Genomic DNA, 57,671 nt, shown 5'->3' with positions numbered 1-57,671 from the left:
ATGCCAACCGATTCTATAAATACCGGCTCATCGCCGGTAAGAGGCACTGACGCCATTGTGTCTGCAAACGCCAAACTTTCGGTCAGTGAGAAAATTGGCTATGGATTAGGTGATGCCGGAGGCACGATAATTACCTGTCTCATTGGCAGTTTTCTCACCTTTTTCTATACCGACGTATTCGGGCTGACGCCTGCTATTGTCGGCACACTGTTTATTTCACTGCGCGTCATTGATGCAATTTCCGATCCGTTAATGGGGGTGCTGGCCGACCGGACGCAAAGCCGCTGGGGCCGTTTTCGCCCGTGGCAGTTGTGGATTGCACTGCCGATCGGCGTGGTCGGTTTCCTGACGTTTACGGTGCCGGGTTTCAGTGGTGATGCCAAAATTGCCTACGCATTTTTCACCTATTTCCTGCTGTCCATTTCTTACACCGCGATCAACGTGCCGTATTGCGCGCTGATCAACACCATGACGACAGATCACCGCGAGGTGATGTCATGTCAGTCCTGGCGCTTTGTCTTGTGCGGCGTCGCCGGTTTTCTGGTGTCGGTCGGATTGCCGTGGCTGGTGCAGGTGCTGGGAAAAGGCAATGCGGCGGTGGGTTATCAGCAGGGCGTCGGTTTGCTGTGTGCGATTGCCGTAGTGATGTTCCTGTGGTGCTTCTTTGCCGTGCGGGAACGCCTGCCGCTGGCGCTGCTCGGGCAGTTCAGCGTCCGTGAGCACATTCGCGGAATGCTGAAAAATGACCAGCTTTTGCTGGTATTGCTGATGTCTTTCCTGCTGATCAACGTGTTTAACCTGCGCGGCGGCGGTTATATGTACTTCATCACGTACGTGCTGAAAGGCGGCGCAGGTTACGCCTCGATGTTCTTCGGTATGGTGACGCTGGCGTCGATTCTCGGGGCGGTGATCGTCAATCAGCTGACAAAGTTCATCGACAGCGTGCGTCTCTACATGCTCACCAATCTGGTGCTGGCGGTGTTTTCCCTGCTGTTGTGGTTCGTGCCGGTGGGCGAACAGTGGCAGACGCTCTGGCTGGGCATTATTTTTGTCCATTGCGTCATTCTTGGCTTTACGCTGCCGCTGCACTTTTCCCTGATGGCGTTCGCCGACGACTACGGCCACTGGAAAAACGGCATCCGTTCTTCCGGCATGAACTTCGCCTTCAACCTTTTCTTCATCAAACTCGCGTGGGCATCCAGCGCCGGGATCATCAGCCTGGTCTTCGTGCTGGTTTCTTATCAGGCCGGTGCGGATCACCAGACTGCAGCTTCGCTCGGCGGGATCACACTTCTCGAAACCCTGCTGCCTGCGGCGATGCATCTGCTGCTGGCGGGCACCCTGATTTTCTGCAAGCTCAACAACACATTGCTGACGCGCATGTCGCGTGAGCTGGCGGCCAAAATTTAACTGACGATAACGATTCAGGAGGTTGTATGTCTTTTTCTCCGGTTGATTCTTTAGAAGTGCCTTTGCACAAGGTGAATATTTCCGATGTATTCTGGCTGGAATACCAGCGTCTGGTGAAAGATGTGGTCGTGCCGTATCAGTGGAAAGCGCTGAACGATGAAGTGGCGGATGCGGAGCCGAGCCACGCCATTGAGAACTTCCGTATCGCGGCCGGGCAGAGCGACGGTGAATTTTACGGGATGGTTTTTCAGGACAGCGATGTCGCCAAATGGCTGGAAGCGGTGGGGTATTTACTGGCGAAAACGCCGGATCCGGAGCTTGAAGAAACCGCTGACCGCGTCATTGAGCTGGTCGGTGCGGTGCAGCAACCGGACGGTTATCTAAATACCTATTTCACGGTCAAAGAGCCGCAGCAGCGCTGGAAAAATTTGGCGGAATGTCACGAGCTTTACTGCGCCGGGCATCTGATTGAAGCAGGCGTCGCCTACGCGCAGGCCACCGGAAAAACACGTTTGCTGGAGATCGTGTGTAAACTCGCCGACCATATTGGCGACGTTTTCGGGCCGGGTGAAAGGCAACTGCACGGCTATCCCGGCCATCCGGAAATTGAACTGGCATTAATGCGTTTATACGAAGAAACCGGCGAAACGCGCTATCTCGAACTCACGCGTTATTTCGTCGAACAGCGCGGTGCGCAGCCGCATTTCTACGATATCGAGTATGAAAAACGCGGAAAAACGTCGCACTGGAATACCTACGGTCCGGCGTGGATGGTGAAGGATAAAGCTTACAGCCAGGCACATTTACCGGTGGCGTTGCAGACCACGGCGATCGGGCATGCCGTGCGGTTTGTCTATTTATACGCTGGCGTCGCGCATCTGGCGCGGCTGAGTCAGGATCAGGAAAAACGTGAAGTCTGTCGGCGCTTATGGGAAAACATGACGCAGCGGCAGATGTACATCACCGGTTCTGTCGGTTCGCAAAGCAGCGGCGAGGCGTTTTCGTCGGATTATGATTTGCCCAACGATACGGCCTATACCGAAACCTGTGCGTCGATTGGCCTGATGATGTTTGCCAACCGTATGTTGCAGCTCGAGGCCGACAGCCGTTACGGCGATGTCATGGAGCGCGCGCTTTACAACACGGTGCTTGCCGGCATGGCGCTCGACGGCAAACATTTTTTCTACGTCAATCCGCTGGAAGTCCATCCGAAAAGCATTCCCTTCAACCATATTTATGACCATGTAAAACCGGTCCGTCAGCGCTGGTTTGGCTGCGCCTGTTGTCCGCCCAATATCGCGCGGCTGCTGGCGTCTCTCGGTCATTATATTTACACCCAGCGGCCGGACGGTGTGGACATTAATCTCTACATCGGCAGTGATGTCGAAGCCACGATTGGCGGTAAGCTGCTGCGCCTCAGGCAATCCGGCGGCTATCCCTGGGCTGAAAATGTGCTGATTGAAGTAGACACCGGCGAGCCTCTCGAAGCCACGCTGGCGCTGCGTTTGCCCGACTGGTGCGCCAGCCCGCAGGTGACGCTTAACGGCAAACCGCTGGACGTCGCCGCCCGGACCTCGCGCGGATATCTGCGTCTGACGCAGGAATGGCAAAAAGGGGACCGCATTGAGATGACGTTACCGATGCCGGTCACGCGCGTGAAAGGCAATGCGCTGCTGCGGCATGTCGCCGGGAAAGTCGCGGTACAGCGCGGGCCGCTGGTTTACTGCCTTGAGCAGGCTGACAACGGCAGCGAATTGCATAACCTCCGTTTGCCGCAAAATGCGCAGTTCCGCCTGATAGCGGGGAACGGATTGTTTGCCGGTAAAACGCTTTTGCAAACGCAGGGCGAGCGAAGGACGTCAAACCACGCCGATCAGCAACCGCTTTACCGTTTCAACCCGGCCGCTGAAGAGACCGTGCCGCAAACCATGACGTTTGTGCCGTACTTTACCTGGGCTAACCGCGGAGAAGGGGAGATGCGCGTTTGGGTTGACGAGGCATAACCCGTCATCCTCGGGCTGCCGTGACGGGCAGCCCGAGGGGGCGTGCGGGATTACTGTTTCCAGCTGTGGTATTCGCTTTTTCTTCTGCCCGGCGCAGTTTCCGGCAGCAGGGCAAGGCCGATCACTGAGACGACGCCGAGAACAATCATGTAAATCGCCAGCCCGTGATAATCGCCGCCGGTCATTTGCAGGATTTTCACCGCCACCAGCCCGAGAATTCCGCTGCCGATGAGTGATCCGATTTGCCAGATTAACGCAATGCCACTGCAACGGATCCGCGTCGGGAACAGCTCGGGGAAATACGAAGCCTGTGGCGCATAACACATGCTGTGGCCGAAGGTCAGCGCGAGGATCATGGCAATTTGCGTGATCCAGAACGTGTCCATTTTCAGGGCCAGAAAGAAGGGAATAATCCCAACCGCCAGCAACACCGCACCGGCCATATACACCGGCTTGCGGCCAATATGGTCAGAAAGTTTGCCCATCATCGGGATGGCAAATATCTCCAGAATGACGGCCACAATCATAGTTTGCAGCAGAATGCTTTCGCTCAGGTGATTGGCCTTACCGAATGCCAGCACAATCACCGTGAACATGGCGAATGCGCAGGCTTCGATCAGTTTGGCGCACACCCCTTTGACGATGATCCCCGGATACAATCTGATGACTTCCACGACCGGACGCGATTCCACCGCTTTGGTTTTACGGATTTCAGCAAACACCGGCGATTCATCAATCCGCAGACGGATGAACAGCCCGACGATCACCAGCAGCAGACTGAGCAGGAAGGGAATACGCCAGCCCCAGTCGAGCATTTGTGCGGCGGATAACTGCGACGTCAGCAGCGCAAACAAGGCCGACGGCAGAAGAAAGCCCAGCGGCGCGCCGATTTGTACCCAGCTGGCAAAAAAGCCCCGGCGTTCCGGCGGCGAATATTCGGCGGTCATCAGCACGGCGCCTGCCTGTTCTCCGCCCACGCCAAACCCCTGCAATACGCGGATTAAAATCAGCAGAACCGGTGCCCAGAAGCCGATTTTTTCGTAAGTCGGCAGCAGGCCGATGCAGAAAGTCCCTAAACCGACGATCAGAATGGTGATCACCAGCGCTTTTTTGCGTCCGACTTTGTCACCGATATGGCCGAAAACAATGCCGCCCAACGGACGGGCAAGAAACCCGACGGCGTATGTGGCGAAAGCGGCCAGCGTGCTGATCAGCGGGTCGTGGCTCGGGAAAAACAGCTGACCGAAAAACAGAACGGCCGCCGTACCATAGGCAAAAAAGTCGTAATATTCGGCAGCGGTGCCGATAGCGGAAGCGCCTGCGACGCGTCTTAATAATCCACGCTGTTCTTTTTCGGCGGCTTCAGAGAGAGGCTGCGATGAAATCTGTGACATGGTGAAATGCTCCGGATATACAGCAACAGTGTCGGCAAAATGCCGCGCCTTTTAACCGGGCGCGGCATTTTTATTCAGAACTTCAGCCGTGAGATAACTTAGTGGCCGGTGAATGCTTTGGGGCTTTAATCACAAAGAACACCAGAATCGCGCCGAGTGCGGCGACGCCGCCTGCGAGAATAAAGGCGCTGTCGAAATGACCGGTGTTTTGCACAATAAAGCCTGTTACGACCGGCCCGACGATGCCTGATACGCTGCCGACCAGATGGATAAAACCGCTGGTGCCGCCAACGCGGGATTTATGCACGACGTCCTGAATAATCGCCCAGTAAATTGCGCCGGTGGTATACAGGAAGAAAATAGAAACAGACATCAGTACCACGGCCGGAACCACGCTGGTGACGATACCAGCCAGTGCGACACAAATAGCGGCGGCAGACAGGCTGAAGACCAGAATAATCTTGCGCGACAGCAGTAAGCGGCCGGTAATATTGAAAATCTTATCGGAGATATAACCGCCCAGCGCCAGACCGACGAATCCGACAATCCAAGGAATCACGGTCGTCAGGCTCATTTCTTTTATATTCAGGCCGTGTGCCTGAACCAGATAAGACGGGAACCAGCTGAGGAAGAAGAACAAAATATAGTTGTAGCAGAAGAAGGCGAACGCCGTGACCAGAATAATTGGCTGGCGTAAATAATATCCCAGACCATGCGCGGCGTGCGCCAGATCGTCTTCTTCGCTGATATTTTCATTCTTCAATTCATCGACTAAACGTAATTCTTCCGGCGAGACGCGTTTACTTTTCAGCGGATTATCCGCCACGGTAAAGAACCAGATTGCCATCCACACAATCCCGATGGCGGCAATCACCATAAAGGCCGGACGCCAGCCAAAAGACAGCGCCAGATAACCGACGATCGGCCCGGCAACGGCGCCGCCGAGAGGCGAACCGGCGCTGAGAAGCCCCATTGCGGTGGCGGCTTTTTTCTTCGGGAACCAGCCGTTAATCATCTTATTGGCGGAAGCGCATATCGGGCCTTCAGCCATGCCGAATAATACCCGCAATATCAGCATGGAATAAAAGCCGGTGGCGATGGCAGTCATTCCGCAAAATAGAGACCACAGCCCGACGGCTAATCCCATCACGACCGTGGGCCCGAATTTATCGACGGCCAGACCGCCAATGAAATTGAATATGGCATAACCAAAGAAGAAACTGCCGAATATTATCCCGAACTGCTCAGGATTAATGGTCAGCTCTTTTTCTATCATCGGTACCGTAATAGACAGCGCTACACGGTCGAGATAGTTGATCATGTAAACCATGAACAGCAGGAATACGATGATCCAGCGTAGGTTCTTAAACATAGGTAAGGTGCTCCACTTGGTGTCGTTTTAATAGTGTTGCGTTCTTTGTAGGTAGAATATGAGGTACGGTTTGCGGGAAGATTTAAAAATCCTCCCGCGGTTTCAAACAATTAAAATAAAAACGGTCTTCAGAACGTCAGCAGAACTTTGCAGCAGGAACGCTGATCTTTTTCAAACAGCGTCAGTGCAGCTTCCACATCTCCGGCGGGCATCCAGTGCGTCACCAGTTTTTCAGGCGTGATTTTTCCCTGCTCCATCCATTCAATCACCTGCGGGAACCGGTGACTGTTCAGGCGCGAAGAGAACAGCGAAATTTCTTTGCTGGTAATACTTTGCTGCGTGATGGTGCTCGGCTCGCCAGAGAAACCCATCATGCCGATACGCGCAGCCGGTGAAGCCAGCAAAATGGCTTCCTGCAAAATCGCCGGATGGCAGGCAGCATCAACGATTATCGTCGGGCGCACGCCCTCAGCGGACAGCACATCAGCCACGCTGCGTTCGCTGTTATTGATGGTCCAGTCGGCGCCGCTGTCGAGTGCCATATGCAGACGTTCTTCAATGCGATCGGTGACGATCACGTTCTGAACGCCGTACACACCTTTCAGCACCTGAATCACCGTCAGCCCCATCGGGCCTGCGCCGTACACCAGCGCGGTATCCTGCGGTGCCGGTTTCAAAAAGGCCGTGATATTGGCGGCAATGGTGAAAGGTTCGACCATGCTGGCGAGTTTGTCAGGAATGGACGCCGGGACGTTATAGGCGTTTTTCGCCGGGGCGCAGGCGTAATCGCTGAAACCGCCGTCGCGGTGAACGCCGATCACCTGCAACTCGTTACAGACGTTAGGCCGCCCGACGGAGCACGGATAGCAATGCCCGCAGCTTACCACCGGGTCAATGACCACACGTTCGCCGATGCGTGCCGTATCAACGCCTTCACCGACGCTGTCGATATGGCCGAAGAACTCATGGCCGATAACGCGCGGGTATTTCGCGAACGGATTGTGGCCGTGATAGATGTGAACATCGGAGCCGCAGATACCTGCGTAACTCACCCGAACTCGTACCTCGCCGGCGGCAGGTACCGGCAAAGCACGTTGCTCGATGACTAATTTTCCCGGTTCTTGTATAACGACGCTGTTCATATTTCGTTCCCTCACCAGTTCCACAAAGTGCCGTCTTCAAGACGGGCCACCGGCAGATAGGCCGGTTCGTACGGATATTTCGCGGCGAGTTTTTCGTCAAACTCAATGCCCAGACCCGGTTTTTCGCCAGGATGCATGTAGCCGTTATCGAAGGTCCAGTTATGCGGAAACACTTCCAGCATCTGTTCGGAATAGCCCATGTATTCCTGCACGCCAAAGTTCGGCACCCACAGATCGAAGTGCAGGGCAGCCGCCATGCAGACTGGCGAGAGATCTGACGGGCCGTGCGAACCGGTTCGCACCTGATAAAGCGACGCGAAATCGGCGATGCGGCGCATCCCCGTGATGCCGCCCGCGTGGGTCAGCGTGGTACGGATATAATCGATCAGCTGTTCTTCAATCAGCTGTTTGCAATCCCAGATACTGTTGAAGACTTCGCCGACGGCAATGGGGGTGACCGTGTGCTGGCGGATCAGGCGGAAACATTCCTGATTCTCGGCAGGCGTCGGATCTTCCATCCAGAACAGGCGATATTCTTCGATGCTTTTGCCAAAACGCGCGGCTTCGATGGGCGTCAGGCGGTGATGCATGTCGTGCAGCAGATGCTCGTCAAAACCGAATTTGTTGCGCACGGCTTCAAAGAGTTTTGGCGTGAAATCGAGGTATTTTTCCGTGGACCACAGTTGTTCTTCCGGCCAGTTGCCTTTGGTGGCGGGCTCGTACGCCAGACCTTTGCCTTTCGCCATGCCGTAAGTGGTTTTCATGCCCGGTACGCCGCACTGGGCGCGGATCGCCTTAAAGCCCAGCTCTTTGTGTTTGGCATAATCATCGAGCACTTCATCGATGGAATGACCGGTGGTGTGGCAGTAAACCATCACGCCGGTGCGGGACGCGCCGCCGAGCAACTGATACAACGGCATATTGGCGGCTTTTGCTTTGATATCCCACAGCGCCATATCGACCGCCGAAATGGCCGACATCGTGACCGGACCGCGACGCCAGTACGCGCCTTTGTAGAAGAACTGCCAGATGTCTTCAATCTGATGCGCGTCGCGCCCGATAAGCTGCGGGCAGACGTGATCTTTCAGATAAGACGCGACCGGCAGTTCGCGGCCGTTCAGGGTGGCATCGCCGATACCGGTCAGACCGCTGTCGGTAGTGATTTTTAACGTCACAAAGTTGCGACCCGGGCAAGTGACAAAGACTTCAGCATTCACGATTTTCATCGGTTACGACCTTTTGCAGTAAAAGTTAGATGCATTTTCTTTGGTTATAAATACGCCTTAAGTTAACTACCATACAAGTATGTAAATTTGTTTTTGCCGGAGGCGATCACATTTTGAGCGGAGATTTATGCGGAAAAACTCCGCCAGGCAGAAATGAAAACGCCTGCACAGGCAGGCGTTTCAGAGGGGGAGCAGGGAAGGATTATTCGGCCAGCCGCATCACTTCATCCCAGACAGCATCGTCGACGGGGATGCCGAGACGGCGGTTTTGTTCGCGGTTTAACGCCGCCGTCTGGCCGGGATAGCGCACATCGCGGCTGTTTTCGGCGGGCTCTGACTGATTCACGTAATCCGCCACGCTGTCGGCCATGTGTTCGGTGAATTGCGTGCCGCCCAGTTGCGCCGGGTCGAAGACCATGAAAATCTGGCTGGCGCCGGTGCAACTGCCTTCGCCAATTTTATCGATTTCATTGGTTGGCGAACCGGCGGAGAGCAGTGCGGCCATGGCATCGAGCACGATCGCCAGACCGGAACCTTTCCAGTAACCGGCGGGCAAAATGCGCATGGAAGCCTCAATCGGGCCGGGATCGTCAGTGAGATTTCCCTGGCTGTCATAGCCACCCGGGTACGGCAATTTTTCGTTTTTGAGCCGCGTGACCTGCAACTTACCGTAGGAGTATTGCGACATCGCCATATCCAGTACGATCGGGCCTTTGGTTCTCGGCACCGCCATCACAAACGGGTTATTGCCGATGCGGGTATTTTTGCCGCCCCAGGCAGGCATGCACGATTCCGTATTCGTCCAGCAAATAGCGGCCAACCCGCGTGTGGCGGCGTGCCAGCCATAACTTCCGCCCCGCATCCAGTGGCTGCTGTTTTTCATCGCCACAATCCCGACGCCGTACTCTCTTGCCATTTCGGCGGCTTTTTCGACGGCAAACAGCGCATTGGTGATGCCGATCCCCCGGTTGCCGTTATAGATGGCGATGGCGCCGAGCGATTTTTCCTGCACGGGTTTGGCGCGAACATTGATCCAGCCTTTCTGAACGTAATCGACAAAGCGTGCCACCCGGTTCAGGCCGTGCGAAGCAATGCCGTCGCAGCTAGATTCGGTGTGGATCCGCGCACACGTCCGCGCGCTTTCTTCATCCAGCCCCGCTTTGATCAAAGCGCGCTGGATGGTTTGTTGCATCAGGCTGAATTCAATTCTTTGCATTGTCGGCTCCGGTGGAAAGTTCAGGTGAGGTCAGCGGGGAATAGTCTTCTGTCTGGCTAAGAATATTATTATCACCCCAACATTTTTCGTAAGGCCAGCCGGTCAGTTGTTCGGCGATTAAACGGGTTTCCGGCGTCACATCATATTTACTGCCACCGGCTTTCAGGCGTTCAATTTCATTGACCAGCAGGGAATGGTTATGGCGGGTAAGGCGAAACTTCATGGAGCTGTAAAGGCCAATCAGCAGGAAGACCACCGAGCCTGTGCCAAATACCAGCGTAATTCCGTAGACCGCTTCCGCGGGCTGCGTCGTGCTTTTCGGCGTAAATCCATAATGTTGCAATAAGAGGCCTACGGTAAATAACGCCACGGCCTGAACGGCTTTACGCACAAAAGTCATTACGCCGGCGAAAATACCTTCGCGGCGTTTCCCGGTCAGCATTTCATCGACATCCGGAATAAAACTGTAGATATTCCAGCAGACATAACTGGTCCCGGAACGTCCGACGCCCATTAAAATAACGGAGAGATAAATCAGCGCCATATTAAAAGGCAGTTGCAGCAGATGAATAGATAAAAATAACCCGACGCTCGCCAGCATAAAGAGTTGTGCAATCCGGTACGCTGAGCCGTTACCTAATTTCATACACAGGAAAATAAATAAGGCGACGCAGACAAACTGAATGAGCGTCATGAGTGTCATCGCATTCGACGCCGTTACGGCATTTTGCCCGAGGACAAAAATAATGTAGTAAGCGAGAACGGCACCGAGGACATCCAGCGCGACATAACCGCCCAGATACATCCCGACGTGCTGGCGAAAAGTCCGCACTTTCATGGTTGAAACCAGGGATTTAAACAGGTGCTTCATGTCACGGCGGAAAGACAATTTCGGCGTCGCCACGTCAACGGGGATCGGGCGTTCCCAGGTGTAGAAATAGAGCAGCAGGATCACCACGGCGAACAGCACGCCAAATATCACGCCCATAATCAGGAATGACGAAGACGAATCTTCTCCGAGATAGGCAATAATTCGTCCCGGAAGCCAGGCGGCTAATATTGCAGCGCCGGTTGAAAAGAACATTCTGACACCGGTAAGTTTGGTGCGCATTTTAAAACTGGAGGTCATTTCTGCCGCCAGCGTTTCATAAGGCACAATCGCCAGCGTGTAAGCTGCGTAAAATAAAATATACGTCAGCAGGTAATACCAGAATCCCATGCCGCTGACCCACATAATAATGTAGGTCACCATAATCAGCGGGGCGCCAAATAAGAAGAAGAACCCGCGGCGGCCATACTTTTTACCCAGAGGGTTACGGTAAAAATTATCGGTCACATATCCCATCAGCGGATCGAAAAAAGCATCCAGCAACCGGGCAGAAGCAATAACGGCACCGGCCTCCGCCGGACTTAATCCGGCGTAGGTCGTATAGAAAAACATAATCCATAAACCTAATACCGCAAAACAACCGCCGCCGAAGAAATCTCCTCCGCCATAGGCCAGCATATTTTTGAGTGATATCGGTCTTTCTTTATGATGATTAATCATAATACCCCTGTGTTCCGTATTATTTTTGGCGATATCGGATAAGTCAGAGTCGTGAAAAACAAACTTATTGGGATGCCGCAGACATTCGGGAATTAAAACTCCGTCGGCGTCAGCAGAATAAAACTAGGCAACCGGCATCTACCATACAAGTATGTGAATCAGGATTTATCGGAAGGGATCACAAAAATAAACGCTAATTTCCTCTGTACTGTAAGGCAGATCACAGTACAGAGAATGAGCAGACAGGGCAGGGGAATTTCGGGGAATTAACCGAGTAACTCGCAGTTTGGCGGCAGACGGCACTGAATTGCGTTGGGGAGAACTTCGATGCGGAACTGTTTTCCGGTCAGCGGCTCGCCGTCGAGATTGAACGTCATGTCGTGCGGCGCGTTGATTTCCAGCCACGGCAGACTGGCGGAAACGATGTTCTTATTCTCTTCGTTGTTGATCAGGCTGCGCAGGAAAGAGGGCAACAGCTCCTCGGAGGTCAGCAAACGCAGCTGCAACAGCCCGTCGTTAATCAGCGCGTCCGGGCAAATTTGCTGCCCGCCACCGGCCTGACGGCCATTGCCGATACCGATAACCAGCGCGTCGCCCTGCCAGCTGAAGTCCGGCCCTTTGATTTCGCAGCTGTCTGCTTTCAGCGTATCAAGGCGTAAAAGGCCGTGGATAAAATAGGAAACGCCGCCGAGTGCGGCTTTCAGTTTTTCCGGCGTTTCGGTGGTGATCCGCGTGCCAAACCCGCCGGTCGCCATGTTAATGAAGAAGTGCTGATCGTTTACTTTTGCCAGATCGATATCCACGACGCGGCCTTTCACCGCCAGCTGAAGCGCCTGTTCCGGTGAGAGCGGAATATTACAGCCGGTCGCAAAATCATTGGCCGTGCCCAGCGGGATAATACCGAGTGCCGGAGCCTCTGCGCCAAGCTGGGCCAGCGAGCCCGCCACTTCGTTGATCGTGCCATCGCCGCCACCGGCAATCACCGTCTCGCAGCCCAGCTCTACGGCTTCTGCCACATAGCGCGCGGCGTCTCCGTGTTCCCAGGTGACGCGCACGCTGAGTTTCACGCCTTCTTCACGCAGCGCACCAACGGCTTCCCGCAGTTCTTCATTCCCTGCACCTTTTCCGTTTAAGATCAGCAGTGCAGCGCCCGTGTCCTTCATATCATCTCCTTATCATTCATAGACTTTAACAATAGATGATAACGACCGTATTTGGCTATCGGATTAATCACTTAATAATTTAATCGTCTGTTAAATAATTGCGGTTAAATTAATTCAAAAAATGGCGTATTTATCGGGCGGGCGTTAATTAAATTGAAGGGAAAGTAAAACGTTATTCTTCTCAATAACAGGAAAAACGAAAGAGACTGAATACAAAAAGAAAAGCCAGCTCAAGGGAGATTGAGCTGGCCAAGGAGGTGGTTCCTAGTGTAGTCCGGCGCATTATTTTGCATTCGAAGTAAATTGCGAATGCATATTAGCCAACTTAAATTAAAAGAGTTGTGACCGGATTCTTATTTTCACTAAAAGCTTTATTTCAGGTGCGGATTGCGTGTATCCGTTTCTTCCAGATTTCGCAGCAAAATGGCGAATTCCAGGCTGATGTCTTCCGGCAGGGCGACATACACAATATGCCCGTTACCCGGCGCGACTTCCGTCGGCTGGCCTTTCTTGTTGCGCAGCGCTTCTAGGTTGAACTGAATATTGCCTTGTGGCGTCATCATTTCCACGCTGTCACCCACGCTGAATTTATTTTTCACGTCGATTTCAGCCCAGCCGTCCACGCGGTTGCCGGTGAATTCGCCGACAAATTGCTGACGGTCGCTGACGGAAAAACCGTATTCGTAGTTTTGCTGCGCGTCATGGGTATGGCGGCGCAGGAAGCCTTCGGTATAGCCGCGATGCGCCAGTCCTTCGAGGGTGGAAAGCAGCGTCGGGTCGAAAGGTTTTCCGGCAACGGCGTCGTCGATGGCGCGGCGGTACACCTGTGCAGTACGCGCGCAGTAATAGAATGACTTGGTGCGGCCTTCAATTTTCAGGGAATGCACACCCATTTTGGTCAGTGCTTCAACATGCTGAATAGCGCGCAAGTCTTTGGAATTCATGATGTAGGTGCCGTGTTCGTCTTCGAACGCACTCATGTATTCACCGGGGCGCAGGGCTTCTTCAAGCATAAACACTTTATCCGTCGGCTGACCGATGCCGAGCGTCGGTTCCGGCGCGTCGACCTGCTGGACCGGGATCGGTTCGTACTGATGCACGATATTGCCGATGGCGTCCTCTTTGCCTTCCTGAACTTTATATTCCCAGCGGCAGGCGTTGGTGCAGGTTCCCTGATTCGGGTCGCGTTTGTTGATGTAACCGGAGAGTAGACAGCGGCCGGAATACGCCATACACAGCGCGCCGTGGACGAAAATCTCGATTTCCATATCCGGCACCTGCGTGCGGATTTCGGCAATCTCTTCCAGCGACAACTCGCGGGACAAAATCACGCGCGTCAGCCCCATTTGTTTCCAGAATTTCACCGTCGCCCAGTTCACCGCGTTTGCCTGCACCGACAGATGAATATCCATCTGCGGGAAAGCTTCACGAACCATCATGATCAGGCCCGGATCGGACATGATCAGCGCGTCCGGCCCCATGTCGATGACCGGCTGTAAATCGCGGATGAAGGTTTTCAGTTTGGCGTTGTGCGGCGCGATATTCACCACGACATAGAATTTTTTACCGAGAGCATGGGCTTCGTTAATGCCGATTTCCAGATTCTGGTGATTAAATTCGTTATTGCGCACACGCAGGCTATAGCGCGGCTGTCCGGCGTAAACGGCATCCGCGCCATAGGCGAATGCGTAACGCATATTTTTCAGGGAGCCGGCAGGGGAAAGCAGTTCCGGAACAAAAGAATCGGGGGTAAACATAGTCAATCTCAGTCTGATCACAGGTCAGGGCCGTCCCGGATGCGGGACGACGAAAGGTCAGAATTGTAACGTCTGAGTTGATCAAAAGCAGCCGGTTAGTGTGGGTATTTCAGCTTTTATGGGGTCAGATCAATTTTTGAATCGGGAGGTTGCAGCGCAGAATGCCGCAACCTCCGCAAAGGAGGAATCAGGCCGTTTGCTGGGTAAGATCGCGGATATCGGCCGTTGGCCCGTTTTTCACGACCGAAAGGATGCCTTTTTTCGCGGCGCTTTCCGTGGTGTACATTTCACTTACGCCGATGACCTGGTGGTTTTTCGCCTTCAGCACAAAATAAAATTGCCCGTCTTTTGACGGTTTCACTTCGTATTGCGCCTCATGCGGCGCGTTAGTCTGCACCGACGAAATGCCATTTTCTGCCGACGCTTTGCTGGCATACATCTCACTGGTGAGAATAATCTCTCCGTTCCCGGCCTTCAGGTTAAAGTGAAACTGTCCATTCTTCGCTTTTTTCAGATCATAGTGACCGTTAGCCATAAAGGTAATCTCCAGTAGAAGGGGTTTTTCCAGAGATAAGTGTAGTTAAGGGAAACTTTTTCGCGGGGAAAGGGAGTATTTAAGACATTAAATGTGAACTGGCCGACAGACTTTCAGTAACTTTACAAATCTGCGCTGCCGGCCTTTCAGGTATTCAACCCTGCGCGTTACACCAGATGGCAGGGCTCTGCTTCCCAGCGATAACCCACGCCGTAGACGGCGCGGATAAACGCCTTCTCGCCGTCCAGTGATTCGAGTTTCCGCCGCAGGTTTTTGATGTGGCTGTCGATGGTGCGATCCGTTACCACGCGGTAATCGTCATACAGATTATTGAGCAGGATTTCGCGGGTGAAGACATAGCCGGGCTTGACCGACAACGTTTTCAGCAGACGAAATTCTGCCGGTGTCAGCTCAAGTTCATGCCCCTGGAACGTCGCCTGAAAACGGGCTTCATCGATATGCAGGCCGGTCTCTTTTGCCACATGTTCGTCAGGGCGCACGCAGCGGCGCAGGATCACTTTCACGCGCGCAACCACTTCACGCGGGCTGTAAGGTTTGCAGATGTAATCATCGGCACCAATTTCCAGCCCGAGAAGGCGGTCGATTTCTTCTGTTTTTGCCGTGACCATCATGATCGGCACATCGGAAAACTGACGGATATCGCGGCAGATGGATAAGCCGCTGCTTCCCGGCAGCATCAGATCCAGCAGGATCAGCGCCGGAGGATGGCTCTTCACCTGCGCGATCACGTCGTGGCCGTCAGGCAGCCATTGTGTCGCGTAACCCGCCGCTTCGAGATAGTCGATCAGCAGCTGGGCAAGTTTCGGTTCATCTTCCACGATCAGAATTTTTAACGGCGCAGGGCCGGACAATACAGAGTCGTTCATTCAGTTTCTCGGGCCATGTGGAATAGAAAGCGGCAGGACAATCGTTATGCGAACGCCACCCGCCGGAGAGTGGCTGGCGCTTATCTGCCCACCGTGCGCTTCGACAATATTCTGGCAAATTGCCAGACCTAAACCAGAACCACCGCTGGCGCGATTACGCGAGCCCTCGGTGCGATAAAATCGTTCGAAGATTCGTACCAGTTGTTCATCACTGATGCCCGGCGCGCTGTCCTGAAAATTCAGGTGCAGCGATTTATCACGGATTTCGCCGAGGATTTCCAGGCCGCCGTTGGGGTCAGTATAGCGCAGGCTGTTTTCCAGCAAATTATTGAAAAGCTGCGACAGACGCTGCGGGTCGCCAAAGACTTCGGCGCTTTCCGGCAGATGGCTGGTCAGGGTCAGCTGTTTACTGTGGAAGCGGTCGCGTGAACCGGCTTCCGCCAGCTGAATCAGATGCACCACGTCCGTTTCGACTTTGCGGTACGCCAGCGCACCGGCATCCGACAGCGAAAGCTGGTGCAAATCATCCACCAGTTTTGTGAGGATCGAGACTTCAGATTGCAGGGATTCCAGCGACCCCATCGTCATTTTGCGCACGCCGTCCTGCATCGCTTCCAGCTCGCCGCGCAACACCGCCAGCGGTGTGCGCAGTTCGTGGGAAATATCAGCCATAAAGGCGCGGCGCATCTGCTCGTTTTTTTCCAGCGTCATCGCCAGCTGGTTAAAATCTTGCGCCAGTTTGCCCAGTTCGTCTTCGCTGTCGACTTCAACGCGCGTGCTGAAATCCCCGGCAGCCAGCTGATGCGTGCCGTTGACCAGACGCTTAACCGGCGCGAGCATTCCCCGTGAAAGCACCCAGGTGACGGCGGCGGCCAGCAGGGCGGTGAACGCCGTAATAATCCAGCTGGTGCGGCTTTGCTGGTGCTCGAAATTGATGTCTGCGTCGCGGGTCAGGCGCTCGGCAGGCGTGGAAATCACCGAGCCTATCATCACACCGTCAACGGTCATCACGCGGCGCGGCCCCTGAAGATCAGCAGGAACCGGCTGATCGTAACCGCCGATCCGGCGGTCATGGCTGTCGAGGATCCAGAACTTTGTCCGCCATCCCTGCGGCGGCATTTTCTGGCTGCTGTTCTGGTCAAACGAGCGCATCAGCTGATAAATCAGGCGGTCATTTTTTTCCAGAAAATCCCAGTTACCGTGCAGTTTGTACTGATCCTGCAAAGTGTCGGCCAGCAGCTCAACGCGCGATTCATTACTCTGGCGTATGTAATCGATAAAGCCCCGTTCGAAGCTCATCCGCACGCCCCAGTTCATGGTGATTAACACCAGTGCGCAGGTGCAGAAAATGGCCATAAACAGTTTGGCGGTTATACCTGGTTTCATGATTTTCTCATCGGGTCGGGAGATCCGGCCGCGGCACGGCGGCGATCGATAACGGCATTTTTCTGCATGTCCGGCGGCACTTTCGAAAAGACCCAGGCGGGCAGGGCGATCACCAGCGCCATCGACATATAGCAATACAGGAAAGCCGTGTGCATGGTGCTGCTGTCAGGCGTTATGGCCTGCTGATGCGCGAAGAGGCCAATCAGCAAACCGGCGACGCTGACCCCGAGACTCATCGACAACTGCATAATCATCGACAACAGGCTGTTACCGCTGCTGGCCAGACGCGGCGGTAAATCTTTCAGCGTCAGCGTATTCATGGAGGAGAAGCGCAGGGAGTTCACCATGCCCTGGAAGAACAGCACCACCGGAATCATCCACACGGCACCGTAAATCGCCACCAGCGGGAAGATAAGCGTAATCAGCGCAAGCAGTAAAGTAGCGGTCACCAGCGCGGCGCGATACCCGAGCTGATTCACCAGCCGCACAACCACGCGCTTCATTCCCATGCTGCCAAGCACCATCGGGATCATCATCAGCCCGGCGTGGAACGGCGTAAAGCCCATCCCCAGCTGTAAAAATACCGGCGTCATAAATGGCAACATTCCGCTGCCGATGCGGCCTAACAGGCTGCCGATCAGGCCAATTTTAAACGTTGGCGTGTGGAACAGGCGCAGGGAAAACAGCGCGGAAAGATTGCCACGGGCGTGCATCCAGTAAACGCCTAACGCGCCTAAACCGACGACCACCAGCAGCACTAATTCCAGGGCGCTGAGGCCCATGCTGCGGCTGCCTTCCAGCGCCAGCGTGAGCGTCGCCATGCAAACCGCCAGCATGACAAAGCCGCTGATATCAAAGCGCCGCGTCTGCATTTTGTAATTCGGCATAATCATCAGCGTGGCAATACAACCGGCCAGACCGACCGGCAGATTGATCAGGAAAATCCAGTGCCAGCTGGCGTACTGCACCAGAAAACCGCCCAGCGCCGGGCCGAGCAGCGGGCCGACCTGGCCGGGCAGCGTGACCATGGTCATTGCGGCCATGTATTCGCTGCGAGGAACGATTTTCAACACCGTCAGCCGCCCGACGGGCACCATCATCGCGCCGCCAATCCCCTGAACGATACGTGACAGCACCAGTTCGCGCAGGCTTTCGGACTGCGCGCACAGCAGGGAACCGACGGTGAACAAAACGATGGCGGAAAAGAAGACCCATTTCACCCCGACTTTATCCGCCAGCCAGCCGCTGGCGGGCAGCATCACGGCGACAGTCAGCACATAGGCGACCACCACCGAATGCATATGCAGCGGGTTTTCACCCAGGCTGCGGGCCATCGACGGCAACGCGGTATTCACAATCGTGGTGTCGAGCGCCTGCATAAAAAAGCCAAAGGCGACAATCCACAATTGCCAGCGTACCGAGGGCGGCAGCGGGGCGGAAGGCGGTAAGGTGTCAGTGTTTTCAGATTTCATGGGTTCGCATCAGCACAATCATTGTCGCGGCATTTCAGGGGGGAGTACCACCTTCAGACCAGGCTTACAGTGTAGCCAGAATGCTTCAGCAGAAAATGGAGGAAATAAGGAGAGTCTTTCCCATTTTTTGACAATTCTTCTGACAATAAAGAATAGAGTTTCAGCCTGACATTTTATATCAAAATGCTAAGGTTGACCTTTGATCACGAATCGTTCGCACGCAAAGCATGTTTAATCTGACCTTCTCAAAGGGAGAGAATGATGAGTAAAAGAGAACTGGGCCGTTCAGGCATTCAGGTGCCGTTGCTGACTTTCGGCGGCAATGTGTTTGGCTGGACTGTCGATCAGGCGGCATCCTTTAATCTGCTCGATGCCCTTTTGGATCATAAGCTTAACTTTATCGACACCGCTGATGTGTACTCGAGCTGGGTCGAGGGCAATCACGGTGGCGAGTCGGAAACCATTATCGGCAACTGGCTGAAAAAAACCGGCAAGCGCGACCAGATCATTCTGGCAACCAAAGTCGGTAAACCGATGGGAGAAGGAAAAGTCGGCCTGTCGCCGCGCTATATCAAAGAAGCGGTGGAAGCCTCTTTGAAACGCCTGCAAACCGACTATATCGATTTGTATCAGTCACATGACGATGATGCGGATACGCCGCTGGCAGAAAGTCTGGCCGCGTTTGATGCGCTGATCAAAGAAGGCAAAGTGCGCGCTATCGGCGCATCCAACTACAGCGCGCCACGTCTGGCTGAAGCGCTGAAAGTCAGCCAGGAAAACGGGCTGGCGCGTTATGAGACGCTGCAACCGCAGTACAATCTTTACGACCGCAAAGTGTATGAAGAAGCGCTGGAAAAAGTCGTGACGGACAACGGTCTGGGCGTGATCAACTTTTACGGGCTGGCTGCCGGATTCCTGACCGGGAAATACCGTACCAAAGCCGATGCCAGCAAAAGTAAACGTGGCGAAAGCGTGGTTGCTCGTTGCCTGAACGAACGCGGTCTGAAAGTGTTGCAGGGGTTGGATCAGGTGGCGGAAAAACACGGCGCACAGCCGGGGCAGGTTGCACTGGCGTGGCAAATCACGCGCCCGAGCATCACGTCCCCGATTGTCAGTGCGACCTCGCTGCAACAGCTCGATGAACTGGCGCAGGCCGCCACGCTGAAACTCGATGATGCCGATATCCGTACACTTAACGACGCCAGCGCGTGGTAATGAAGTCTTTGTAAAACGGAATTTGCCGTATCGCCATAAACAAAAAAACCGCCTTAACGTCAGGCGGTTTTAGTTTTTGTGAAGCCGTAAATTAACGAAACAGCGTTTGTGCCCAGCGCGCCAGACCGGCGGTGACCGAGCCAAAATCATTGCCCCCGACCAGCGGGATCCCCGGCAACTGTGCCTGCAATGCGGCACGTAAAAGCGGGGAACGGGCGCTGCCACCGGTCAGGTAAATCACATCCGGCTTAATTTCGCTGCTGGCCAGCGCCAGAGCAACCTGTTCCTGAATGCGTTCCAGTGGCTGAGAAATCGCGTCACTCAGCTGCTGCTGGCTGATGGTTTCTGCCAGACCGGATTCGATGAAGTCCATGGCCGCCGTTACGCTCTCGCGCTCGGAGAGGGCAATTTTACTTTCTTCGGCAGCACGTACCAGGCGGTAGCTCAGGCGCTGTTGCTGTACTTTCAGCAGGCGCTTAATGAGGTCCGGCTGTGCGGCGTCGCGGATCAAATCACGCAACATGCGGCCATTCGCCACGCTGTAGAAATCCAGCTGTGCGGGAACATCATTGGTTGCAACCGCATTCCAGTAAGGTAATGCCGGGATCGCGATACCTTTTTGCGTTTCGCTGCCCATGCCGAACTGAGGCGTGAGCTGTTTGAACGCGGTCATGATGTCCAGATCGTTACCGCCGACGCGGCAACCACTGTGGCCGAGCAGGCTGTTCTGGCGCTCCGCTTTATCGCGCCACTGGGGGCCCATCAGCAGAACGGAACAGTCGGTCGTTCCGCCGCCGATATCGACGACCAGCACTGTTTTCTCATCTGTCAGGGTGGCTTCGAAATCCAGACCTGCCGCTACTGGCTCAAACTGGAAAGCAATATCACGGAAACCTGCACGTTCAGCGGCGCGCTGTAAAATCCCCTGCGCCTGGCTGTTCGCTTCCTCACCGCCCATGCCCTGGAAGTTGATCGGACGGCCAATGACCGTCTGCTCAATGCTTTCCTGCAAAACAGATTCTGCCTGACGTTTGATGTGATACATCATCGCGCAAACCAGATCTTCGAACAGGGCAATCTGCTGTGGCTTCAGGCCGTTTGCGCCAAGAAACGATTTCGGAGAACGAACGAAATACACTTCTTCCGGATCTTCCATGTACGTCGCCAGCGCCTGCAAACCGAAGTTCACGCTGTTGGCGTTAACCGGAATATCTTCCTCGCGGTTAAAGCTGATACTGCGGCGCAGCAGCGCCAGATTTTCATCACTGCCTGTCGGCACCTGTCCGTGGCGGTTCAGCCATTCGCTGACGGCTTCACGGGTTGGTGCACAGAGCATGGAGGGTAAATAAGGATCATTATTTTCTAACGCCAGAAGCTGGGCGTTATTATCGCGCATCACTGCCACTGAGCAATTCGCTGTACCGTAGTCAAATCCAATAAACATTATTGATCCCCATGCCAAAGAAGGGACGGGACTTTACCGGAGAGGGGGGCATTCATCAAGCAGGAAGGGGGCAGATGTGAGATTTTTAGCCAGCATTTCCCCCTCTTTTTACAGAGAGGGAAATGTACCGGAGATTACTTCAGCAATGCCTGTGCTTTTGCAACCACGTTATCCACGGTAAAACCGAACTCTTTGAACAGCAGTTCTGCCGGAGCGGATTCGCCGAAGGTGGTCATACCGACTACGTCGCCGTTCAGGCCGACATACTTGTACCAGTAATCTGCGATACCCGCTTCCACCGCCAGACGCGCGGTCACGGCTTTTGGCAGTACGGATTCGCGATACGCCGCGTCCTGTTTGTCAAAGGTATCGGTCGACGGGATGGAAACCACGCGCACTCTGGTGCCCGCTGCCGCCAGTTTGTCCGCTGCTTCAACCGTAATGCCCACTTCCGAACCGGTCGCAATCAGGATGATTTCCGGCGTGCCATCGGAATCTTTCAGCACATAACCGCCGCGCGCCACGTTGGCCAGCTGTCCGGCAGTACGCGGTTGTTGCGTCAGGTTCTGGCGGGAGAAGATCAGCGCCGTCGGGCCGTCTTTACGTTCAATTGCAGTTTTCCAGGCGATGGCGGATTCGACCTGATCCGCAGGACGCCACAGGCTCATGTTCGGTGTGACGCGCAGGCTGGCCATTTGTTCAACCGGCTGGTGCGTCGGGCCGTCTTCGCCCAGACCGATGGAGTCATGGGTATACACGAATACGTTGCGGATTTTCATCAGTGCCGCCATACGTACCGCGTTACGGGCGTATTCGACGAACATCAGGAAGGTCGCGGAATAAGGCAGGAAACCGCCGTGCAGGGTGATGCCGTTGGAAATCGCGGTCATCCCAAATTCGCGAACGCCGTAATGAATGTAGTTACCGGCCAGATCGTCACCGAGCGATTTTGAACCGGACCACATGGTCAGGTTGCTCGGAGCCAGGTCAGCGGAGCCGCCAAGGAACTCAGGCAGAATTTTGCCAAAGCGTTCCAGCGTATTTTGCGAAGCTTTACGGCTGGCGATATTTGCCGGATTAGCCTGTAATTCTTCGATAAATTTCTGCGCTTCGGTTTCCCAGTTTGCGGGCAGTTCACCGCTGACACGACGTTCAAATTCAGCCGCCAGTTCAGGATGATCTTTGGCATAAGCCGCGAATTTATCATTCCACGCTTTCTCTTTGGCCTTACCGGCTTCTTTGGCATCCCATGCGGCATAAATATCCTGCGGGATTTCAAACGCCGGATAATTCCAGCCCAGCGCCTTGCGGGTTGCCGCCACTTCGTCTGCGCCCAGGGCTGCGCCGTGCGCATCGTGGGTACCGGCTTTATGCGGGGAACCAAAGCCGATCACGGTTTTGCACATCAGCAGGGAAGGCCGGTCGGTGACTTTGTGGGATTCTTCAATCGCCGCTTTAATGGCATCTGAATTGTGGCCGTCAACGCCACGGATCACGTGCCAGCCATAGGCTTCAAAACGTTTGGCCGTGTCATCGGTAAACCAGCCTTCAACATGGCCGTCGATGGAGATGCCGTTGTCGTCATAAAACGCGGTCAGTTTGCCGAGTTTCATGGTGCCAGCCAGTGAGCAGGCTTCGTGGGAAATGCCTTCCATCATGCAACCATCGCCCATAAAGGCGTAGGTATGGTGGTTCACAATGTCGTGATTACCACGGTTGAACTGCGCGGCCAGCGTGCGTTCTGCAATCGCAAAACCGACGGCGTTGGCAATGCCCTGACCCAGCGGGCCGGTGGTGGTTTCAACGCCCGGCGTGTAGCCGTATTCCGGGTGGCCCGGCGTTTTGGAATGCAGCTGGCGGAAGTTTTCCAGCTCTGTCATCGGCAGGTCATAGCCGGTGAGATGCAGCAGGCTGTAAATCAGCATCGAACCGTGGCCGTTGGACAAAATGAAACGGTCGCGGTCTGCCCATTTCGGGTTGGCGGGGTTGTGATTCATGTAATCACGCCACAGCACTTCAGCGATGTCCGCCATGCCCATCGGGGCGCCCGGGTGACCGCTGTTTGCTTTCTGGACGGCGTCCATGCTCAGTGCACGGATAGCATTGGCTAGCTCTCTGCGAGAAGGCATATTTTTCTCCGGTTTAATGATCGCTGACTCAGTGCAGCGATCATTGAAAAAAGGGGGGTGAAATTACAGTTGGGCAGACAACATGTCTTCGAGTTTCTTCTGATCGACGGCGAACAGGCGGATGCCTTCGGCCAGTTTCTCGACGGCCATGGCGTCCTGATGATGTTCCCAGAGGAATTCAGCCTGAGTCAGCGGTGCAGGCTTTTTACTGCCCTGCGACGAAGGTTGCAACTTGCGTTCAACCGGCGCGCTGCTGGCTTTAAGCTCTTCAAGCAGGTTTGGCGAAATGGTCAGGCGGTCACAACCGGCCAGCGCCAGAATTTGTTCCACTTTACGGAAGCTGGCGCCCATGATCACGGTCTTGTAGTCATGCGCTTTGTAGTATTCGTAAATCTCGCGGACCGATTTCACGCCCGGATCTTTCTCAACGTCATACGCGGCGTTCGGCTCTTTGGCTTTGTACCAGTCATAGATGCGGCCCACGAACGGCGAAATCAGGTAAACCCCCGCTTCGGCACAGGCACGCGCCTGAGCAAAGGAGAACAGCAGCGTTAGGTTACAGTTGATGCCTTCTTTTTCCAGCGCTTCAGCGGCTTTGATGCCTTCCCACGTGGAGGCCAGTTTGATCAGGATGCGTGATTTATCAATGCCCTGTTCCTGATAAAGACCAATGAGCTTACGGGCTTTGGCGATGCATTTTTCGGTGTCAAATGACAGGCGGGCATCGACTTCGGTCGAGATGCGCCCCGGTACGCTTTTCAGTATTTCTGCGCCGATGTTCACGGCCAGCTTATCGGTGGCATTAATGACCTGATCGTCTTTGCTGCCCCCTTGTTTACGGGCATAAGCGACGGCGTCTTTGATCAGGTTTTGGTATTGCGGCAGGTCTGCGGCTTTGAGGATCAGCGAAGGATTGGTGGTCGCATCCTGAGGCTCGAAATGACGGATAGATTCAATATCACCACTGTCGGCAACGACGGTCGTTACCTTTTTAAGTGCGTCTAACTGGTTCATCTCTTAGCTCCTTGGCGAAAAAAACGATACAGCAATAAGGTCGTACGACTCTATTTCGTTGGGCTCCTACCCTGCATCATTCTGTTAACAAACTGAATGCGCTTTTTCTGATTGTTGCGATGGGTCATAACAATGGCAACCCTCGTCGCAGCTCAGACTGCGGGGTGAGAGAGGAAAGCGCAAGGTCAAACTTTAAGCTTAGTCGAAATTTGCGAGACGTCTTCCGTGAACGAAAAGCAAACAATGTAACGGCTAAGTTTTGGTCGTTATCCGGCGTTTATCGTGGCAGGTTATCTATACTGTCATCGGGTAAAACTGATGGTGATGTTGCATCCGTTTCCTGCTGTCTCTGTAAAAAATAAGAAACAAAAAAAGGACCCTACGATGGACGAACAACTCAAGCAAAGCGCTCTCGATTTTCATGAGTTCCCGGTGCCCGGAAAAATTCAGGTTTCGCCAACCAAGCCTCTGGCCACGCAGCGCGATCTGGCGCTGGCGTACTCTCCGGGCGTGGCGGCGCCCTGTCTGGAAATCGCCAAAGATCCGCTTGCGGCCTATAAATACACCGCGCGTGGAAATCTGGTCGCGGTGATTTCCAACGGCACGGCGGTACTCGGCCTGGGCAATATCGGGGCGCTGGCCGGAAAACCGGTGATGGAAGGTAAGGGCGTTTTGTTCAAGAAATTTGCCGGTATTGATGTTTTTGATATCGAAGTGGACGAGCTTGATCCCGACAAACTGATCGAGGTGATCGCCGCGCTTGAACCGACGTTTGGCGGTATCAATCTCGAAGACATCAAAGCGCCTGAGTGTTTTTACATCGAGAGCAAACTGCGCGAGCGGATGAATATTCCGGTATTTCACGACGATCAGCACGGGACGGCAATCATCTGTACGGCGGCGGTGCTCAACGGTTTACGCGTGGTCGGGAAAGATATTTCGGACGTGCGGCTGGTGGTGTCCGGTGCCGGTGCGTCGGCCATTGCCTGCCTGAATTTGCTGGTGGCGCTGGGGCTGAAACGCCACAACATCACGGCCTGTGATTCCCGCGGCGTGATTTATCAGGGCCGCGAAGAGAACATGGCCGAAACCAAAGCGGCCTATGCCATTGAGGACAACGGACAGCGCACGCTGGCGGATGCGATCCCCGGTGCGGATATTTTCCTCGGCTGTTCCGGTCCCGGCGTACTGACGCAGGACATGGTGAAAACCATGGCGAAATCCCCGCTGATTCTGGCGCTGGCAAATCCTGAACCGGAAATTCTGCCACCGCTGGCGAAAGCGGTACGCCCGGATGCCATTATCTGCACGGGCCGTTCGGATTACCCGAATCAGGTAAACAATGTCCTGTGCTTCCCGTTCATTTTCCGTGGTGCGCTGGACGTCGGGGCGACGACCATCAACGAGGAAATGAAGCTGGCCTGCGTGCATGCGATTGCCGATCTGGCGATGGCGGAGCAAAGCGATGTGGTCGCGTCGGCTTACGGGGAAGAAGAGCTTTCGTTTGGCCCGGATTACATCATTCCCAAACCTTTTGACCCGCGCCTGATTGTGAAAATTGCGCCTGCGGTGGCGAAAGCGGCGATGGATTCCGGCGTGGCAACGCGACCAATTCTGGATTTCGATGCTTATGTCGAAAAGCTGTCGGAGTTTGTCTATAAAACCAATCTGTTTATGAAGCCGATTTTCTCTCAGGCCAAAAAAGACGCCCGTCGGGTGGTGATGGCTGAAGGAGAAGAGGAGCGCGTTTTGCAGGCGACGCAGGAGCTGATTTCTCTGGGATTGGCAAAACCAATTCTGGTCGGGCGGCCAAGCGTGATCGAGATGCGTATCAAGAAACTCGGTTTGCAGATTGAAGCTGGCCGGGATTTTGAAGTGGTGAATAACGAATCCGATCCGCGTTTCAACGAATACTGGCGTGAATACTATGAGCTGATGAAACGACGCGGCGTGTCTCAGGAGCAGGCGCGGCGGGCGGTTATCGGCAATCCGACGCTGATTTCCGCCATCATGCTGCTGCGCGGTGAGGCTGACGCAATGATTTGCGGAACGGTCGGCACTTATCACGAGCATTACGATATCGTTGAAAAAGTGTTCGGGTTCCGTGAGGGCGCGCACGTTGCCGGCGCGATGAATGCGTTGCTGCTGCCGAGCGGGAATACGTTTATTGCGGACACTTACGTCAATGATGATCCGACCGCAGAACAGCTGGCCGAAATCACACTGATGGCGGCGGAAACGGTACGGCGGTTTGGTATCGAACCGAAAGTGGCTCTGCTGTCGCATTCCAGCTTTGGCACATCCGACAGCCCGGCGGCGCTCAAAATGCGGCGGACGCTGGAGCTGGTGAATGCGCGTGAACCTTCGCTGGAAATAGACGGCGAGATGCACGGCGACGCGGCGCTGGTCGAAAGTATCCGGCAGGACATCATGCCGGACAGCCCGTTAAAAGGGGCGGCGAATATCCTGATCATGCCGAACATGGAATCGGCGCGTATCAGCTATAACCTGCTGCGGGTGTCGAGTTCGGAAGGGGTTACTGTAGGGCCGGTGTTAATGGGCGTGGCGAAACCGGTGCATATTCTGACGCCGATCGCTTCGGTCAGACGCATTGTGAATATGGTGGCTTTAGCGGTAGTCGAAGCGCAAACCGAGCCTCTTTAATTTCCCCGTCATCCTTCGCGCTGCAGATGCGTTGGCTGCACTCGTGAACCCGAATCACTGACCTGTGTCAGCTCATCGGGTTCGCTCAATTACCGCCTTTCTGCAGCACGAATGATTTAGGGGAAAGCTTCTCTTCCTAAGTAAATCAGTATTTCACTTCGCCGATACGCTCGAGCGCATCAACGATTAAATCCCAGAAACGTTGATGGTCGAGTTTTACCGCGACCTGCGTATGGCAATCGGGCGGCGGCGGTGAACGGAAATCTGCTACCGTCATGCCCAGCGTTAAGGTGCCGGTCAGCTCAATGTCTACCGGGACTTTTTGTACGGTCATCACGTTCGGGTCGATGACATAGGCCACGGCGCACGGGTCATGAACCGGCGGGGAGTCAAAGCCCTGGCGATCTTTGTAGCTCAGGCCGAAGAAATCGAGCAACTCACCGACAAATTTTGCCGGTTGCGTGCCGACAGCGGCGATTCGTGCGGCCACTTCTGGTGTGGCTAATGCCTGATGCGTGAGGTCCAGCCCGACCATGGTCAGCGGCCATTTTTCGTTGAAAACGATGTGCGCGGCTTCGGGATCAATCTTGATATTGAATTCAGCCACGGCGCTCCAGTTACCCACATGGTAACCGCCGCCCATCAGTACGACTTCTTTCACGCGTTCGGCGATGCGCGGTTCTTTTCGCACGGCCATGGCGATATTGGTCAGGCCGCCGGTCGGGACCAGCGTGATGGTTTTTGGCGGATGCGACATGATCAAATCAATGATCAGGTCGATGGCATGAACGGGTTCAAGCGTGATGGCCGCTTCCGGTAAAACCGGGCCATCAAGGCCGGATTCTCCGTGGATTTCGTCGGCCACTTCGATTTGCCGCACCAGCGGGCGGGTGGCTCCGGCGGCAAACGGGACGCCGGTCAGGTTGATGACGCGGGCAACGGCCAGCGCATTACGGGTGACTTTTTCCAGTGTCTGATTGCCGACCACGGTGGTGACGGCGAGCAGTTCGATATCGGGATTCCCGTGAGCGAGTAACATCGCGATGGCATCGTCGTGCCCCGGATCGCAATCCAGTATGATCTTTTTGACCATTTTTATTATTCCTTTAAATGTAGTGGTACAGCAGGTTCCTCTGACCGGATTTTAGCGTTTGGCCTGTTGCAGCCACTTATCCAGTTCATTGGCGAATTGCTGGCGGTCACTCTGATTAAGCGCAGGCGGTCCGCCGGTTTGCACGCCGCTGGCGCGCATGGTGTCCATAAAATCACGCATATTCAGGCGTTCTTTTATGGTTTCAGTGGTGTAACGCTCGCCGCGCGGGTTCAGCGCAACGCCCCCTTTTTCGATGACTTCCGCCGCCAGCGGAATATCCGCAGTGACCACCAGATCACCGGGCTCGGTGCGTTTGACGATTTCGTTATCGGCGACGTCAAAACCCGCTTCGACGCGCAGGGTCCGCAGGAATTTCGACGGTGGCGTGCGGATCGTCTGGTTCGCCACCAGCGTCACCATCATGCCGGTGCGTTCGGCGGCGCGGAATAGCACTTCTTTGATTACGTTCGGACAGGCATCTGCATCAACCCAGATTTGCATCAGCGTTTCTCCCCGTTCAGCCAGTCTCGAACCGGTAGAAAATCGGTGTACAGCGCGGCTTCCGGGCTGCCCGCTTCCGGCTGATAACCATATTCCCAGCGAACCAGCGGTGGCATGGACATCAGAATCGACTCCGTGCGGCCACCGGTTTGCAGGCCGAACAAGGTGCCGCGATCCCACACCAGATTGAATTCCACATAGCGGCCACGGCGGTAAAGCTGGAACTGGCGTTCACGTTCTCCCCACGGTATCGCTTTGCGTTTTTCGACGACCGGCAGATAGGCGTCGGTGAAGCCGTTGCCCACCGCCTGCATGAACGAAAAGCAGGTGTCAAAATCAGGCGTATTCAGATCATCAAAGAATAATCCGCCGATGCCGCGCGCTTCATTACGGTGTTTGATAAAGAAGTAATCGTCACACCATTTTTTGTATTTCGGATACACGTCGTCGCCAAACGGCTGACAAAGTTGTTGTGCGGTCTGATGCCAGTGGCGGGCATCTTCTTCAAAACCGTAGTAAGGCGTGAGGTCAAAACCGCCACCGAACCACCACACCGGAGCTTCACCGGGCTTTTCCGCAATGAAGAAACGCACGTTGGCGTGGCTGGTAGGTACGTAAGGGCTGAGCGGATGGATAACCAGCGAAACGCCCATTGCCTGGAAACTGCGGCCCGCCAGCTCGGGACGATGTGCGGTGGCTGATGCGGGCAATGTGGCACCGGAAACGTGCGAGAAATTCACACCGGCCTGCTCGAAGACTGCGCCGTTGGTCAATACCCGGCTCTGGCCGCCACCGCCTTCTTCGCGAACCCACTGGTCTTGCGCGAACTGGCCTTTGCCATCGGCGGCAGCCAGCTGCTGGCAGATGTGGTCCTGAAGCTTGAGCAGGAAGGTTTTGACTTGTTGTATGTCGGGGATCGATTGGCTCACGGGCAAACTCACAGACGTTGACTGAAAAGACATTCAGCGCCTTGCGGGCGCTGAATGATAAAAAAGTGGTGATTATTATAACCCCAAAACCCGTCGGATCGCCCAGAACAACCCGCGCATCTGCGGCGCGAAGCAGGAAGGTTATCGTGGCTTACGTTCGTTGGCGTCGAAATAGCTGAAGAAATTCACAATTCCCTGAGAAATGGCCTGCGCGATTTCACGGCGGAACGCGGTGGTGCTGAGCAGCTGTTCTTCCTGATGATTGGTGATGAATGAGGTTTCCACCAGAATCGACGGAATTGACGGGGATTTCAGCACGGCGAACGCCGCCTGTTCTGTCTGCTGGCTGTGCAGGTGGTGGATCGGACGGATCCTTTCGAGAACGTGATGGCCGAGCGTCAGACTGTTTTTAATGGTGTCGGTCTGGACCAGATCGAAAAGTACCTGTTGCAGATAGTTGTTATCTTCTTTGGCGTATTTCGCGCCCGCAACCAGATCAGCGTCATTCTCTTTTTTCGACATATACCGCGCCATGGCGCTGCTCGCACCGCGGTTTGACAGCGCAAATACCGATGCACCGGATGCGCTCGGGCTGGTGTAACCGTCGGCGTGAATCGAGACAAATAAGTCAGCCTGATGCTGATGTGCCAGTTCCACACGCTGATAAAGCGGAATGAAGTGGTCTGAATCGCGCGTCAGCCGGACCTCAATGTGGCTCTGATCGCCGAGGAATTCACGCACGTAGTTGGCGATTTCCAGCACCACATGTTTTTCTTCTGAGCCTTCATGGCCGACGGCTCCGGAATCAATCCCGCCGTGGCCGGGGTCAATCATCACCAGCTTTTTAGAGCCCGGCGGTTTCGGTGCCGGGGCGGACTTCGTGATGTGTTCCTGCTGCGCGGCGCTGGCGGAGCGGGAACCAAACGCGGCAATCGCGAGCCCCAGGCCGGACAGCAACAATTGGCGACGGGTGGCGGCAGCGGGAAGAGGCTGGAAATGCAAAAATTTGTTCAGGGGGTTTAACATCAGTCCATTACCGTCAGAGAAAAAGCAGAATGCCTTATGTTATAGAGTATCTATTTTATAGTTTCGATCTGAGAACTATTACTTTTTATGAATAATGTGTCGCGAATGAATATTACGACGAATAAATATCTGTTCAGTGAATGGCTTATAAGATCCATTACCGGTGAAATTCATCGATAAAACACGGTCATTTATTCGCCAGATTGTGATTTTGATGTTGCGTATCAAGCAGATCACGCGATAATTAAATAAACCCTCATTAACAGCGGCGAACAGTGATGGAAATTCGCGTATACCGTCAAGAAGATTTCGAAGAAGTTCTGACCTTATGGGAGCGCTGCGATCTGCTGCGTCCGTGGAATGATCCTGAACTGGATATTGAACGCAAAATTAATCACAGCCCGGAATTTTTCCTGGTGGCAGAAGTCGGTGGTGAAGTGGTAGGCACGCTGATGGGCGGTTACGACGGCCATCGCGGCTCGGCGAATTATCTGGGGGTTCACCCGGATTATCGCGGGCGCGGGATTGCGAACGCGCTGGTAAATCGTCTTGAAAAGAAACTGATTGCGCGCGGCTGCCCGAAAATGAATCTAATGGTGCGTGCCGAAAATGATGCAGTAGTCAGCATGTATGAAAAACTGGGTTACGAGATTTCAGATACGTTATTGCTCGGCAAGCGTCTGATTGAAGATCAGGAATACTGAAACCCCGTTGAATGCCTGCAATAACAGATAATAAAAAGCCCCGGCGGATGACTCACCGCCGGGGCTTTTTACGTCAAAGGCTTAACGGGCGATTACTTGATCACTTTTACGCTTTTGACGTCCACTTCCACAGAGTTCCAGTCTTTATCGACTTTACCTTCAATGCGGATTTTATCTTTTGGCGAGACGTTCTGACCCTGCCAGCGTTTACCGTCGATCTCCACGTTGAGCGTACCGGTGCTGTCGCGGAAAATATATTTGTCGTGATCGACGCGCTGATCGAGGAAGCCTTCGAGCATCACCCACTGATCGTCTTTCATCGTCTGCACATCTTTCACTGTGCTGAGCGCGGTAGTGCCGGTGAATCCGCCCTGCGCCGCCGGCTGTGTTTGGGCTTCCTGCGCGGAAGGGCCGCTGAACCCGCCTGTTTGTTGTGCGAACGCTGTCGCTGAACAAAGTGTAATGAGGGTTGCCAGAGTGATCTTCTTCATCATAATAGGTCGTCCTTAATTTAACGTTTCCAGAGTACATTCCGGCAACAGTGAGATTTTTAAAGCCTGTTGCCGCGTTGAGAAACAGTAAAGCAGATTGTTCTTAACAGTTTCTTAAGCTGCGTTGATTATTGTTCAATTTCACTTTGTTTGAAGGAATGTGTTTCACGTTTATGAATCCGGATGATTATAACGATCACGGTATGTTGCGGTTACCTCTGTGGTTCTGGACAATCCTGATTTTGCAGGCCCGCACGTGGCTGCTGTTCGTCATGGCGGGCGCCTCGCGTCAGCAGGGCAGCGAGATGCTGTCGCTGTTTTACCCTGATCCGCAGAGTTTCTGGTCCGGCATGTTGCTGGGTTTACCGCCCGCGCTGGTTTTCCTGCTGAGCGGACGCCGGCATTTGTGGCCACGCATCTGGCAGGCGGGTTACTGGCTGTTGCTGGCGGGGATGTTTGCGACCTTTGCCTTACAGGGTTTAGGCGTGTGGCAAAGTACCGATACGCTGTCGGCGGTGGATATCCTGCTGGCGCTGCTCGATGCTGCCGCGCTGGCGTACTGGCTGCTCAGCCGCCGTTTGCGCGCCTGTTTTGATGCCGCGCGCCGTCTGGCCTGATGCCATTTCCCGACCCGCGCTGAACTTTTTCGGAAAGAAAGTACTCGAACTGGCGCTTAACAACGATTTCCAAATAATAAATACGCTGCTGATTTATCCGTCAGGCCGCCCCGGTTTGCGGAAATTTGCAGGAAAGGAGTGTACCGAATGACTGTTCGCTTACGGGCCCGCCCGATGTTGCTGGCGTTACCGCTTTTTCTCGCCGGTTGCTCGTCAATGCCGTCCATGCCGCATATGTCATGGTCAGGTCTGAACCCGCTTAACTGGTTTGGCAGCAGCCTGACCGTGACCGATCAGGGCGTTGGCGGTATCACGGCCAGCACGCCACTGACGGAAACCGCCATCAAAGACGGGCTCAACGGTAACTATTCCCTGCGCAGCGGTATGTCGATGAGTGACGGCAAAATGCTGAGCTTCTTCCAGGCGATGGACGGCAAAGACGTGAAATTGTCCGTCAGCGGCGAGCCGAAAGGTAACGTGCAGCGGGTGGATGTGATGGATCCTGAAGTGGCGAGCGAGTGGGGCGTGAAAATTGGCACGTCGTTCAGCGATCTCTATACCAAAGCGTTTGATTCGTGCGTAAAAGGTGAAGGCGACGATGCGCAGAACGTGGAGTGTAAAGCGCCGCAAAGTGCACGCGTCACTTATGTGTTTAGCGGGATCTGGCACGGCCCGGAATCCCTGATGCCTTCTGACGACGCCCTGAAAGACTGGAAAGTCAGCAAAATCGTCTGGCGCGCTAATCCGCTGCAAACCGGTCAGGCGCAGTAACGCCGCTTTTCGCTTGCCGGCGCTTTAGCCTGCAAAAGAAGTCCTCAATGCCTTGCCTTCGCGCAAGGCATTTTTATTGACATCCGGTATGATGGCGCCGGTCAATTTAACGAGGATGAGAAAAATGACTCAGGTTCAGAGCGGCATTTTGCCCGAACATTGCCGTTTCGCCATTTACATTGAAGCGAAAGCTCAGGGTGACCTGGATGCGCTCCGGCAGGGCTGCCGTGCATTTGTGGCCGCATTAAACGATATGCAGCAAAAATTCCCCGCTGAACATGTGGGCGCGGTCGTGGCTTTTGGCCACGACGTCTGGCGCGACCTGTCCGGTAATCAGGGCGCAGACGAGCTGAAAAACTTTGAGCCGCTGGGCAAAGGGCTGGCCCCGGCCACGCAGCGCGACATGCTGCTGCACATTCAGTCACTGCGTCATGATATTAACTTCGCACTTGCACAGGCCGCGCTGAAAGCGTTTGGCAGCGCGATTGTGGTGGAAGAAGAAACTCATGGTTTCCGCGCTCTCGAAGAACGCGACCTCAGTGGGTTTGTCGACGGCACCGAAAACCCGAAAGCCGACGCCCGCGCGCAGGTTGCCATCATTCCTGAAGGTTCTGTGGACGCAGGCGGTAGCTACGTGATGGTTCAGCGTTGGAAACATAATCTGGTGCAATGGGAGCGTTTCTCCGTGCAGCAGCAGGAAGAAGTGATTGGCCGCACGAAAGATACCGATGAAGAATTGGATCCGGAAACGCGCCCTGAAACTTCCCACGTCAGCCGTGTGGATCTGAAAGAAGACGGCAAAGGCCTGAAAATTCTGCGTCAGAGCCTGCCTTACGGCACCGCCAGCGGCGAGCACGGCCTGTATTTCATCAGCTATGCCGCGCGTTTGTGGAACATTGAGAAACAGCTGCTCAGTATGTTTGGCGATCTGGATGGCAAACGTGACGCGATGCTGCGTTTCACCCGTCCGGTGACCGGCAGCTATTTCTTCGCGCCGTCCCTGACCCGTCTGGCTGCACTGTAAGTTCTCTTTGCCGTAAGCTCTCTGTGCTGTAAAAAAATATGCGTTCAGCGCGTCCGTTTCCGGGCGCGCTTTATTCCTTCCCTTCGTGTTTCTCCCTGCGTTTGTTAATGCCTTATAGCTTTTCATGCTTGAAAATCACCAAATGGTATATAAAACCGTTACAGCCTGAACCTCAGTTATAAATACACTGTGTGATATTGAGCGGCTTTTCTGACGCCGCATATCGGTTCATTCACCTGAGGCTGAGCATGAAAACGATTGGTTTTGCTGGAAATTTGCTGAAAGGTTCGCTGGCTGCACTGTTGCTGACCAGCGGGGCGGCGTCTGCCACCGAATTGCTGAACAGTTCTTACGATGTTTCCCGTGAGCTTTTTGCCGCGCTGAATCCGCCTTTTCAGAAACAGTGGGCAGATCAGAACAACGGTGACAAGCTGGAAATCAAACAGTCGCATGCCGGTTCTTCCAAACAGGCGCTGGCGATTTTGCAGGGTCTGAAAGCCGACGTAGTGACGTATAACCAGGTGACGGACGTGCAGATCCTGCATGACAAAGGCAATCTGATCCCCGCCGACTGGCAAAGCCGTCTGCCGAATAACAGTTCCCCGTTTTATTCCACCATGGCGTTTCTGGTGCGCAAGGGAAATCCCAAGAACATCCACAGCTGGGATGATTTAGCGCGTCCCGGCGTCGCTCTGGTGTTCCCGAATCCGAAAACGTCCGGCAATGGCCGCTACACCTATCTCGGTGCATGGGGCGCTTATAACATTGAAGACAACAAAAATACCGCACAAACCCGCGCGAAAATGGCGAGTTTCCTCAAAAACGTACAGGTGTTTGATACCGGCGGTCGCGGCGCAACAACGACGTTCGTGGAACGCGGTCTGGGCGATGTGTTAATCAGCTTCGAATCCGAAGTGAACAACATCCGCAAGCAGTATGGCGATGATAAATACGAAGTCATTGTGCCGAAGGTCGACATTCTGGCTGAGTTCCCGGTGGCCTGGGTCGACAAAAATGTCGAGAAAAACGGCACGGAGAAAGCTGCAAAAGATTATCTGAATTACTTGTGGAGCCCGCAGGCGCAAAAAATCATCACCAGTTTTAATTACCGCGTGTATGACAAAACGGCGATGGCGGCGGCAAAAGGGCAGTTCCCGGACACCAAACTGTTCAAGGTTGAAGATCAGTTCGGCGGCTGGCCACAAGTGATGGAAACCCATTTCAGTACCGGCGGTGAGCTGGACAAACTGTTAGAGCAAGGTCACCAGTAATGTTGTTGACGAGCAAACGCGTATTACCCGGATTTACCCTGAGCCTCGGCAGCAGCCTGTTGTTCGTCTGTCTGGTGTTATTGCTGCCGCTGAGTGCGCTGGTCATGCAGCTTTCCCAAATGACGCTGGCGCAATACTGGGATGTTATCACCAATGGTCAGGTGGTGGCGGCGTATAAAGTCACGCTGCTGGCGGCGGGCGTGGCGAGTATTTTCAACGGTTTATTCGGCATGCTGATGGCCTGGATCCTGACGCGTTACGAATTTCCGGGCAAAAGCCTGATTGACGGCCTGATGGATTTGCCGTTTGCGTTACCGACCGCCGTGGCCGGTCTGACACTGGCCGGGCTGTTTTCGACCACCGGTTTTTACGGCCAGTGGCTGGCGCATTTTGATATCAAAGTGGCCTACACCTGGCTGGGTATCGCCGTGGCAATGTCGTTTACCAGTATTCCGTTTGTGGTGCGCACCGTGCAGCCGGTTCTGGAAGAACTGGGGCCGGAATACGAGGAAGCGGCCGAGACGCTGGGCGCATCGCGCTGGCAGAGTTTTCGCCGCGTAGTGTTGCCGGAAGTGATGCCTTCGCTGCTGGCGGGCACGGCGCTGTCGTTCACCCGCAGTCTGGGGGAATTTGGCGCGGTCATTTTCATCGCCGGGAATATTGCCTGGAAGACCGAAGTGACCTCGCTGATGATTTTCATCCGCTTGCAGGAATTTGATTATCCGGCGGCCAGCGCCATTGCGTCGGTGATCCTTGCGGCGTCGCTGCTGTTGCTGTTTGCGATTAACACCTTACAGAGCCGTTATGGCCGTCGTCTGGGAGGCCAGTAATGTCTGATATTCCGGCTTTTGCAGGTGAAACCCGCCAGCGTATCGACTGGGTAAAATGGCTGCTTATCGGCACCGGCGTGCTGATTTGTGTTCTGCTGCTGGTGATCCCGATGATCAGCATTTTTGTGCTGGCGTTTTCGGACGGCATCGCGGCGGTCTGGAAGAATCTGTCGGATTCCGACATGTTGCATTCCATCTGGCTGACCGTGCTGATGGCGCTGATTACCGTGCCGGTTAACCTGATTTTCGGCACGCTGCTGGCCTGGCTGGTGGCGCGTTTTAACTTCCCGGGGCGTCAGTTGCTTCTGACGCTGATCGACATCCCGTTTGCCGTCTCGCCGGTGGTGGCCGGTTTGCTGTATCTGCTGTTCTACGGCACTAACGGCCCGCTCGGCGGCTGGCTTGATGCGCACAACATTCAGTTTATGTTCGCGTGGCCGGGCATGGTGATGGTGACGATTTTCGTGACCTGCCCGTTTGTTATCCGTGAGCTGGTGCCGGTGATGCTGAGCCAGGGCAGCCACGAAGATGAGGCAGCGGTGTTGCTCGGGGCGTCCGGCTGGCAGATGTTCCGCCGCGTGACGTTACCCAATATCCGCTGGGCTTTGCTGTACGGCGTGGTGCTGACCAATGCCCGTGCGATTGGCGAGTTCGGTGCCGTGTCGGTGGTGTCCGGTTCTATTCGTGGCGAAACCTACACGCTGCCTCTACAGGTTGAATTACTGCATCAGGACTACAACACCGCGGGCGCGTTTACTGCCGCCGCGCTGCTGACCCTGATGGCGATTGTCACACTGTTTCTGAAAAGCGGCCTGCAATGGCGTCTGAAGCGCCACAACGACCGTCTTGAGCGGGAGGAAAATCATGAGCATTGAAATTAACGGTATCAACAAATACTTTGGCCGCACGAAGGTGCTCAATGATATTTCGCTCGATATTGCTTCCGGTGAGATGGTTGCGCTGCTCGGGCCATCCGGCTCCGGCAAAACGACGCTGCTGCGCATTATCGCCGGTCTGGAGAACCAGAGCGCCGGTCGCCTGAGTTTCCATGATAAAGACGTGACCCGCGTGCATGCCCGCGATCGTCAGGTCGGTTTTGTGTTCCAGCATTACGCGCTGTTCCGCCACATGACGGTGTTCGACAATATTGCCTTCGGACTGACCGTTTTGCCGCGTCGCGAGCGTCCGAACGCCGAAGCGATTAAGCAGAAAGTCTCAAAATTGCTGGAGATGGTGCAGTTAAGCCATCTGGCAAACCGCTATCCGGCGCAGCTCTCCGGTGGTCAGAAACAGCGTGTCGCGCTGGCGCGTGCGCTGGCCGTGGAACCGCAAATTTTGCTGCTTGATGAACCGTTTGGCGCGCTCGATGCGCAGGTGCGTAAAGAACTGCGCCGCTGGCTGCGTCAGTTACATGAAGAGCTGAAATTCACCAGCGTGTTCGTGACTCACGATCAGGAAGAAGCCATGGAAGTGGCGGATCGCGTCGTGGTAATGAGTCAGGGCAATATTGAGCAGGTTGGCGCACCGCAGGAAATCTGGCGTGAACCGGCGACCCGCTTCGTGCTGGAATTCATGGGCGAAGTGAATAAAATCAGCGGCGACATTCGCGGCTCACAGCTTTATGTGGGCGCGCATCACTGGCCGCTGGAGAACCCGACGCTGCATCAGGGCGCGGTGGATTTGTTCCTGCGTCCGTGGGAGATGGAAATTACCGCCCAGAGTACGCCACGTTGCCCGCTGCCGGTGAAAGTGCTGGAAGTCAGCCCGCGTGGTCACTTCTGGCAGCTGATTGTGCAGGCCGAAGGCTGGCATGACGAACCGCTTTCCGTGGTGCTTTCTGATACTCACGGCAATGCGGCTCCGCAGCGCGGCGATCGTTTTTATGTCGGCGGGCTGAACGGACGCCTGTATGCGGGCGATCAGCCGCTACAACCCGTTGCGTTAGCGGAGAGCGCCTGATATTTTTTAATCAGCAGGTTTCTCCGGGCGGTCTCTGAGCCGCCCTTTTTATCGTCTGATATCTCTTTATGTAATTTTTATCAGTCCATAGTTCGTTTTGATATAAGGCAAGCCCCGTGAGTACGCTCGAACATTACATCGGTAATACACCGCTGGTGAGATTACAGCGATTACCCAAAGATCTGGACAGTGAAATTTGGGTCAAGCTGGAAGGCAATAATCCTGCCGGTTCGGTCAAGGATCGCGCTGCGCTGTTTATGATTGAACAGGCGGAAAAGCGCGGTGAAATCCGACCGGGCGATACGCTGATTGAAGCGACCAGCGGAAATACCGGGATCGCGCTGGCCATGATTGCCGCGCTCAAAGGTTATAAGCTGAAATTGCTGATGCCGGAGAATATGAGCCTGGAACGGCAGGCGTCGATGCGCGCTTACGGCGCTGAGCTTTTGCTGGTCAGCCGTGCGCAGGGCATGGAAGGCGCACGCGATCTGGCGCTGGATATGGAAAAGCAGGGGCTGGGCAAAGTGCTGGATCAGTTTAATAATCCGGACAACCCGCTGGCGCATTTCACCACCACCGGCCCGGAAATCTGGCAACAAACACACGGGCGCGTTACGCATTTTGTTTCCAGTATGGGCACCACGGGCACAATCACCGGTGTCAGCCGCTTTTTGCGCAGCCAGCATGCGGGCGTGCAGATTATTGGTCTGCAACCAGCGGAAGGCAGTAGCATTCCAGGCATCCGCCGCTGGCCGCAGGCGTATCTGCCCGGCATTTTCAATCCTGAGCTGGTGGATGAAGTGATGGACATGGGGCAGGGCGAAGCAGAAGACACGATGCGCGCACTGGCGCGTGAGGAAGGGCTCTTTTGCGGCGTGAGTTCCGGCGGCGCTGTCGCAGGCGCGCTGCGCGTTGCCAGAAGCCATCCGGGCAGCGTGGTGGTCGCGATTATCTGCGATCGCGGCGACCGTTATCTCTCGACGGGCGTTTTTTCTGACTAAGAACTCCTGACGTAAAGCGTGGTCACATTTAACAGGCAGGCCTTTGCGCCTGCCTTTTGCTTTCTGTTAAACGCTAACAGATTGATTTTAATCTTCTATAATAGTGATAGCGTAAAACACGTTACCTTTATTCCTTACACTCGGGTTTCTGCGGGATGAAATTCTGTCAGAGACTGTGTAAAAAAAGAGTAAAAGCGGCTGCGTAATGCAGGCTTAGTGGTAAAAATGACCAAAATTTTAGCCAGGCGGAAATAAAGAATGAAAATCTTGTTAGTCGATGACGATCTTGAATTAGGCACCATGCTCAGTGAATACCTGATCGCAGAAGGTTTTGACGCCTCTCTGGTGCTGACCGGTAAAGCGGGCGTGGAAGGCGCGATGTCTGGCGAATACACCGCAATGATCCTCGACATTATGCTGCCGGACATGAGCGGTATTGATGTACTGCGTCAGGTGCGCAAAAACAGCCGTCTGCCGATTATCATGCTGACGGCCAAAGGCGACAATATTGACCGCGTGATCGGCCTGGAAATGGGCGCTGACGATTACATGCCAAAACCGTGTTATCCGCGCGAACTGGTGGCGCGACTGCGTGCGGTGCTGCGCCGTGTGGAGGAACAGCAGGAATCGCATTCTGATTCCTCATCGGTTAATTACGGCGACCTGACGCTGAATCCGGCGACCCGCAGCAGCGAATGGCGCGGTGTTCCGTTTGACCTGACGGCTTCAGAATTTAATTTGCTGGAACTGCTGCTGCGTTCGCCTGAACGCGTGGTGTCAAAAGATGAGCTGTCGGAAAAAGGCCTGGGGCGTCCGCGTGAAGCTTACGACCGCAGTATTGATGTGCACATCAGTAATATCCGTCAGAAACTGGGGTCACTGGAAGGTGGCGATATTCTGACTATTGAAACGGTGCGCAGCATTGGCTATCGAATCCGCTAAACGTCTGCGCGGAAGGTTGTTCTGGAAAATCCTGCTGGGATTCTGGTTTACCTTCGTGGCAATCACTCAGGGGCTCTGGGTGGTTTTTGCGTTTTATAATCCGCATGAACCGCCGGAAAGTGGCATTGCCCGGCGTTTTGTGAAACTCCAGATTACCTCGGCGGTTTCCACGCTTCATTCCGGTGGTCTGCCCGCGCTTAATGCCATGATGGCCGACTGGCCGGAAGATGATCGTCAGTTCTTCTCGGTAGCGCCTTCACTGCTTCCTGCGCAGGGCAGCACGATGCAGGATCTGGAACCGGGTAAGATCCCGCATGAAGTGGTGGAGTTCGTGCAGGGGCCGGACGGGCAGGGTTACCGGCTTCGTTACGATGTCGCCGGGCTGATGGACGAGTACCGCCCAAGAAGACACCGGGAATTACTGAACATGCCGCCGCCGTTGCTCTGGCTTGGCGGGTTAGGCGGTCTGTTATTCAGTCTGGTTCTGGCCTGGAACCTGACAAGGCCGATGCTGCAAATGCGTAAAGCGTTCGGGCGGGTTGCACAGGGCGATTTATCGGTGCGTCTGTTTTCCAGTATGGGCAAACGGCACGATGAGCTGTCCGAGGTGGCGCGTGATTTCGACTCGATGGCGGAACGTTTGCAGGTGCTGGTGAAAGCGCGTGAAGAGCTGTTGCACGACGTTTCACATGAGCTGCGTTCTCCTCTGGCCCGTTTGCAGCTGGCGATTGGTCTGGCGCGGCAAAACCCGTCTAACGTTGAAACCTCTCTCAGCCGTATTGAGCACGAAGCAGGGCGTCTGGATAAGATGATCGGCGAACTGCTTGCGCTGTCGCGAACGGAAAACAGCGAAATCCCGGACGAAGAGTATTTTGATCTGTACGGGCTGGTGGAAGCGGTCGTCAATGATGCCCGTTACGAAGCACAGCTGCCGGGCGTGAATATCACGATGCACCCGGAAGTGCCGGACGAAATGGATTACACCGTGAAAGGCAATGCTGAGCTGATGCGGCGCGCGGTCGATAATGTGGTGCGTAACGCGCTGCGCTTTTCCGCCCGCGGGCAGACCATCAGCGTTTCTCTGGCGCAGGTTGAAGAGTTTTTACAGATTGAAGTGGCCGATCAGGGGCCGGGCGTGGAAGAGGATAAGCTGTCGAGTATCTTTGACCCGTTTGTGCGCGTGAAATCGCCGTTGTCTGGCAAAGGTTACGGCCTGGGGCTGGCGATTACCCGCAAAGTGATGCTGGCACATGACGGCAAAGTTGATGCCCGTAACGCGCAACCTCACGGATTGGTGATCAGCCTGATGGTGCCGCACTGGAAGATTTAAACGTTCAGTCCTTTCAGTCTTACAAAAGATTCAGGTAATAAAAAACGGCGCACTGAGCGCCGTTTCTTTTACTTCTTGTTTCTTCGGGCTGATTACTTCTTGATACGGATGATTGGGGTTTCGCCCACAGTCACGCTACCGGTCAGTTTAATCAGCTCTTTGATCTCGTCCATGTTAGAGATAACAACCGGAGTCAGGGTAGACTTCGCTTTCTCTTCCAGCAGGGCCAGATCAAATTCGATTACCAAATCGCCTTTCTTAACGCGCTGACCTTCTTCGGCGATACGTTTGAAGCCTTCGCCTTTCAGTTCAACGGTGTCGATACCGAAGTGAACAAACAGTTCGATGCCACTGTCGGATTCGATTGAGAAAGCATGGTTAGTTTCGAAGATTTTACCGATAGTCCCGTCAACCGGAGCAACCATTTTGTTGCCCGCTGGTTTGATAGCAATACCGTCGCCTACGATTTTCTCAGCGAAAACAACGTCAGGCACGTCTTCAATGTTGACAATTTCACCAGACAGCGGCGCCACGATTTCAATGATGCCAACGTCTTTTTTATCATCCGAAACCAATGATTTCAGTTTATCGAACAAACCCATGATCTTCTCCTAAGCATTAATTTGGGCAGCTTTACAGCATCGCGCAATTAGCAGAGTGTTTTTTCTTCAATGAACTTGTTAACCAGGTTCATCAACTCTTGCGCCGTAGGTTGAGCCAGGGCCTGATCTGCCAGCGCTTTCACATCTTCGAAGTTTGTATTGCGAATAATTTTCTTGATGCGTGGGATAGAGATAGCACTCATGCTGAACTCGTCTAACCCCATGCCCAATAGAAGAAGTGTAGCACGTTCGTCACCGGCTAGCTCGCCACACATCCCTGTCCATTTACCGGCAGCATGAGATGCGTCAATAACTTGTTTAATTAAACCAAGTACAGACGGAGACATTGGGTTGTACAGATGAGAAATCAGCTCATTACCGCGATCCACAGCCAAAGTATACTGGGTAAGATCGTTTGTACCAATACTGAAGAAATCGACTTCTTTCGCCAGATGATGAGCAATCACAGCAGCCGCTGGAGTCTCAACCATCACGCCAACTTCGATTGTTTCATCGAATGCCTGGCCTTTTTCGCGCAGCTCAACTTTCAGCATTTCGAGTTCTGCTTTCAGTTCACGCACTTCTTCAACAGAAATGATCATCGGGAACATGATGCGCAGTTTGCCGAACGCAGAAGCACGCAGAATACCTTTCAGCTGGTCGTGAAGAATTTCTTTACGATCCAGACAGATACGGATTGCACGCCAGCCCAGGAATGGGTTTTCTTCTTTTGGCAAGTTCATGTACGGCAGGTCTTTATCACCGCCGATGTCCATGGTACGTACGATAACCGCCTGTGAACCCATCGCTTCAGCAACGGCTTTATATGCCTGGAATTGCTCTTCTTCGGTAGGCAGGCTGTCACGGTCCATGAACAGGAATTCTGTACGATACAGGCCGACACCTTCAGCGCCATTGCGCTCTGCACCGGCGACGTCGCGCACGGTACCGATGTTGGCACAAACTTCCACCTGATGGCCGTCCAGCGTAATCGCCGGCAGATCTTTCAGTTTGGTCAGTTCGTCTTTTTCAGAGATGTACTGGTTCTGAACCGCTTTCAGCTCATCAATAACGTCCGCCGTCGGGTTGACGTAGATTTTATTGTTTACAGCGTCGAGGATCAGATAGTCATCATTTTTGACTTGTTTGGTCACATCACTGGTGCCGACGATAGCAGGCAGTTCCAGTGAGCGGGCCATGATAGAGGTGTGAGAAGTACGGCCACCCAAATCAGTAATGAAGCCCAAAACCTTGTTCAGGTTCAGCTGTGCGGTTTCTGATGGCGTCAGATCGGTCGCAACCAGAATAACCTCGTCCTGGATTGAGCTCAGATCAACGATAGCCATGTCCAGAATGTTGCGCAGCAGACGTTTACCGATATCACGTACGTCAGCCGCACGTTCTTTCAGGTATTCATCGTCCAGCTCTTCCAGGGCTTTCGCCTGGCCTTCAATCACAGAGAAAGCAGCCGCATCCGCAGAGGCGTGCTCGTCTTTGATGAGGGCTATGATTTCCTGTTCAAGCTCTTCGTCTTCCAACAACATGATGTGGCCTTCGAAGATGGCTTCTTTCTCTTCACCGAAGGTCTCACCGGCTTTGGTCTTGATCACTTCCAGCTGGGCTGATGCTTTCGCACGGCCAGCAAGGAAACGTTCAACTTCCTGATCAACCTGATCAGGAGAGATTTTTTTCCGGTTGATGACAATTTCATCTTCTTTCAACAGAAGTGCTTTGCCGAAAGCGATACCGGGAGATACTAAAATGCCTGAAATCATAACCCTACCTTTCTCTTGACTGGTTTAAACTATATAAGAGCGGCTGTTGTTACTCGAGCTCTGCCATCAGTTTTACCAAGTGTTCAACGGCTTTTTGCTCGTCTTCACCTTCAGCTGAGAGGGTCACAACGGTACCTTGGGTCAGGCCCAGAGTTTGCAGTTTGAACAGGCTTTTAGCACTGGCGCTTTTACCGTTTGAAGTCACGGTGATGTCAGAAGCAAAACCTTTGGCTTCTTTCACGAACTGTGCAGCAGGGCGAGTGTGCAGACCATTAGGAGCGGTAATAGTAACTTCTTGCTGGAACATTGTTGTTTCCCCAACTTATTAAAGTAATGTTGTGGGACTAAAGTTTAGCTTATAGGCTTCACTTTAGCCTGTAGAGATTAGCGCCTGACTATGGTTCAGGGGCAGGTTCAGATGCAACAGAAAAGAGAAAATAGCGCACTCAGCGATAAAACACTTTGCCCTAGATCCAAGCTTTCCTGTTATTCCGCCATTATGCCGTTTTTTTCCCTCATGTAACAAATCGGTAAATCGATTCAGCGGGCGGCGTCATGGAAGCGATTAATTTCACGCAGCGAAATAATTGTCCGGTTAAATACTAAACCTGGCGCGTAAAATCAATGATGGAGTGGTATAAACTTTGACGTAGCCCACAAAAAAGCACCCCGAAAGGTGCTTTTTTAATCGCTTTTAAGGATGTGGCATTATTGTTGCAATTCTTTTTCCGTAAACAAATCTGCAAACAATGCGGTACTCAGATAGCGTTCGCCGGAGGACGGCAGGATAACGACGATAGTCTTATCGGCAAATTCCGGTTCTTTTGACAATTTCACGGCGGCTTCAACGGCTGCACCGGAAGAAATCCCCGCCAGAATGCCTTCTTCTTCCATCAGGCGACGTGCCATCTGCATAGATTCGTCATTCGTGATCAGCGTGACGCGATCCAGCAGTTCCAGATCCAGGTTGCCCGGAATAAAACCGGCACCGATACCCTGAATTTTGTGCGGGCCGGGTTTCACTTCTTCGCCATTCAGCGTTTGAGTAATTACCGGAGAATCGGTTGGCTCAACGGCTACCAGCGTGACGCTGCTTTTTTTACTTTTCAGATAACGGCCAGTCCCTGTGATGGTGCCGCCGGTGCCGACGCCAGCAATCAGCACGTCAACCGCGCCATCGGTATCTTCCCAGATTTCCGGGCCGGTGGTTTGTTCGTGGATCGCCGGGTTTGCCGGGTTGCTGAACTGCTGAAGGATGAGGTAACGATCCGGATCGCTGGCCTGAATTTCTTCGGCTTTCGCAATCGCACCTTTCATGCCTTTCGCGCCTTCTGTCAGAACCAGGTTTGCACCCAGCGCTTTCAGCAGCTTACGGCGTTCAACGCTCATGGTTTCCGGCATGGTCAGCGTGAGTTTATAACCGCGCGCTGCGGCAACGTACGCCAGCGCAATCCCGGTGTTCCCGCTGGTCGGTTCAACCAGTTCGATATCTTTGGTCAGAATGCCGCGTTTTTCAGCATCCCAAATCATGTTCGCGCCGATGCGACATTTCACGCTGAAGCTCGGGTTACGTGACTCGACCTTAGCCAGAATACGGCCATTACCGATACGGTTCAGGCGAACCAGTGGCGTATGGCCAATTGTTAATGAATTGTCTTCATAGATCTTGCTCATAACCCGTCCTTTAACTGTATGAAATATTCACGGTGTGAAGCTTTCAACACTATGAAATTAGTGGGAATCAGAAAAGCATACGCGAACGGCTTTCCGAGTGAAGTAAGGTTTTGGTATTTGCTATACCGATCCGTTATTAAGAAATAAGTTTGGGATAAAAAAGTCAAGCATAGCAAACAGCCGCACTGAGGCGGCTGTTAAGGAAAAAAAGGATCGGGATGCGGATTGTGCCGCTATGTTCGCGTGGTATTAACGTCGATATTATTTTTCACATACACCGCGCGGTAACGGTCGCACCACATGGCAGTGGCTCCGCAAACGGCGACGGGCAGGATCACCAGATTCAGCACCGGAATGAGGGTGAACAGGCTGACCAGCGAGCCAAACTGCATGTTGTCGATTTTGTTGCTGCCGAGCGAGCGGCGCATATCGGCAAAGCTGACTTTGTGGTTATCGAACGGGTAGTCACAATACTGAATCACCACCATCCACGCGCTGAAGAAGAACCACAGCACCGGCGCGAGGGTCTGACCAATCACCGGAATGAAATACAATGCAAACAACAGCACGGCGCGGGGCAGGTAATACGCCAGTTTCTGCCATTCGCGTTTCATGATACGCGGCAGATCTTTCATGATGTCCCAGATACCGCTGTCAGGCAGCGGTTTGCCGGTCAGGCGCGCTTCGAGCTGCTCCGCGAGTAATCCGCTGAACGGCGCAGCTATCCAGTTAGCAATCGTGCTGAAAAAGTAGCTGAACACCAGCAGCACCGAAAGCACGACGATCGGCCAGACCAGGTAATCGAGCCAGCTGAGCCACGCCGGGACTTTACTCATCATCGCCGGGATCCACTCTCCCAATTTGGTAAACAGCCACCAGAACGCGCCGCCCATCAGGACAACGTTCACGGCCAGCGGTAAAATCACAAAACGTCGTATCCCGGGTAAGGAAATGAGCGTCCAGCCCTGTTTGAAATAATGCACGCCGTTTTCTTGTCTGGCGCTTTGCGATGAAGTCATAAACGAAATTTTCTCTCTGAGTTGAATGACATGGGCTATCATATCGGTATGATTTTCCACTGGCTAGCGGTGGATTGGCTGAAAAAACAGCAAAAAAAGGTGCAACTACCCTATTTATTAGCAGAAAGTAGAGTCGAGACTTGCACTTATCTACGTGGGCAAATAGAGTTAATATTGTGAATGTTTGCCGTGGTGGCAATGAATTAGAACAACAGAGATAGCAATGATGCAGGATTTGCGTCTGATATTAATCGTTGTTGGCGCGATCGCCATAATAGCGTTGTTGTTACACGGTTTGTGGACCAGCCGTAAAGAACGCTCTTCGCTTTTTCGTGATCGCCCAGCTAAACGTGTGAAAAAAGAACGGGAGCAATCTCCGTCTGACGATTTTGTCGATGGAGTGGGTGAAGTGCGCGTGCGTCCTGCTTATCCTCAGGATGAACCGACTTTCGGTCAGTATGACGACGAGCCGGAACAGTCTGCACCGCCACGTCAGCCACAGGTTCCACCTGTGCAGCCAGCGCCTGTTGCCCGTCCTCAACAACCGGTTCGCCCGCAGCAACATGCTGTGCAGGAAGACCCGTTGCTCAGTGGCTATTCCGCCGCTGAACCTGAGGCACCGCGTCGCGAACCTGTCGCTGATTTTACCCCTGAGGTAAAACCGCACGCGCCGGTTCCACCGCAGGAGATTCATGCCGAGGCCGCACCGGCTGCGAAAGCAGAACCTCAGCCAGCGCCTTTTGCGCCTGCTGAAGAAGCGCCTGCAGAGAAAGCTAAACTGAAAGAAACCGTTCTGGTTCTGCACGTTGCAGCGCATCAGGGCGGCGTGATTGGCGGTGAAGTGTTGCTTAACAGCGTGCTTCAGTCCGGCTTCCAGTTTGGCGCTATGAATATTTTCCATCGTCACGTCAGCCCTGCTGGCAGCGGTCCGGTATTGTTCAGTCTGGCCAATATGGTCAAACCGGGGTCGTTTGATCCTGACAATATGTCCGACTTCTCCACCCCTGGCGTTACGTTGTTCATGATGGTGCCTTGCTACGGCGATGCGCATCAGAACTTTAAACTGCTGCTGCAGTCAGCCCAGCGTATTGCCGATGATGTCGGTGCGATGGTGCTTGATGATGAGCGTCGTATGATTACGCCGCAGAAGCTGGAAACGTACAAAGCGCGGATCCGTGAGGTCCTCGAGGCGACCGCCTGATTCTGGCGTTCGTGAAACACCCATTCCCCTAACCCCCGCTTGCCGGGGGTTTTTTATCTCCACGGTGAGTCATGGCCACTATCGAAGAACAGATCAATCATTTACGCACTCAGCTGCGTCATCACGAATATCAGTATCACGTTCTGGATGCCCCGGAAGTGCCGGATGCCGAATATGACCGCTTAATGCGTGAACTGCGCGAGCTGGAAACCGCGCATCCTGAGCTGATTACCGCTGACTCACCGACTCAGCGCGTGGGCGCCGCGCCGCTATCGGCTTTTGAGCAGGTGAAACATCGTGTGCCGATGCTGTCGCTGGACAACGTTTTCGATGAAGAAAGCTATCTGGCGTTTTATAAGCGCGTTCAGGACCGGCTGAAAACCACTGAACCGCTGACATTCTGCTGTGAGCTGAAGCTCGACGGTCTGGCGGTCAGTTTGCTGTATGAAAATGGCGAACTGGTGCAGGCGGCAACGCGCGGTGACGGCACAACCGGCGAGAACATCACGGCCAATGTGCGCACCATCCGCGCCATTCCGCTGCGTCTGCACGGTGACAATATTCCTGAGCGTCTGGAAGTGCGTGGCGAAGTCTTTATGCCGCAGCCGGGCTTTGAAGCGATGAATGAAGAAGCACGACGCACCGGCGGGAAAGTGTTCGCGAACCCGCGTAATGCGGCGGCAGGTTCTTTGCGCCAGCTTGATCCGCGTATCACGGCTAAACGCCCGCTGACTTTCTTCTGCTACGGCGTGGGGCTGCTGGAAGGCGGCGAACTGCCGCGCAGTCATCATGATCGTCTGCAACAGCTCAAAGCCTGGGGATTGCCGGTCAGCGACCGTGTCCGTGTGTGTACCGGCAGCGACGACGTACTGGCGTTTTACCGTCAGGTTGAAGCCGATCGCCCGTCGCTCGGTTTTGATATCGACGGCGTGGTGGTCAAAATTGATTCTCTGGATATTCAGGAAACGCTGGGCTTTGTGGCGCGCGCACCGCGCTGGGCAACGGCGTTTAAATTCCCGGCGCAGGAACAGATTACGCTGGTGAAAGACGTCGAGTTTCAGGTTGGACGTACCGGCGCCATTACGCCGGTTGCCCGTCTGGAGCCGGTGCTGGTTGCAGGCGTAATGGTCAGCAATGCGACGCTGCACAATGCGGATGAAATTGAGCGCCTCGGCCTGCGTATTGGCGATACTGTGATTGTCCGCCGTGCCGGTGATGTTATCCCGCAAGTGGTAGGTGTCGTGCTGGATGAACGCCCGGAAGATGCCCGTGAAGTGGTTTTCCCGACGCATTGCCCGGTCTGTCATTCAGACGTTGAGCGTGTCGAAGGCGAAGCCGTCGCCCGTTGTACCGCTGGCCTGGTTTGTGGCGCGCAGCGTAAAGAAGCGCTGAAGCATTTTGTTTCCCGCCGCGCGCTGGACGTCGACGGTATGGGCGACAAAATTATCGATCAGCTGGTGGAAAAAGAGTACGTCAAAAATCCGGCGGATCTGTTCCGTCTGACCGCCGGCAAGCTCACCGGGCTGGATCGCATGGGGCCGAAATCAGCCCAAAATGTGGTGAATGCGCTGGAAAAAGCCAAAGAAACCACGCTGGCGCGGTTCCTGTACGCGCTCGGCATCCGTGAAGTGGGCGAAGCCACGGCGGCCAATCTGGCAGCGCATTACGGCTCCGTCGACGCACTGAAAGCTGCGGATATTGAATCGCTGAAAACCGTGCCGGACGTCGGTGATGTTGTGGCGAAGCACGTTGTGAATTTCCTGTCAGAAGAACATAACCATCAGGTGATCGACGAATTGCTGAGCCCGGAAATTAATATTCACTGGCCGGAAGTTCAGGTCATTGTGCCGGAAGAAATCGACAGCCCGTTTGCCGGTAAAACCGTGGTGCTGACCGGATCGTTGTCTATTTTGTCGCGCGATGAAGCGAAAGATCGTCTGACTGCGCTGGGGGCAAAAGTGTCCGGCAGCGTGTCGAAGAAAACCGATCTGGTGATCGCCGGTGAAGCGGCGGGATCAAAACTGGCGAAAGCGCAGGAACTGGGCATTGAAGTCATCGACGAAGCGGAGATGATCCGCCTGCTGGGCGACTGAAATGGAAAAAGAAGATCTGATTAAAATCGCCAATACGGTGATGCCTTTTGGCAAATATGCCGGAAGGGTGCTGATTGATTTGCCGGAGGAATATCTGCTGTGGTTTGCCCGCAAAGATGAATTTCCCGAGGGGAAACTCGGCGAACTGATGCAGCTGACGCTGGCGATTAAAAGCGAAGGGCTGCAAAGCCTGATTAATCCGCTGCGCCGCAACGGGCCAGGTTTGGGCGGCACGGACGAATAACAACGTTTCATTCTGAGACTAAAGGCGCTGATTTCAGCGCCTTTATTTTTGACATTACTCCGTCACCTGCGCCTGACTGGGCGCCACTTCCTTTTGCTTCTTCTGATAGCGTTTCGCCAGCACCGCACAGGTCATCAGCTGCACCTGATGGAAAATCATCAGTGGCAGAACCATCATGCCAATCGCACTGACCGGGAAGAGGATATTGGCCATCGGAATACCGTTCGCCAGGCTCTTTTTGGAACCGCAGAACACAATGGTAATTTCATCCGGTTTACTGAATCCCAGCCAGCGTGCGGCGTAGGTATTGATCACCAGAACAAAGGCCAGCAGCACCAGACTGAAAGCCACGATAAACAGCAGGGAACCGATGCCCACCTGATGCCAGATCCCCTGCGTGACGGCTTCACTAAACGCGGAATATACTACAAGAAGGATCGACGTCTGGTCGGTTTTGCCGATCATTTTACGGTGACGTTCCACAAAACCGCCAATCAGCGGACGCAGCAAATGACCGGCGATAAACGGTACCAGCAGTTGCAGCACAATGTGCCCGACCTGCTCCAGACCGTTGCCTGTTTCCCCCTGAACATGCATCAGCAAACTCACCAGCAGCGGCGAAACAAAAATGCCCAGCAGGCTGGACGCGGAGGCGCTGCACACTGCCGCCGCGACGTTTCCGCCCGCCAGAGAGGTAAATGCGATTGCTGACTGAACGGTCGCCGGCAAAATACACAGATACACAAATCCGCTGTAAATCTGCGGGCTGACGTCAACCGGATGCCACCACTGGAACAGCAGGCCGAGGATTGGGAACAAAATAAACGTGCTGAACATCACCCATAAATGCAGCCGCCAGTTATTGCTGCCCTGAAAAATGGCTTCTCGCGACAGCTTGGCGCCATGCATAAAGAACAGCAGGCCGATGGCGAAAATGGTCAGATTGTTGAAAAAGGCGACAAACATCCCGCTGGCAGGAAAGAATGTGGCGAGTAAAACGGTGGCGATCAGGGTTAAGGTGAAACGATCGGGTAAGAAGCGCATGCGGATTCTCTGAGAAGTCGTAATGGAATTCCGCTATTTTGGGCGTTTGCGATACAATTAAAAAATTGATTTATTTAATCCATTGATGTGAAAAATTCATGAATTACTCTCTCAGGCAGCTTCGGGTTTTTGTTGCGGTAGCGCGCTATGGCAGCTTTAGCCAGGCAGGGGAAGCGATCGGTCTTTCACAGTCTGCCGTCAGCCACAGTATGAAAGAGCTGGAAGCCGAAATGGGCGTCCGTTTACTGGATCGCACAACACGGGAAGTTGTGCTGACCAGCGCGGGGCTGAGTTTGTCAAAGCGGGTGGAGCCGTTACTCGACGAACTGCACGCGATGCTGCTCGATACCCGGAGCTTCGGAACACAGCACAATGGCCGCGTCAGAATCGCTTCCAGCCAGACCATTTCCGCGCAACTGATGCCGCAATGTATCGCCAGCGGGCAGGCACAATATCCCGATATTCGCATTTTGCTGCGTGACCAGGCACAGCAACTGGTGCTGAGCAGCGTGAGAAATGCGGAAGTGGATTTCGGCATTGTGATCGACCCCGGTGAGAGTACGGATCTCGACTGTGAACCGATCTTGCATGAGCCTTTTTTGCTGCTGTGCCGCGAGGATCATCCTTTTGCTGCGCAAACGGCTGTTGGCTGGCCTTCGCTTAACGGCTGCAAACTGGTATTGCAGGATTACGCGTCAGGCAGCCGGATACTCATCGACGGCGCGCTGAAAGCGCAGAAAGTGAAGGCGGAAATCGCGCAGGAGATTGGTCATCCGGCCACGTTATTTCCGATGGTTGAAGCGGGGATTGGGATCAGCGTGTTGCCCGCACTGGCGCTTCCGTTGCCGGAAGGCAGCCGTCTGGTCATAAAACCGCTGGTGCCGGAAATTAACCGTGTACTGATGCTGGTGAAACGCAAAAACCGTTCGCTCTCGCCGGCGGCGCAGGCCATCTGGCAGGTCGTGAAAGAACAGGCGGATTTACTGAGGGAAAAACGCAGCCAGCAGGGCGTTTTCGGTTTCTGACGCCTTGCTGGCTGTTTGGATATTTACTGCAATCAGACGTAGATATCGATGGCGTTCGTGTCGGAAGGTTTGTTCACGCCTTCTTTCTTCGTTTCAGCGGCGGCTTGTTGCTGTTGTTGCTGCTGAAGCGCTTTCTGAGCTTGCTGCTGTTCGATTTGCGCAATTTGCTGTTGCAGCAATTCGATTTGTTGTTGCAGAAGTTCCTGTTGTTGCTGAACGTCTTCAGTGCTGCCGCCTGAGCTGCTCAGGTTTTTGACCTGTTCAGTCAGCTTCGCAATCTGTTTGGTTAACTGAGCAATCTGGCTTGAGCTGCCGGAGTCACTGGTGGACGCCGTGCTCACCGAACTGCTGGTGGCGCTGATAGTAGTCATAATACCTCACTGTGTTGTCATAACGGTGCTGCCATAAAATTTTGCACGTAAGCGTGCTTAACAGGTATCGGCAGCCATCAGCGCGGCTTTATTGAGTTTTCATATTCCTTACAGTGTTAACGTATTTCTTGCACTTTCAGCTCAGGCCATAACGCCAGCCAGCCTTTATCATTCACGCGTTGCGCGAAAACTGCCGGGATTGCGTGGCGCGGATTCGGCGTGATACTAAAGGCAAACAGCGCCTCCAGCCCTAATGGCGCGTTCAGTTCAATTTGCCCGCCGGCATTAATTCTAGCGCCGATGGCGGTTTCCACTTCTACCCAATGGCTCATCGCTTCTGAGCTGGAAGAATAGGGCGCGTGCCCGTGGCGCTCATGCATGCGCGCCTGATTTTTCACCGACCAGGGTAATTCGGGCGAGCCTTTCATCAGACGCTGTTCGTAATGTTCGTCGGCCTGCGCGCTGCAATCCTTGCGATTGAAATACACCACGTCGATGTCATTGAGCGGCGTGGCCTGCGCGTAGCCATGCAGCCGGTCCCAGACCAGATTGCGGACGAAACCCGCCGCCAGCCACGCATCATTGAGTTCCAGCTCCCTGACCTGCAAAAGCGCTTTCAGGTGCAGCGGCTCCTCTGCCAGCCAGGTTGTAATTTGTTGTTCCATTTCCGTCACGCGAAACCTCCCGTTTTGTTGAGCTCAAATTGTAGCGTCTGTGGATGACATTTTCCCACGCACCGTTTCGGGCAATGCCCTTTACTTCGGCGCGCCAAAATGAAGCAAGCCATCCCGTGTCCAGGCTACAGGCCGCGCGGGCTCTGCCTTTCTTAAGTGGTACAGCCTTTGCAATATCCCCTGAGGGCAAGACAGCTGAAATACTCTTCGAACAATAATTGCATTATCACCGGGCAGGGGATCACATATGCAAACCACGAAAGTCACACCTGTTTTAAAGCGTACGCTGGGCAGTTTTAAACTTTGGGGCATTGCCGTCGGGCTGGTTATTTCCGGCGAATATTTTGGCTGGAGTTACGGATGGGCGCAGGCGGGCACGCTGGGATTTCTTATTACCGCGCTGGTGATTGCCGCCATGTATTGCGCTTTTATCTTTAGTTTCACTGAACTCACCACATCGATTCCGCATGCGGGCGGGCCTTTCGCTTACGCTTACCGCGCATTCGGCCCGACGGGCGGGTTTGTCGCCGGATTTGCCACGCTGGTGGAATTTGTATTTGCGCCGCCCGCGATAGCCATGGCCATTGGGGCCTATCTCAACGTGCAGTTTCCTGCGATTGAACCGAAATGGGTGGCGGTCGGCGCGTACATTGTCTTTATGGTGCTCAACATACTGGGCGTCAGCATTGCGGCAACGTTCGAATTGCTGGTGACGTTACTGGCGATATTCGAATTGCTAGTTTTTATGGGCGTCGTTGCGCCGGGCTTTGAGATGTCGAACTTTGTACACGGCGGCTGGGCGGGCAGCGATACCTTCAGCCCGGCAGCATTCTCCGGCATCTTCGCCGCCATTCCTTTCGCCATCTGGTTCTTCCTGGCCATTGAAGGCGCGTCGATGGCCGCAGAAGAAGCCAAAGATCCGCAGCGCACCATTCCGAAAGCGTTTATTGGCGGGATCCTGACCCTGACCGTTCTCGCGCTGGGCGTCATGCTGTTTGCCGGTGGCGTGGGCGACTGGACCAAACTTTCGAACATCAACGACCCGTTACCGCAGGCGATGAAACTGATTGTCGGCAGCAACAGTGGCTGGTTACACATGCTGGTCTGGCTGGGGCTGTTCGGCCTGATCGCATCATTCCACGGCATCATCATGGGGTATTCACGACAGATTTTTGCGCTGGCGCGGGCGGGTTATCTGCCTAAACGGCTGTCGAGTGTGAATGCGCGTTTCCAGACGCCACATCTGGGCATTATTGCCGGTGGTGTGGTCGGGATTGCAGCGATTTTCTCTGATTCCCTGATTGTGATTGGCGGGCAACCGCTGACGGCGAATATCGTGACAATGTCGGTGTTTGGCGCGATTGTGATGTACATCATTTCGATGGCCGCGCTGTTCAAACTGCGTCGCAGCGAACCGAACCTGATCCGCCCGTTCCGTGCGCCACTCTATCCTTTTGCGCCTGCACTGGCGCTGGTTCTGGCAGTAGTCTGTCTTATCGCTATGATCTACTACAACACCTTACTGTTTATGATCTTCGCCGCCATGATGTTGCTGGCTTACGCCTGGTTCCGCCTGACCCATCAGGCCCGCGCCGATGCCGCTGAAGATCTGCAATTACGCGGGCTACAGCCGGTTCCGGCCAAAAGTGGCAAATAATCCGGCCTGCTAAGGAGTGCTATGTTTCAGACGACATTAAGCCACCGCCGCTATCAGTTTGCGGATTTACGCGAACTGATGGCAAAAGCCTCCCCCGCGCGGTCGGGGGATTATCTGGCCGAAGTGGCAGCCACCAGCGCGGAAGAGCGTATGGCGGCAAAAATGGCGCTGGCGGAAGTTCCGCTCAAAACGTTCCTGCAACAACTGCTGGTGCCTTATGAAGAGGATGAAGTCACCCGGCTGATTATTGATACGCACGACGTCACGGCGTTTGCCGCGATTTCCCATCTGACCGTGGGCGATTTCCGCGACTGGCTGCTCAGTGAAAAAACTGACAGCTTCACGCTGGCCGCCGTGGCAAAAGGCATTACGCCGGAAATGGCGGCGGCCGTCAGCAAGCTGATGCGTAATCAGGATCTGATTCTGGTCGCCAAAAAATGCCGGGTGATTACCCGGTTCCGCAACACGATCGGGTTGCCGGGGCACATGAGCGTGCGGCTGCAACCCAATCATCCTACCGATAATTTGCAGGGCATTGCGGCCAGCATGCTCGACGGTTTGCTTTACGGCTCCGGCGACGCGGTGATTGGCATCAATCCCGCCAGTGATAGTTTGCCGTTGCTGGAAAATCTCAATTACATGCTTGATGACATCATTTCGCGATTCGAGATCCCGACCCAATCCTGCGTACTGACGCACGTCACCAATACTATCAAGCTGGTCGAACGCGGTGCGCCGGTCGATCTGGTCTTTCAGTCGATTGCGGGAACGGAAGCGGCGAACAGCGGTTTTGGCATTAATCTGGCGCTGCTGGCAGAAGCGCAACAGGCGGCGCTCAGTCTGAAACGCGGAACGCTGGGCGATAACGTCATGTATTTCGAAACCGGGCAGGGCAGTTGTCTGTCGGCGAATGCGCATTTTGGTGTCGATCAGCAAACCTGCGAAGCGCGCGCTTACGCCATTGCGCGGCATTTTTCGCCGCTGCTGATTAACACCGTGGTCGGTTTTATCGGGCCGGAATATCTGTATGACGGCAAGCAAATTATCCGCGCCGGTCTGGAAGACCATTTCTGCGGAAAATTGCTGGGCGTGCCGCTCGGCTGCGACGTGTGTTACACCAACCACGCCGAAGCCGATCAGGACGATATGGATACGCTGCTGACGTTGCTGGGTGCCGCCGGGCTGACGTTCCTGATTGGCGTGCCGGGCGCGGATGACATCATGCTCAATTATCAGAGCACCTCTTTCCACGACGCGCTGTACATCCGCGAGCTGCTGGGGCTGAAACACGCGCCGGAATTTGCCGTCTGGCTGGAGAAAATGAAAATTATTGATCCGCAGGGCGCATTGCAGGACACCCGCGCATCGCATCCGCTGCTACGCCAGTTACCCCAATTAATCTGAGGCCCGTTGTGATGAGTAAAGAAAAAGGGCAGGAACTCACGCCGCTGGTGCATAACAACCCGTGGGAAACGCTGCGGCAGTTTACTGCGGCGCGTATCGCGCTGGGGCGCACAGGCTCAAGTTTGCCCACCGATGAACTGCTGCGCTTTGGTTTAGCGCATGCGCAGGCGCGTGACGCTGTACATCAGCCTTTTGACAGCCAGCAGCTGGAACCTGAACTCGAAGCGCTGGGGCTGCAAACGCTGACCGTCGCCAGTGCCGCGCCTGACAGGGCAACGTATCTGTGCCGGCCAGATCTGGGGCGTAAACTTTCGCAAAGCAGCCGTCAGGCATTGCAGGAAAGGGCGGATGAACCGGCTGATATTGTGCTGGTCGTCGCCGACGGTTTGTCGTCCAAGGCCGTGCATCGTCAGGCTGTGCCGCTTATCGCTGCACTGTTGCCGTATTTACAGACACTTGAGCTGAAGCCGGGGCCGGTGGTGCTGGCGCATCAGTCGCGTGTGGCGCTGGGTGATGACATTGCGCAGGTGATGAAAGCCAAAGCGGTAGCGATTCTGATTGGAGAACGTCCGGGGTTATCGTCACCGGACAGTCTCGGGATTTACATGACCTGGGGGCCGCACACCAAAAGGCTGGAATCAGAACGCAATTGCATTTCAAACGTGCGTCCGGAAGGGCTGAACTACCCGCAGGCGGCATTTAAACTCGCGTGGCTGCTCGAACAATCTTTCCACCGCCAGTTGTCCGGGGTGAATCTGAAAGATGAAAGCGATAATCCCGCGCTGCACAATAAAGTCGTGCCGATGTTTAAACTGGAATAGCGGAGGGGAGAATATAACTCCCGGATGACAGAAACGAAAAAAGCGCCTAAAGGCGCTTTTCTCTGAATTGGTGGGCCGTGCTGGATTCGAACCAGCGACCAATTGATTAAAAGTCAACTGCTCTACCAACTGAGCTAACGGCCCGCAGAAGTGGTGGGCGATGACGGGCTCGAACCGCCGACCCCCTCCGTGTAAAGGAGATGCTCTACCAACTGAGCTAATCGCCCACTTCTGGGTACTTCCCCATGTAAGAAGAAACTTGCTGAGAAATGGTGGGCGATGACGGGCTCGAACCGCCGACCCCCTCCGTGTAAAGGAGATGCTCTACCAACTGAGCTAATCGCCCATTTCTCAATTCTTCCTACTTATCACAACGCGGCACTCTTAAAGAGTGGTGGGCGATGACGGGCTCGAACCGCCGACCCCCTCCGTGTAAAGGAGATGCTCTACCAACTGAGCTAATCGCCCCCGTCGTGATGGAGTCGCATTATAGGGATACTTGAAATAACGTCAACGCTTTTTAAAAACAAAAATGATCGTTCGGCTTATTTTTAGTCAACCTGGCGCGTTTCTCGCCCGCGTAGTCGATTCTTTACGCAT

50 protein-coding genes and 4 tRNA genes are annotated in these 57,671 nt (G+C 54.3%); 22 read left to right on the top strand and 32 right to left on the bottom strand.

The genetic code is table 11. From position 1 onward, the window contains the following. Together IV433_RS24125 and IV433_RS24120 are read left to right on the top strand one after the other, a co-directional pair. Positions 1–1,410, top strand: coding sequence for an MFS transporter (locus tag IV433_RS24125; protein WP_195816185.1), 1,410 nt, complete (start codon positions 1–3; stop codon positions 1,408–1,410). Positions 1,411–1,436: 26 nt separating this feature from the next. Beyond that, the gene (locus tag IV433_RS24120; protein WP_195816186.1) at positions 1,437–3,413 is read left to right on the top strand and encodes a glycoside hydrolase family 127 protein; all 1,977 of its coding nucleotides are present in this window, start codon (positions 1,437–1,439) and stop codon (positions 3,411–3,413) included. Between the two features lie 50 nt (positions 3,414–3,463). Here IV433_RS24120 and IV433_RS24115 read toward each other — a convergent pair whose 3' ends face one another. The 12 genes from IV433_RS24115 to mdtD all read right to left on the bottom strand — a co-directional run bounded on the left by IV433_RS24115 (position 3,464) and on the right by mdtD (position 18,512). Beyond that, positions 3,464–4,807: an MFS transporter gene (locus IV433_RS24115; RefSeq protein ID WP_195816187.1), complete on the bottom strand. Its 1,344-nt coding sequence runs from the start codon at positions 4,805–4,807 to the stop codon at positions 3,464–3,466. Positions 4,808–4,889: 82 nt separating this feature from the next. Next, positions 4,890–6,179 (bottom strand): MFS transporter, encoded by a 1,290-nt coding sequence (locus IV433_RS24110; RefSeq protein WP_195816188.1) that lies wholly within the window; start codon positions 6,177–6,179, stop codon positions 4,890–4,892. Between the two features lie 128 nt (positions 6,180–6,307). Beyond that, positions 6,308–7,321 (bottom strand): Zn-dependent oxidoreductase, encoded by a 1,014-nt coding sequence (locus tag IV433_RS24105; protein WP_195816189.1) that lies wholly within the window; start codon positions 7,319–7,321, stop codon positions 6,308–6,310. An 11-nt stretch (positions 7,322–7,332) separates the two neighbouring features. Beyond that, a complete protein-coding gene (gene rspA / locus IV433_RS24100; RefSeq protein WP_152324540.1) occupies positions 7,333–8,547 on the bottom strand; it encodes a starvation-sensing protein RspA in 1,215 nt (404 codons plus the stop codon). Positions 8,548–8,749: 202 nt separating this feature from the next. Next, entirely contained in the window at positions 8,750–9,763 is a 1,014-nt protein-coding gene (gene yiaK / locus IV433_RS24095; RefSeq protein ID WP_195816190.1) for a 3-dehydro-L-gulonate 2-dehydrogenase, read from the bottom strand. Then, positions 9,750–11,312: an MFS transporter gene (locus IV433_RS24090; RefSeq protein WP_195816191.1), complete on the bottom strand. Its 1,563-nt coding sequence runs from the start codon at positions 11,310–11,312 to the stop codon at positions 9,750–9,752. The genes yiaK and IV433_RS24090 overlap by 14 nt, the downstream gene beginning before the upstream one ends. Positions 11,313–11,578: 266 nt before the next feature. Further along, a complete protein-coding gene (gene yegS / locus IV433_RS24085; protein WP_195816192.1) occupies positions 11,579–12,475 on the bottom strand; it encodes a lipid kinase YegS in 897 nt (298 codons plus the stop codon). 371 nt (positions 12,476–12,846) lie between these two features. Further along, the gene (gene trhP / locus IV433_RS24080; RefSeq protein ID WP_195816193.1) at positions 12,847–14,232 is read right to left on the bottom strand and encodes a prephenate-dependent tRNA uridine(34) hydroxylase TrhP; all 1,386 of its coding nucleotides are present in this window, start codon (positions 14,230–14,232) and stop codon (positions 12,847–12,849) included. Positions 14,233–14,419: 187 nt separating this feature from the next. Next, on the bottom strand, positions 14,420–14,767 hold the full coding sequence (locus IV433_RS24075) for a YegP family protein (protein ID WP_195816194.1): 348 nt from the start codon (positions 14,765–14,767) through the stop codon (positions 14,420–14,422). 167 nt (positions 14,768–14,934) lie between these two features. Further along, positions 14,935–15,654 carry an envelope stress response regulator BaeR gene (baeR, locus tag IV433_RS24070; protein ID WP_195816195.1) on the bottom strand — a complete coding sequence of 240 codons (720 nt, stop codon included), beginning with the start codon at positions 15,652–15,654 and terminating at the stop codon, positions 14,935–14,937. Then, positions 15,655–17,040 carry an envelope stress sensor histidine kinase BaeS gene (baeS, locus tag IV433_RS24065; protein WP_195816196.1) on the bottom strand — a complete coding sequence of 462 codons (1,386 nt, stop codon included), beginning with the start codon at positions 17,038–17,040 and terminating at the stop codon, positions 15,655–15,657. Then, the gene (gene mdtD, locus IV433_RS24060) at positions 17,037–18,512 is read right to left on the bottom strand and encodes a multidrug transporter subunit MdtD (RefSeq protein ID WP_195816197.1); all 1,476 of its coding nucleotides are present in this window, start codon (positions 18,510–18,512) and stop codon (positions 17,037–17,039) included. Before mdtD ends, baeS begins: the two co-directional genes overlap by 4 nt. Positions 18,513–18,773: 261 nt before the next feature. On the opposite strand from mdtD, the gene IV433_RS24055 reads away from it, so the two are divergent. Beyond that, positions 18,774–19,727 (top strand): aldo/keto reductase, encoded by a 954-nt coding sequence (locus IV433_RS24055; RefSeq protein ID WP_195816198.1) that lies wholly within the window; start codon positions 18,774–18,776, stop codon positions 19,725–19,727. 91 nt (positions 19,728–19,818) lie between these two features. Here IV433_RS24055 and yegD read toward each other — a convergent pair whose 3' ends face one another. From yegD to tal, 3 genes are all read right to left on the bottom strand, one after another. Then, positions 19,819–21,171, bottom strand: coding sequence for a molecular chaperone (gene yegD / locus IV433_RS24050; RefSeq protein WP_195816199.1), 1,353 nt, complete (start codon positions 21,169–21,171; stop codon positions 19,819–19,821). A gap of 134 nt (positions 21,172–21,305) precedes the next feature. Then, complete coding sequence (gene tkt / locus IV433_RS24045; protein ID WP_195816200.1) at positions 21,306–23,300, bottom strand: transketolase; 1,995 nt, start codon at positions 23,298–23,300, stop codon at positions 21,306–21,308. Between the two features lie 63 nt (positions 23,301–23,363). After that, the gene (gene tal / locus IV433_RS24040) at positions 23,364–24,314 is read right to left on the bottom strand and encodes a transaldolase (protein WP_101076286.1); all 951 of its coding nucleotides are present in this window, start codon (positions 24,312–24,314) and stop codon (positions 23,364–23,366) included. A 384-nt stretch (positions 24,315–24,698) separates the two neighbouring features. Between tal and maeB the strand changes: the two genes are divergently transcribed. Further along, positions 24,699–26,978, top strand: a complete 2,280-nt coding sequence (gene maeB / locus IV433_RS24035; RefSeq protein WP_195816201.1) for an NADP-dependent oxaloacetate-decarboxylating malate dehydrogenase — start codon at positions 24,699–24,701, stop codon at positions 26,976–26,978. A 145-nt stretch (positions 26,979–27,123) separates the two neighbouring features. Here the strand turns inward: maeB and uriH are convergent, their stop codons facing one another. The 4 genes from uriH to amiA all read right to left on the bottom strand — a co-directional run bounded on the left by uriH (position 27,124) and on the right by amiA (position 30,527). Next, positions 27,124–28,071, bottom strand: coding sequence for a uridine-preferring nucleoside hydrolase UriH (gene uriH / locus IV433_RS24030; protein WP_104921112.1), 948 nt, complete (start codon positions 28,069–28,071; stop codon positions 27,124–27,126). 51 nt (positions 28,072–28,122) lie between these two features. Next, on the bottom strand, positions 28,123–28,572 hold the full coding sequence (locus IV433_RS24025; RefSeq protein ID WP_195816202.1) for a YaiI/YqxD family protein: 450 nt from the start codon (positions 28,570–28,572) through the stop codon (positions 28,123–28,125). Further along, positions 28,572–29,534, bottom strand: a complete 963-nt coding sequence (hemF, locus tag IV433_RS24020; RefSeq protein WP_195816203.1) for an oxygen-dependent coproporphyrinogen oxidase — start codon at positions 29,532–29,534, stop codon at positions 28,572–28,574. Before hemF ends, IV433_RS24025 begins: the two co-directional genes overlap by 1 nt. 108 nt (positions 29,535–29,642) lie before the next feature. Continuing rightward, positions 29,643–30,527: an N-acetylmuramoyl-L-alanine amidase AmiA gene (gene amiA / locus IV433_RS24015; RefSeq protein ID WP_104921115.1), complete on the bottom strand. Its 885-nt coding sequence runs from the start codon at positions 30,525–30,527 to the stop codon at positions 29,643–29,645. A gap of 278 nt (positions 30,528–30,805) precedes the next feature. On the opposite strand from amiA, the gene IV433_RS24010 reads away from it, so the two are divergent. Beyond that, entirely contained in the window at positions 30,806–31,231 is a 426-nt protein-coding gene (locus tag IV433_RS24010; RefSeq protein ID WP_013574419.1) for a GNAT family acetyltransferase, read from the top strand. A gap of 92 nt (positions 31,232–31,323) precedes the next feature. Here IV433_RS24010 and IV433_RS24005 read toward each other — a convergent pair whose 3' ends face one another. Beyond that, positions 31,324–31,722, bottom strand: a complete 399-nt coding sequence (locus IV433_RS24005; protein ID WP_193333091.1) for a YgiW/YdeI family stress tolerance OB fold protein — start codon at positions 31,720–31,722, stop codon at positions 31,324–31,326. Positions 31,723–31,895: 173 nt separating this feature from the next. Between IV433_RS24005 and IV433_RS24000 the strand changes: the two genes are divergently transcribed. The 10 genes from IV433_RS24000 (at position 31,896) to IV433_RS23955 (ending at position 41,467) form a co-directional block, all read left to right on the top strand. Beyond that, complete coding sequence (locus IV433_RS24000) at positions 31,896–32,339, top strand: DUF2919 domain-containing protein (protein ID WP_195816204.1); 444 nt, start codon at positions 31,896–31,898, stop codon at positions 32,337–32,339. A gap of 147 nt (positions 32,340–32,486) precedes the next feature. Continuing rightward, entirely contained in the window at positions 32,487–33,110 is a 624-nt protein-coding gene (locus IV433_RS23995; protein ID WP_195816205.1) for an RpoE-regulated lipoprotein, read from the top strand. Positions 33,111–33,234: 124 nt separating this feature from the next. Then, positions 33,235–34,134: a Dyp-type peroxidase gene (locus IV433_RS23990; protein WP_195816206.1), complete on the top strand. Its 900-nt coding sequence runs from the start codon at positions 33,235–33,237 to the stop codon at positions 34,132–34,134. Between the two features lie 248 nt (positions 34,135–34,382). After that, the gene (locus tag IV433_RS23985) at positions 34,383–35,405 is read left to right on the top strand and encodes a sulfate ABC transporter substrate-binding protein (RefSeq protein WP_195816207.1); all 1,023 of its coding nucleotides are present in this window, start codon (positions 34,383–34,385) and stop codon (positions 35,403–35,405) included. Further along, positions 35,405–36,235, top strand: a complete 831-nt coding sequence (gene cysT / locus IV433_RS23980; protein WP_101076275.1) for a sulfate/thiosulfate ABC transporter permease CysT — start codon at positions 35,405–35,407, stop codon at positions 36,233–36,235. The genes IV433_RS23985 and cysT overlap by 1 nt, the downstream gene beginning before the upstream one ends. Next, positions 36,235–37,110, top strand: coding sequence for a sulfate/thiosulfate ABC transporter permease CysW (gene cysW, locus IV433_RS23975; RefSeq protein WP_152324520.1), 876 nt, complete (start codon positions 36,235–36,237; stop codon positions 37,108–37,110). The genes cysT and cysW overlap by 1 nt, the downstream gene beginning before the upstream one ends. Further along, positions 37,100–38,194 carry a sulfate/thiosulfate ABC transporter ATP-binding protein CysA gene (gene cysA, locus IV433_RS23970; RefSeq protein ID WP_195816208.1) on the top strand — a complete coding sequence of 365 codons (1,095 nt, stop codon included), beginning with the start codon at positions 37,100–37,102 and terminating at the stop codon, positions 38,192–38,194. The genes cysW and cysA overlap by 11 nt, the downstream gene beginning before the upstream one ends. Positions 38,195–38,310: 116 nt before the next feature. Continuing rightward, on the top strand, positions 38,311–39,195 hold the full coding sequence (gene cysM / locus IV433_RS23965; protein WP_195816209.1) for a cysteine synthase CysM: 885 nt from the start codon (positions 38,311–38,313) through the stop codon (positions 39,193–39,195). A gap of 258 nt (positions 39,196–39,453) precedes the next feature. After that, positions 39,454–40,137 (top strand): response regulator transcription factor, encoded by a 684-nt coding sequence (locus IV433_RS23960; protein WP_101076260.1) that lies wholly within the window; start codon positions 39,454–39,456, stop codon positions 40,135–40,137. Next, positions 40,118–41,467 (top strand): HAMP domain-containing sensor histidine kinase, encoded by a 1,350-nt coding sequence (locus tag IV433_RS23955; RefSeq protein ID WP_195816210.1) that lies wholly within the window; start codon positions 40,118–40,120, stop codon positions 41,465–41,467. Before IV433_RS23960 ends, IV433_RS23955 begins: the two co-directional genes overlap by 20 nt. 92 nt (positions 41,468–41,559) lie before the next feature. On the opposite strand, the gene crr is transcribed toward IV433_RS23955, so the two are convergent. From crr to cysZ, 5 genes are all read right to left on the bottom strand, one after another. Further along, positions 41,560–42,069, bottom strand: coding sequence for a PTS glucose transporter subunit IIA (crr, locus tag IV433_RS23950; RefSeq protein WP_152324516.1), 510 nt, complete (start codon positions 42,067–42,069; stop codon positions 41,560–41,562). Between the two features lie 47 nt (positions 42,070–42,116). Beyond that, positions 42,117–43,844, bottom strand: a complete 1,728-nt coding sequence (gene ptsI / locus IV433_RS23945; protein ID WP_195816211.1) for a phosphoenolpyruvate-protein phosphotransferase PtsI — start codon at positions 43,842–43,844, stop codon at positions 42,117–42,119. Between the two features lie 49 nt (positions 43,845–43,893). Then, a complete protein-coding gene (gene ptsH, locus IV433_RS23940; protein ID WP_013574433.1) occupies positions 43,894–44,151 on the bottom strand; it encodes a phosphocarrier protein Hpr in 258 nt (85 codons plus the stop codon). A gap of 401 nt (positions 44,152–44,552) precedes the next feature. After that, positions 44,553–45,518, bottom strand: coding sequence for a cysteine synthase A (cysK, locus tag IV433_RS23935; protein ID WP_195816212.1), 966 nt, complete (start codon positions 45,516–45,518; stop codon positions 44,553–44,555). A 233-nt stretch (positions 45,519–45,751) separates the two neighbouring features. Next, positions 45,752–46,537, bottom strand: coding sequence for a sulfate transporter CysZ (cysZ, locus tag IV433_RS23930; protein ID WP_195816213.1), 786 nt, complete (start codon positions 46,535–46,537; stop codon positions 45,752–45,754). 223 nt (positions 46,538–46,760) lie between these two features. On the opposite strand from cysZ, the gene zipA reads away from it, so the two are divergent. From zipA to IV433_RS23915, 3 genes are all read left to right on the top strand, one after another. Next, a complete protein-coding gene (gene zipA / locus IV433_RS23925; protein ID WP_195816214.1) occupies positions 46,761–47,738 on the top strand; it encodes a cell division protein ZipA in 978 nt (325 codons plus the stop codon). A 71-nt stretch (positions 47,739–47,809) separates the two neighbouring features. Continuing rightward, complete coding sequence (gene ligA / locus IV433_RS23920; RefSeq protein ID WP_195816215.1) at positions 47,810–49,831, top strand: NAD-dependent DNA ligase LigA; 2,022 nt, start codon at positions 47,810–47,812, stop codon at positions 49,829–49,831. Position 49,832: 1 nt separating this feature from the next. Further along, on the top strand, positions 49,833–50,075 hold the full coding sequence (locus IV433_RS23915; RefSeq protein ID WP_152324510.1) for a DUF3820 family protein: 243 nt from the start codon (positions 49,833–49,835) through the stop codon (positions 50,073–50,075). 54 nt (positions 50,076–50,129) lie between these two features. On the opposite strand, the gene IV433_RS23910 is transcribed toward IV433_RS23915, so the two are convergent. Beyond that, positions 50,130–51,119, bottom strand: coding sequence for a bile acid:sodium symporter family protein (locus IV433_RS23910; protein ID WP_195816216.1), 990 nt, complete (start codon positions 51,117–51,119; stop codon positions 50,130–50,132). 98 nt (positions 51,120–51,217) lie between these two features. On the opposite strand from IV433_RS23910, the gene IV433_RS23905 reads away from it, so the two are divergent. Then, on the top strand, positions 51,218–52,144 hold the full coding sequence (locus tag IV433_RS23905; protein WP_195816217.1) for a LysR family transcriptional regulator: 927 nt from the start codon (positions 51,218–51,220) through the stop codon (positions 52,142–52,144). Positions 52,145–52,176: 32 nt separating this feature from the next. Here the strand turns inward: IV433_RS23905 and IV433_RS23900 are convergent, their stop codons facing one another. Together IV433_RS23900 and IV433_RS23895 are read right to left on the bottom strand one after the other, a co-directional pair. Next, positions 52,177–52,515 (bottom strand): FlxA-like family protein, encoded by a 339-nt coding sequence (locus IV433_RS23900; RefSeq protein WP_195816218.1) that lies wholly within the window; start codon positions 52,513–52,515, stop codon positions 52,177–52,179. Between the two features lie 116 nt (positions 52,516–52,631). Next, complete coding sequence (locus IV433_RS23895) at positions 52,632–53,180, bottom strand: nucleotidyltransferase family protein (protein ID WP_195816269.1); 549 nt, start codon at positions 53,178–53,180, stop codon at positions 52,632–52,634. 256 nt (positions 53,181–53,436) lie between these two features. Here IV433_RS23895 and eat point away from each other — a divergent pair, with 256 nt between their 5' ends. Genes eat through eutC form a run of 3 tightly spaced genes read left to right on the top strand, consistent with a single transcriptional unit; the run spans position 53,437 to position 57,071 of the window. Then, complete coding sequence (gene eat, locus IV433_RS23890) at positions 53,437–54,846, top strand: ethanolamine permease (RefSeq protein WP_195816219.1); 1,410 nt, start codon at positions 53,437–53,439, stop codon at positions 54,844–54,846. A 21-nt stretch (positions 54,847–54,867) separates the two neighbouring features. After that, complete coding sequence (locus IV433_RS23885) at positions 54,868–56,250, top strand: ethanolamine ammonia-lyase subunit EutB (protein WP_195816220.1); 1,383 nt, start codon at positions 54,868–54,870, stop codon at positions 56,248–56,250. An 11-nt stretch (positions 56,251–56,261) separates the two neighbouring features. Continuing rightward, positions 56,262–57,071: an ethanolamine ammonia-lyase subunit EutC gene (gene eutC, locus IV433_RS23880; RefSeq protein ID WP_195816221.1), complete on the top strand. Its 810-nt coding sequence runs from the start codon at positions 56,262–56,264 to the stop codon at positions 57,069–57,071. A gap of 68 nt (positions 57,072–57,139) precedes the next feature. Here the strand turns inward: eutC and IV433_RS23875 are convergent. From IV433_RS23875 to IV433_RS23860, 4 genes are all read right to left on the bottom strand, one after another. Continuing rightward, positions 57,140–57,215: transfer RNA gene (locus IV433_RS23875), tRNA-Lys, on the bottom strand. 7 nt (positions 57,216–57,222) lie between these two features. Further along, positions 57,223–57,298: transfer RNA gene (locus tag IV433_RS23870), tRNA-Val, on the bottom strand. Between the two features lie 43 nt (positions 57,299–57,341). After that, a tRNA-Val gene (locus tag IV433_RS23865) sits at positions 57,342–57,417 on the bottom strand. 46 nt (positions 57,418–57,463) lie between these two features. Continuing rightward, positions 57,464–57,539: transfer RNA gene (locus IV433_RS23860), tRNA-Val, on the bottom strand. Positions 57,540–57,671 lie beyond the last annotated feature (132 nt).

It is taken from the genome of Rahnella laticis, from assembly GCF_015644585.1.
Classification (GTDB): Bacteria; Pseudomonadota; Gammaproteobacteria; order Enterobacterales; family Enterobacteriaceae; genus Rahnella; species Rahnella laticis.
Note: the sequence above shows the minus strand (reverse complement) of the source record. Positions and strands in the feature narration are given on the sequence as shown.

Coding starts and splice junctions, on each gene's coding strand:
- IV433_RS24125 (WP_195816185.1), top strand. CDS start 1: ATGCCAACCGATTCTATAAATACCGGCTCATCGCCGGTAAGAGGCACT.
- IV433_RS24120 (WP_195816186.1), top strand. CDS start 1,437: ATGTCTTTTTCTCCGGTTGATTCTTTAGAAGTGCCTTTGCACAAGGTG.
- IV433_RS24115 (WP_195816187.1), bottom strand. CDS start 4,807: ATGTCACAGATTTCATCGCAGCCTCTCTCTGAAGCCGCCGAAAAAGAA.
- IV433_RS24110 (WP_195816188.1), bottom strand. CDS start 6,179: ATGTTTAAGAACCTACGCTGGATCATCGTATTCCTGCTGTTCATGGTT.
- IV433_RS24105 (WP_195816189.1), bottom strand. CDS start 7,321: ATGAACAGCGTCGTTATACAAGAACCGGGAAAATTAGTCATCGAGCAA.
- rspA (WP_152324540.1), bottom strand. CDS start 8,547: ATGAAAATCGTGAATGCTGAAGTCTTTGTCACTTGCCCGGGTCGCAAC.
- yiaK (WP_195816190.1), bottom strand. CDS start 9,763: ATGCAAAGAATTGAATTCAGCCTGATGCAACAAACCATCCAGCGCGCT.
- IV433_RS24090 (WP_195816191.1), bottom strand. CDS start 11,312: ATGATTAATCATCATAAAGAAAGACCGATATCACTCAAAAATATGCTG.
- yegS (WP_195816192.1), bottom strand. CDS start 12,475: ATGAAGGACACGGGCGCTGCACTGCTGATCTTAAACGGAAAAGGTGCA.
- trhP (WP_195816193.1), bottom strand. CDS start 14,232: ATGTTTACCCCCGATTCTTTTGTTCCGGAACTGCTTTCCCCTGCCGGC.
- IV433_RS24075 (WP_195816194.1), bottom strand. CDS start 14,767: ATGGCTAACGGTCACTATGATCTGAAAAAAGCGAAGAATGGACAGTTT.
- baeR (WP_195816195.1), bottom strand. CDS start 15,654: ATGAACGACTCTGTATTGTCCGGCCCTGCGCCGTTAAAAATTCTGATC.
- baeS (WP_195816196.1), bottom strand. CDS start 17,040: ATGAAACCAGGTATAACCGCCAAACTGTTTATGGCCATTTTCTGCACC.
- mdtD (WP_195816197.1), bottom strand. CDS start 18,512: ATGAAATCTGAAAACACTGACACCTTACCGCCTTCCGCCCCGCTGCCG.
- IV433_RS24055 (WP_195816198.1), top strand. CDS start 18,774: ATGAGTAAAAGAGAACTGGGCCGTTCAGGCATTCAGGTGCCGTTGCTG.
- yegD (WP_195816199.1), bottom strand. CDS start 21,171: ATGTTTATTGGATTTGACTACGGTACAGCGAATTGCTCAGTGGCAGTG.
- tkt (WP_195816200.1), bottom strand. CDS start 23,300: ATGCCTTCTCGCAGAGAGCTAGCCAATGCTATCCGTGCACTGAGCATG.
- tal (WP_101076286.1), bottom strand. CDS start 24,314: ATGAACCAGTTAGACGCACTTAAAAAGGTAACGACCGTCGTTGCCGAC.
- maeB (WP_195816201.1), top strand. CDS start 24,699: ATGGACGAACAACTCAAGCAAAGCGCTCTCGATTTTCATGAGTTCCCG.
- uriH (WP_104921112.1), bottom strand. CDS start 28,071: ATGGTCAAAAAGATCATACTGGATTGCGATCCGGGGCACGACGATGCC.
- IV433_RS24025 (WP_195816202.1), bottom strand. CDS start 28,572: ATGCAAATCTGGGTTGATGCAGATGCCTGTCCGAACGTAATCAAAGAA.
- hemF (WP_195816203.1), bottom strand. CDS start 29,534: ATGTCTTTTCAGTCAACGTCTGTGAGTTTGCCCGTGAGCCAATCGATC.
- amiA (WP_104921115.1), bottom strand. CDS start 30,527: ATGTTAAACCCCCTGAACAAATTTTTGCATTTCCAGCCTCTTCCCGCT.
- IV433_RS24010 (WP_013574419.1), top strand. CDS start 30,806: ATGGAAATTCGCGTATACCGTCAAGAAGATTTCGAAGAAGTTCTGACC.
- IV433_RS24005 (WP_193333091.1), bottom strand. CDS start 31,722: ATGAAGAAGATCACTCTGGCAACCCTCATTACACTTTGTTCAGCGACA.
- IV433_RS24000 (WP_195816204.1), top strand. CDS start 31,896: ATGAATCCGGATGATTATAACGATCACGGTATGTTGCGGTTACCTCTG.
- IV433_RS23995 (WP_195816205.1), top strand. CDS start 32,487: ATGACTGTTCGCTTACGGGCCCGCCCGATGTTGCTGGCGTTACCGCTT.
- IV433_RS23990 (WP_195816206.1), top strand. CDS start 33,235: ATGACTCAGGTTCAGAGCGGCATTTTGCCCGAACATTGCCGTTTCGCC.
- IV433_RS23985 (WP_195816207.1), top strand. CDS start 34,383: ATGAAAACGATTGGTTTTGCTGGAAATTTGCTGAAAGGTTCGCTGGCT.
- cysT (WP_101076275.1), top strand. CDS start 35,405: ATGTTGTTGACGAGCAAACGCGTATTACCCGGATTTACCCTGAGCCTC.
- cysW (WP_152324520.1), top strand. CDS start 36,235: ATGTCTGATATTCCGGCTTTTGCAGGTGAAACCCGCCAGCGTATCGAC.
- cysA (WP_195816208.1), top strand. CDS start 37,100: ATGAGCATTGAAATTAACGGTATCAACAAATACTTTGGCCGCACGAAG.
- IV433_RS23960 (WP_101076260.1), top strand. CDS start 39,454: ATGAAAATCTTGTTAGTCGATGACGATCTTGAATTAGGCACCATGCTC.
- crr (WP_152324516.1), bottom strand. CDS start 42,069: ATGGGTTTGTTCGATAAACTGAAATCATTGGTTTCGGATGATAAAAAA.
- ptsI (WP_195816211.1), bottom strand. CDS start 43,844: ATGATTTCAGGCATTTTAGTATCTCCCGGTATCGCTTTCGGCAAAGCA.
- ptsH (WP_013574433.1), bottom strand. CDS start 44,151: ATGTTCCAGCAAGAAGTTACTATTACCGCTCCTAATGGTCTGCACACT.
- cysK (WP_195816212.1), bottom strand. CDS start 45,518: ATGAGCAAGATCTATGAAGACAATTCATTAACAATTGGCCATACGCCA.
- cysZ (WP_195816213.1), bottom strand. CDS start 46,537: ATGACTTCATCGCAAAGCGCCAGACAAGAAAACGGCGTGCATTATTTC.
- zipA (WP_195816214.1), top strand. CDS start 46,761: ATGATGCAGGATTTGCGTCTGATATTAATCGTTGTTGGCGCGATCGCC.
- ligA (WP_195816215.1), top strand. CDS start 47,810: ATGGCCACTATCGAAGAACAGATCAATCATTTACGCACTCAGCTGCGT.
- IV433_RS23915 (WP_152324510.1), top strand. CDS start 49,833: ATGGAAAAAGAAGATCTGATTAAAATCGCCAATACGGTGATGCCTTTT.
- IV433_RS23910 (WP_195816216.1), bottom strand. CDS start 51,119: ATGCGCTTCTTACCCGATCGTTTCACCTTAACCCTGATCGCCACCGTT.
- IV433_RS23905 (WP_195816217.1), top strand. CDS start 51,218: ATGAATTACTCTCTCAGGCAGCTTCGGGTTTTTGTTGCGGTAGCGCGC.
- IV433_RS23900 (WP_195816218.1), bottom strand. CDS start 52,515: ATGACTACTATCAGCGCCACCAGCAGTTCGGTGAGCACGGCGTCCACC.
- IV433_RS23895 (WP_195816269.1), bottom strand. CDS start 53,180: ATGGAACAACAAATTACAACCTGGCTGGCAGAGGAGCCGCTGCACCTG.
- eat (WP_195816219.1), top strand. CDS start 53,437: ATGCAAACCACGAAAGTCACACCTGTTTTAAAGCGTACGCTGGGCAGT.
- IV433_RS23885 (WP_195816220.1), top strand. CDS start 54,868: ATGTTTCAGACGACATTAAGCCACCGCCGCTATCAGTTTGCGGATTTA.
- eutC (WP_195816221.1), top strand. CDS start 56,262: ATGAGTAAAGAAAAAGGGCAGGAACTCACGCCGCTGGTGCATAACAAC.